Genomic DNA, 57,671 nt, shown 5'->3' on the forward strand with positions numbered 1-57,671 from the left:
AAGAATGGTCACCTCCCTTGCCTGCTTCGAAGGAATATGAGGGACAACATTAAGGTTATAGTAATTAGTCCCGTCATGTAGCTTCTGCACTACCGGTGTACTCAAAAATTCCCGGGACCTAAAATCCTTTAACTCATTAAGATCAAGCCTGGCAAAACCGTCATGAAGGGTAATGTAGTAAATGGAATCGTTCAGCTTTATGAGCCGCTCATTTTTCTTTACGGTACGCTTGTTTAACATCCCTGCCGTTACCAGGATCTTATCATCTTTAAAATTAGTGACGGTTAAAAGATTCTTTTCGGAATCCATGAACCAGAAATACTTGCCATCCTGTCCTAAAAGCCTTTTGCCTTCATATTCTTGCCATTCAGATAATAATTCGAGGTTTTGCGTAAAAGGATTATAGTGGTACCACTCTCCACCAGTAAAAGCAACAATTTGCCCATTCACCCTGTACAGTTCAGCTTCCTGCTTCCCTGCTCCGGTTGAGGTGCTTATTTTCTTTACTGAAGTAATACTGTCGCCTTCACTAGTTAGCCCTACCCTGTAGATACCTTCATAAGAATCTGTCACCCACAGGGTAGAAGTATTCTCTAGCAGCATCTGCTTTACAGGAAAGTCTATTCCCTTAAGGCGCTGCACTTCGCCGGTAGTTTCATTAAAAAGATCTATACCCGTATAACTACCTATCAGAAATCTTTTGTTACCATTCTTTAAGATTTGGAAACTTCCTGTACGCCTGTCGATAGGCACAAAACGGTCATTTACAATTTTAAAAGTTCCGTTGTTATGGTTACTGTACATCACCCCGTCGTGAACCGCAAGATTCCAGGAATGACCTTCGGCCCCCTCCAATAATTCGATCTTCTCATCATTCATCCTGAAAACACCGGTATTACTGGCGAGATAAAGATCGTCCTCCTTAAAATTTAGATCATAGACAGAACCCAATTCTCCACTTTCATCGGTAAAGAACCTAAAAGGAGAATATATATCAACTACATCAATCCCATTATCAAGTCCCAACCAGATTTTACCTTTGTTCTGGGCAAGGGCAAGAACAGTGTTATTCTGGAGTCCGTTCCGCCTGTTATATGAGAAGATTTCACCGGTATCTTCATTAAACTGAATAATGCCATTTTTAAGTGTTCCAATTAGAATTTCAACCGGAGAAAGAGATAATACATGGTTGAGCTCATACTGCTGAAGTTCCTCCTGTAGTCCTGTATCAACATGCCTTCGTATATTCTCACCATCAAAAAGAAAGATATCGTCCTTTAAGCCAATCAACAAGTCATCCCCATGCACAATAAGTTCTCTAACAACCCCATCTTTTAGAACTTCCTGGTTGGGCAACGGCTCCATTTCACCGCTGTTATTTAAGTAAAAGAGCCCGGAATCACCTGTCGCCACCACAAGCCTGTCCTTATAGATCTCCATTTGATTGACATTCACTCTTTGCACAGGAGTGATTTTATCATCTTCGTAACGGTAAACTGCTCCAAAAGACCTGAAGTAAATAGCATCTTTATGTGCAATAATTTCCCAGAACTCCTCACTCTGCAGTTCATATTCGCCCAAAAGGGGAATAAGGGAAGTATAACACATATCACCCCTGGTATCTCGTTCCCAGTAACCGAATTCCCGGTAAGAACCTGTGTAGATCTTTCCTTTATGAGGAAGCACAGATCTTATAACCGAACGGTTCTCGAGATCAAATAATTCCCATCGCTGCCCGTCAAAAGATAACAGCCCCTGGTTGTTTGCGGCATAAATTACTCCACTTTCATCAAGTGCAATATCCCAATTCTGGCTGGCCGCCTTATAACTAAAGGAAGAATAGTTATGTATAGGTGGCGAAAGCTCCTGTGCTGTAGTAGATATAATTGATAAAATAATGATTATCAATACATTGAAGCAAAATATTTTCATAGCAAAAATATATTTGAGCAAGTAATGTGCAAGTACTTTTAAGGTGTAAAAGTACGATTTTTTCCCTTTCGGGATGCCAGACCAATCTCACTGGAAAAACGGAGATGCATTTCTACCTGAACAAAAAAGAATGATGGAAAAATTTAAAAAAGGTTTCAGAAAACCGGGATATTATTTTTTACGCTCAATAACGTAGTTTACCATAAGGATAAGAGAATCCTTATACGGAGAAGGAGGATATTCTTCTAGCATATTCAATGCTTCTTGTTGAAATGCCTGCATTTTTGAAACGGCGTATTCAAGACCTCCCTTTTCTTTTACAAAGTCAATTACTTCTCTTACCCGCTTCCCATCCTTATTATGGTTTTTCACCGAGTTGATGACCCAGGCTTTTTCTTTTGCCGAAATCTTATTTAAGACATGTATCAACGGCAGCGTCATTTTTTGCTCCTTAATGTCAATCCCTGTCGGTTTGCCTATACGTTCATTGCCGTAATCAAACAGGTCATCTTTTATCTGAAAAGCCATTCCTATAAGTTCTCCAAAATGCCTCATTCTTTCTACCTCTTTAGAATCGGGTTGAACAGAGGCAGCTCCAAGGCTACAACAGGCCGCAATTAAGGTGGCTGTCTTTTGCCGGATGATTTCATAGTAAATCTCTTCAGTGATATCGAGGCGGCGGGCTTTTTCTATTTGTAGCAGTTCCCCTTCGCTCATTTCCCTTACAGCAACCGAGATGATCTTTAAAAGATCAAAATCATTGTTATCTATAGACAGTAAAAGACCTTTTGAAAGCAGATAATCTCCCACCAGAACAGCAATTTTATTCTTCCAAAGTGCATTGATGGAAAAAAAGCCACGACGGCGGTTGGAATCGTCTACTACATCGTCGTGAACAAGAGTAGCGGTATGGATCAATTCAATTACCGAAGCCCCCCTGTAGGTGCGTTCGTTCACCTTTCCATCTGCAACCATTTTGGCCACGAGAAAAACGAACATAGGGCGCATTTGTTTGCCCTTTCGGTTTACAATAAAGTGCGTGATCCGGTTTAGCAATGCCACTTTTGAAGACATCGCCTGAGTGAACTTCTTTTCAAAAAGTTCCATCTCTTTCTCTACCGGCAGCTTTATTTTAGAAATTACCTTCATTAGGGCTGCTAAGATAGTTAAAAGAATAATTTTTCAGCACCTTCCAAAAAAGCTCTTTTTGGATCTCTAGACAGTAACTTCTTTAGATTTGTTGGCAAGTTGACCACAGGCCGCATCTATATCCTTTCCGCGGGAACGGCGCACGGTACAGGTGATGCCACTTCTCTCCAGTTGATCCACATACATATTGGTGGTTTCTGAAGGAGCCTGTTTAAAAGTCTCATCTCCAATATCGTTATATTCTATAAGGTTGACCTTACATGGAACGTACCTGCAGAATCTAACCAGGGCATCCACATCTTTTTTACGGTCATTGATCCCTTTCCATACCACATATTCGTAGGTGATACGGCTTCCGGTCTTTGCATACCAGTATTCCAGAGCCTCCCTAAGATCATCAAGTGGGAAGGTGGCATTAAATGGCATAATAGAAGTTCTCACTTCGTCGATGGCGGAATGAAGAGAAACTGCAAGTTTAAATTTCACTTCCTCATCGGCCATTCTTTTTATCATTTTTGGCACCCCTGAAGTAGAAACGGTAATACGTTTTGGTGACATCCCCAATCCTTCGGGAGAAGTGATCATTTCAATGGCCTTTAGTACGTTGTTATAGTTCATGAGCGGTTCTCCCATGCCCATGAAAACAATATTCGAGAGGGGCCTATCAAAATACAGCCTGCTCTCATTGTCTATTGCCATTACCTGATCATAAATTTCGTCAGGGTTCAGGTTGCGCATGCGCTTCAGCTTTGCCGTAGCACAGAATTTGCAGTCCAGGCTACAGCCTACCTGCGAAGAAACACAAGCAGTAGTTCTTGAGGGGGTAGGGATCAACACAGATTCTACCGTGAGATCATCATGTAATTTTACAGCGTTTTTGATTGTTCCGTCACTGCTTCGCTGCATCTGGTCTACCCGAATATGGTTGATGACGAAGTTTTCATTCAGCATTTGACGCGTATCCTTGGAGATATTGGTCATATCTTCAAAAGAATGGGCTCCTTTGCCCCAAAGCCACTCATAAACCTGAGTTCCGCGGAAGGATTTATCTCCCTGGGAAACAAAGAATTGCTGAAGTTGTTCTTTGGTCAATGCCCGTATGTCTTTCTTCTTTTCTTTCACGCTGCAAAAATACTAAAGTAAATGGGATTTATAATACCTTTCAAAAATGTCATTTTTGAGGATCAATAAGTTAGCCACAATTTAATTCTGTTAAATGAAAAACCTCACAGGTTTTAAAAACCTGTGAGGTTTGGTTATATTTCTTTAGAAGCAACTGCCCCCTGTATACTGAGCACTGAACACTCTAAACTAGAGGATCAACATAGCGTCTCCGTAAGTGTAAAACTTGTACTTTTCTTTCACAGCTTCAGCATAGGCCTTTTTCATAAAATCATGCCCTGCAAAAGCAGAAACCATCATCAATAAAGTAGACTTTGGCGTATGGAAGTTGGTGATCATACAGTTAGCAATGCTAAAGTCATAAGGAGGAAAAATAAATTTATTTGTCCAGCCCTGGAATTCATTTAGGGTTCTGTTTGAAGAAACCGAACTTTCCAAAGAACGCATTACCGTAGTTCCTACCGCACAAACTTTGCGTTTTTCCTGGATCGCTTTGTTAATGGTGTTCACTGCAGGCCCTTCAATATAAGCTTCTTCGCTGTCCATTTTGTGCTTGGAAAGATCTTCCACCTCAACCGGACTAAAAGTTCCTAAACCAACGTGCAATGTAACTTCAGCGAAATCAATTCCCTTGATCTCCAGTCTTTTTAGCAGGTGCTTTGAAAAGTGAAGACCGGCAGTAGGAGCAGCAACAGCACCTTCAGATTTTGCGTAGATAGTTTGATATCTATCTTTATCTTCGGGCTGTACTTCTCTTTTAATGTATTTTGGAAGCGGCGTTTCCCCCAGTTCTGTCAGTTTATTTCTGAATTCCTCGTAAGAACCGTCGTAAAGAAAACGTAGGGTTCTTCCGCGAGAAGTTGTATTATCAATAACTTCGGCTACAAGACTTTCGTCCTCACCAAAATATAGTTTATTACCAATCCTAATCTTCCTGGCAGGATCTACCAGCACGTCCCATAGACGGGTTTCTGCATTTAATTCTCTCAACAAAAACACTTCAATGCGGGCACCGGTCTTCTCTTTATTACCAAAAAGACGGGCAGGAAAAACCTTGGTGTTGTTTAACACCATTACGTCTTGCGGCTCAAAATAATCGATAAGATCCTTAAATTGTTTATGCTCAATTGTTTGATCTTTCCTGTTCAAAACCATTAATCTGGCTTCATCCCTGTTCTCGGCAGGATATTCTGCAAGCAATTCGGGTGGAAGGTCAAAATTGAAGTGCGATAATTTCATTCCCATATAAGATAGATTTTAAGAAGCTGCAAATATACAACCTCGGGATAGGGGTTGTCAAGTAAATGGCGGTTTATTTAAGAAATCTGTTAATTGACGCGGCCCCACGTCCAGACCTTTTAAGAATTTTCTACTCTTTAGCTGATTCTTTTACGGAAAACTTTAGCTGCTGAAGATTCTCCCAGTACTCCGGAAAGGACTTACTCACCACCCCGGCATCATTAATAACAATCGGAATTTTTAACGCCAGTGGCGCGAATGCGAGCGCCATACGATGGTCATTATATGTGTCTATCGCAATATTGGGTTTTATCTCTTCGGAAGCTGAAAGCCGTAAAGTATCTTCTGAAATCTCAACCTGCCCTCCCAGTTTTTCAAGTTCGTTCTTCAATGCCTGAAGCCTGTCAGTTTCTTTGATCCTAAGGGTATGAAGGCCGGTGAGCTGAGCTCCAATTCCGAGGCCAAAGCAAGTAACGGCCACAGTTTGCGCAAGATCTGGACTGTTGGCTAAATCTAATTGAAGAATTTCAGGCAGCTCAACTTCAGTCTTCTCCAGCTTTAACTCACCTTCCAAAAATGTCGTTTTGACGCCTAATTTTTGGTAGATATCTGCCGTACTTCGATCTCCCTGCAGACTGTTCTCGCGGTAGGAAGTAAGATTAATTTCAGAAGAATCTGAAAGCGCAGCCATGCTGTAAAAATAGGAAGCCGAACTCCAGTCAGATTCCACTACGATTTGTTTTTGAGGTATTTGGGAAATGGGCTCAATAAAAATTTCATTGTTCTCAAAGAAACCGTTGATCCCGCACTGCTTCAGGAGTTGCAGGGTCATTTTAATATACGGTACAGAGGTTATTTTCCCTTCAAGAGAGATTTTCAAACCTTTAGGCAGGGATGGTGCTATCAGCATTAAAGCTGAAATATACTGGCTGCTGATATTGGCCTGTACTTTCACCTCATTCTCCAGGAGTTTTTTCCCTTTAATCCTCAAAGGAGGAAAGCCCTCATTTTTTTCATAAGTAATTTCTGCTCCCAATCCCCGAAGGGCATCTACCAGTATCGCTATAGGCCGTTCCTGCATGCGCTGGCTTCCCGTAAGCAGAACTTCCCTTCCTTCTTTGGAAACAAAGTATGCTGTTAAAAATCGCATCGCAGTGCCTGCATGGTGAATATCAATTACCTCATCTTTAGTCCTCAGCGCTTTTTGAAGTACTTTGGTATCGTCACTATTAGATAAGTTTTCAATTTCAAGGTTAGGATATAGTGCCTGGAGGATCAATAACCTGTTCGATTCACTTTTGGAACCGGTAACAGCAATCTTTCCCGAAAGTTCGCGGTTTTGTGTAGATAGGTGCAGATGCATAATTTACTCTCTTTTAAAATTTTTACGCCTGCTCGTCATGTACATTGCGTATACCAGACTTATTACAGCCTTTATCAGGAAATATTCTAACCATTTTCCATTGGAGAATTCATCCTGATAAATAGCTGCGAAATCTCCCGCCATAATCTGTCTAAAGTGAGAGATAATAAGAGAAAGCCCTACAAAAATCACAAAGAAGATTGTGCCTAGTTGTAATACCTTTACCCAGTAATCGGGATTTTTTATGTCTTGTAAAATGCGCATTTACTGTAGTTTTTCGTTGTTCTTGTGACGGTCCTTATCTCGTTGGGTCTTTAGATCAAGCTTTTTATCAAAAGCCTCCTGTAAATTGATCCCGGTTTGGTTTGCCAGGCAAAGCACTACAAAAACCACATCGGCCAGTTCTTCTCCCAGGTCTTTTGCCTTATCACTCTCCTTTTCACTCTGCTCTCCATATCTACGGGCTATGATACGCGCAACTTCCCCCACTTCTTCGGTAAGTTGGGCCATGTTTGTAAGCTCGTTAAAGTACCTTACTCCATGATCCTTTATCCAGGCATCTACAGCTTCCTGTGAATTTTCGATGTTCATGATGCTATTTTAACTTTTATTCTTTGAATCAATTATTATAGTTACCGGCCCGTCGTTAAGAAGGCTCACTTTCATATCGGCTCCAAATTTTCCGGTTCCAATCTTCTTTCCCAGCTCTTTTTCAAAAGCAGACACAAATTCTTCATAGAGCGGAATAGCCACATCGGGTTTGGCAGCTTTAATATAGCTGGGCCTGTTTCCCTTTTTAGTGCTGGCGTGAAGCGTAAACTGGCTCACCACAATTGCGTCGCCATTTACGTCAAGTAACGAATCATTCATTACATCATTAGCATCATTGAAAATGCGCATGCTCACTATCTTCTTACACAACCAGGCAATATCCTGACTGTCATCTTCATCCTCTATTCCTATAAGGATCAATAAACCTTTGCCAATTTCGGCATTTTTGACACCCTCAATAGTTACAGATGCTTCAGAAACTCTTTGAATTACAGTTCTCATTCAGGTTGGTGATTGTCGAAGCGGTAGTTTTGTTCGTCTTCGCCTTTTAAAATTTGTAGATAACTTTTATAACGGGACCATGGGATCTCTCCGGCTTCCAAGGCATCTTTTACGGCACATTTTGGTTCCTCAAGGTGGAGGCAGTTGTAAAATTTACATTCTGGCTTAAGGGCTAAGAACTCCGGAAAATAATCTCCCAACTCCTCTTTTTCGATGTCTACCACGCCAAAGCCTTTTATCCCGGGAGTATCAATGATACGAGCCCCGAAATCGAGATCGAACATTTCAGCAAAGGTGGTGGTATGTTGCCCCTGCCGGTGCTGTTCAGAAATTTGGGTAGTTTTTAGATCGAGCTTTGGTTCAATGACATTGATCAAAGTAGATTTCCCAGTGCCGCTGTGGCCCGAGATCATACTTGTTTTACCCTTCATGAGCTCTTTTACCTGCTCTACATTTTTTCCCGTTTTGGCCGAAATTCCTATACACTCATAGCCAATTTGCCTATACATGGCCGCCAGGTATTTCACCTCATCAAGTTCTTCGGGTTTATAAGTATCAATCTTGTTGAACAACAAAATTGCTTTGATGTGATAAGCTTCTGCAGTGACCAGAAAGCGATCTATAAAAGTGGTGAAAGTGGGCGGATTGTTTAGTGTGACCAGCAGGAAAGCCTGATCAATATTAGAGGCGATTATATGGGTCTGCTTGGAAAGGTTGACAGATTTACGAATAATGTAATTCTCCCTCTCCTCAATCCCGGTAATCACACCGTTCTGCTCTTCTTCAGATTTTTCTTCCAGTTTGAATTCCACCCGGTCTCCCACCGCAACAGGATTAGTACTCTTGATACCTTTGATCCTGAATTTTCCTTTGATACGACATTGAAAAAACCGGCCGTCATCGGCTTTCACCTGGTACCAGCTTCCGGTAGATTTGTAAACAGTTCCTTTCATTTAGTGCTTTTCAAAAATGACTCCTCCAAAAATTTTCTTCTGAATAACTATCCAAAAATGGCATTTTTGGAGGAGATTTTTTGCCACAACAAATTAACAAGAAAAAATTAGATTAGAATTTTAAACCAGGAACTAAGTAATAATTTAGCCCGGCAAAATCTATTGTTTCATGATCTTTTCCTGGTGATTAATAGATTCCTGATGCACTGCTTTAAACAAACGCAACACGAATTCTTCACTTAGACCGTGCTGTTCGCCTTCAAGAACCATTTTTCCAAGGATCTCATTCCACCTTTTGGTTTGAAGGACAGAAACGTTCTGAGATTTTTTCACCCTTCCAATTTCGTCAGAAACTCTCATCCTTTTGGAAAGCAACTCTATCAATTGATTATCGGCCACATCAATTTGCGCCCTCAGGTTATTTAATTTATTCTGAAAATCTTCACTTTCAGAAACTTCTTTCCGAATTTTAAGATCTTTCATGATTTGCACCAAAGTGGCAGGTGTTATTTGCTGCTTGGCGTCACTCCATGCGTTATCGGGATCAAAATGTGTTTCCACCATTAATCCGTCATAATTTAAGTCCAGTGCAGTTTGAGAAAGATCGAAAATAATGTCTCTTCTCCCCGCAATATGCGATGGATCCAGGATTAGCGGCAAATCTGGAAATTTATTCTGAAGCTCAATAGCTATTTGCCACTCAGGATTGTTCCTGTATTTTGTCTTTTCATAGGCCGAAAATCCGCGGTGAATCACGCCCAGGTTTTTAATGTCACAGGAATAGAACCTTTCAACCGCTCCCAGCCACAGAGATAAATCGGGGTTTACCGGGTTTTTCACCAGCACCACCTTATCTGTTCCCTTGAGCGCATCGGCAATATCCTGAACAATAAAAGGGGATACTGTAGTCCTGGCACCAATCCACAGAATATCGATGTCATGCTCCAGGGCAAGATCTACGTGGTGCGGACTCGCAACTTCGGTAGTGGTAAGCATGCCCGTTTCCTGCTTTGCTTTTTGCAGCCATTTGAGCCCAAGAGCTCCAACGCCTTCAAAATTCCCGGGACGGGTTCTTGGTTTCCAAATTCCCGCTCTTAATACGGTAGCATCTGTGTCTTTTAGCTGGTGCGCAATTTTAAGCACCTGTTCTTCGGTTTCGGCACTGCATGGTCCGGCGATTACGAGAGGATGGTCCAATCCAAAGTTGTCCAACCAGGTTCTGAGTTCTTTCTTGTTTTCCATTGTATGATTAGTTTATTCCGTTCAAAATTGTTTTTATGTGGTTTGTTCTTTCCATGTCCAGAAAAACCTCCTGAAAATCGTCATTTTCAAGCAGTTCTTTGAATTTCGAAAGATTGCTGATATATTCTTCTAGGGTCTCCAGGATGTTCTCCTTATTTTGCTGAAAAATTGGCGTCCACATCGCAGGAGAACTTTTTGCCAGACGCACCGTGGAGGCAAATCCACTGCCTGCCAGGTCAAAAATGTCTTTTTCGTTCTGCTCTTTCTGAAGCACTGTTTTCCCCAGCATGAAGGAGCTTATGTGAGAGAGATGAGAAACATAGGCGATATGCCGGTCATGGGATTTTGGATCCATGTACCTGATGCGCATTTCCAGCTTCTGAAATATCTCCAGCGCCCTTTCCTGAAGTTTAAAAGCTGTTTTTTCGACCTCACAAATGATGTTAGTCTTATTGAGGAAAAGATTATCTATAGCGGCTTCGGGACCCGAAAATTCTGTTCCGGCAATGGGATGGGCTGCAAGAAAATTCCGCCGGTTAGGGTGAGAAGCTATAGCCTCACACAAACCTGATTTTGTGGAACCCGCATCAAAAACCAGCGTATTTGGCCCCACTTTATCCAAAACTTCAACAGCTACTTTCCTGGCCACATCAACCGGCACAGCAATGATCACAACATCTACTTCCTGCACTACTTCCAGCCCGGCCGGGCGATCAATGAGCTTAAGCTGTTTTGCCTTTAGCAGGTGCTCCTCTTTGGAGTCACTTCCCGAGATCTCCAAATCTGGAAAAGCTTTCCTTAATCCCAGCGCAAATGAGCCACCAATTAAACCTAAACCTATAATATGGATCTTCATGCCGTTAATCTTTTACAGGCCTTAATGATATTTTCTTCTGAAGCACATAAAGAAAACCGGATATATCCTTCTCCCTGACTCCCAAAAATGAATCCGGGGGCGGCAAAAATGTGATACTGTTTTAGCAGATGTTCTACAAACTCTTCCGAAGTACTGCCTTTAGGCACACGGCACCACAAAAACATCCCGGTCTGGTCTTCAGAAAAACTGCATTGCAGGGCTGTAGCGAGCTTCAGGATTTCTTCTTTCCGCCGCATGTAGACCTTGTTCTGCTCTCTAAACCATTCCTGCGGAAGTCTTAAAGCCATTGCTGCCCCAGCCTGCAGCGGAAAGAACATTCCACTGTCCATATTGGTCTTTACTTTAAGCACGGAATTTATATTCTTTTCACTGCCGCAAAGCATACCAATTCTCCAGCCAGACATATTAAAGCTTTTACTAAGGGAATTGAGTTCCATTATTCCTTTCAAATCACTGGAGTATTTCAGGATACTCTCCGGCTCCTCGTTGAGGATAAAGCTGTATGGATTATCATTTACAATCAGGATGCTGTGCTTTTTTCCGAAGGCAATTAACTTCTCAAAAAGGTCCTTTTTTGCAATCGCCCCAGTTGGCATGTTGGGGTAATTCACCCACATGAGCTTTACTTTACTCAGGTCTCTTTTTTCAAGCTGGGCAAAATTGGGCAACCATCCAGTTTCTTCACTTAGGTCGTACAAAACAGTACTCGCTCCTACCAGCCTGCTCACGGCAGCATAAGTTGGATAGCCGGGATTTGGCACCAGCACCTCATCTCCTTCATTTAAAAATGCCATGGAAATATGGGTGATGCCTTCCTTACTTCCCATTAAAGGCAGGATCTCAGTTTCAGTATTTAGATTTACCCCATAAAAATTCTGATAGAATTCTCCTATAGCTTTTCTGAAGTCGTTTGTCCCACGATACGGCTGATATTGATGTGCAACGGGGTTGAGAAGGGCCTGGTGCAATGCCGTCATCACCTGTGGCGGTGGCGGCAGGTCCGGGCTTCCCACTCCTAGATTAATAATAGGTTGTCCCGAATCCTGGAGCATCCTAATCTCCTTCAGTTTGGTTGAAAAGTAGTATTCTTCAACATGGTCTAATCTACTGGCCTGTGCGATCATAATAAGCCGTTTTTATATATTCCTAAAACTTTTAATTCTTCAGTTAATTCTGAAAGTATGCTCAGCACTTTTTTCAATTCTTCCTCATCCTGAAACAGTACATCAATAAAAAAAGCATATTTCCAAGGGACGTCTATCACCGGCACACTCTGGATTTTGGTCATATCAAGATCAAAATCCCGTAGGATGTTGAGTACACTTACCAGGCTGCCCCTTTTATTCTCAAGAACAAATTTCAGGGACGCCTTGTTTGCACCGGTCACTACAGGGGCTGCATTCTTTGAGGAAAGTACAAGAAAACGGGTGGAGTTACTCTTCATAGTCTGGATTCCTTCTCCAAGAATCTCCAGGTCAAAAAGCTCTGCCGCCGCCTTGCTGGCAACAGCCGCAACTCCTTTGAGATTTTGTTCCCTAATTCTTTTTGCTACATCTGCAGTATCTGTATCTTCAATGAGTTCCATATGGGGATGATCTTTGAAGAAGGTTTGGCATTGCAGTAAAGCCATTGGGTGAGAACAGACTTTTTTAATATCTGAAATCTTTTGACCCGGCAGGACCATGAGGTTCATGAAGATTGGAATGTAATGCTCGCCTTTTATCTGAAGATTATTATCATCGATAAGAGCGTAATTGGGGAGAATGGTTCCGGCCGTAGAATTTTCAATGGCCATGACAGCACTTATTGACCGATTGGTCAACAAACTGTCAACCACTTCTCTAAACGACTGGCACTCGTCTACCGGCACTTCCTTTCCAAAATATTCCCTGGCGACCTGGTGATGAAAAGATCCTTTTATTCCCTGTATGGCTATTTTTTCCTGCATATATTTTTACGGCAAAAAAAAATCCCGATGCTTACATCGGGATTTCAGTTATAATATTGGTTAATTATACGGCACTCCCGATCTTATCTCTGAAATAGAAATAAAAGTAATACCAGGCGTTCCAGATAAATAAATTGTTCATTTTTCTCTTTATGAAAAGCTAATGTAGCATATATTTTCAAAAAAGAATGGTTTTTTCTGAAAAAATCACGAGAACGATTTCGTTAATTTTAACAACATTTGAATTCTTCTTATAAATTTTCTGCCTTATAAAAAAGATGATTTACTTTTGAAAAAAAGCTGTTATGTCAATACTGGTAAACAAGGTCTCTAAATATTACGGAGAACAAAAAGCACTTGATGAAGTTTCCTTTTCCATCCAAAAAGGGGAAATTGTGGGCTTCTTAGGGCCAAACGGTGCAGGAAAGTCTACACTCATGAAGATCCTTACCGGTTATTTACAGCCATCATCGGGCGAAGCTACCGTAAATGGATATCTGCTTGCTCAAGACATGCTGCAGGCCCAGAGAAGCACGGGATACTTACCCGAGCACAATTCCCTTTATACGGAAATGTACGTGCGTGAATATCTCGAATTTAACGCCCTCATATATAAGGCACCAAAAAGCCGTATTGAAGAGGTGATTATTCAGACCGGACTTTTACCTGAAGCCAACAAAAAGATCGAGCAGCTTTCAAAAGGTTACCGGCAGCGGGTGGGTCTTGCAAATGCACTTTTGCACGACCCTGAAGTTTTGATCCTTGACGAACCCACCACAGGACTCGACCCGAATCAGTTAGTAGAGATCCGCGAGCTGATCAAAAAGACCGGAAAGGAAAAAACCATCTTTCTCTCCACCCACATCATGCGTGAAGTAGAAGCCCTTTGTGAGCGCGTGATCATTATTAACCACGGAAAAATTGTAGCCGATAAAAGATTGGAGGAGCTGCGCGATGAGCAGGTACAGATCATTGAAGTGGAGTTCGATTACCGCATTGAAGAAGTCGCCCTACAGCGCCTGCCACACCTCATGGACCTCAGGAACACCGGCGGATTCGTATATGAACTTTACTTCGATACCGAAAAAGACATGCGTCCCACCGTTTTCGATTTTGCCCATGATAACGGATTGAAAACCCTGCAGCTCAACCGGAAGAACAAGAACCTGGAGCATTTGTTTTCTGAGTTGACGCTGAAGAAGTAGTTTTTTTGATACCTGACCTGCAAGGTTTTCAAAACCTTGTAGGTCTTTTTTTTGCGATATAAACCTACAAGGTTCAAAAAAGACCTTGCAGGTTTGATTCGAGTTCAGTACGACAACTAAACCTAACAGGTTTGTAAAACCTCGTATGTTTGTTACCACCTCAAATATTATTTAAATATCAACTTCCCGGTATAAAAACTTTCTACCTCCACCACCGGCGGACGGTTTACAGAAATTACATCGCCGGTACTTCTTATTTCTCCTTTCAACACCTGCTGCGGATTCACAAATAATTTATTCGTTCCTCTATGCTGAATCTCCACTGTGCCAGCACTTAATCCCTGTGCCTCTACCCTGCCATCGCCGTTGGCGATGTACAGATTCAAATTTTCTGTTTCCCCCCGAAGGAAAAAGTTGGAGAAATCATCACCCGTTACCCGTACATAATCTGACACCAGGTGCAGGTCGAAATCTCCCACCGTGTACACCCCCTTTGCCCGCTCCTGGTTAAGGCTGCGGAGCCAGATGTTTGGAAAATTTAGTTCTCCTACACTTTTGATCACCCGGTTTCCGGAATTTTGCAGCCAGGTAAGATTTGGAACGGTAACATGGATAGAGGTGAGATTGTAATCCCTCACAAAATTGCAGCCGTTGTCATTCCGCAGGATGAGTCTGCCGTCAACCACTTCAGCTGAAATTTCTTTCATCAGGTTTTCACCGGTTTTGACGAGGACTATATGCTCTGCGCCCTGCTCAATAAAGAGATCAATTCCTTCAAACACAATAAGCTCCTCGAAAGGCTCAACCTGAAATTCTTTTGTGATCATGTTTCCGGCGATCTGGAAACAATCGGGAGCATCTTCGGTGTCACAAGCCACAAAAAACATCAGGCTCAAAAATGGTAAAATCAGGAGATATTTTTTCAGCAGTAATTTCATAGCCTGTATCCTATTGAGAATTCAACTGCTTCGGCATTTGCCCCGTGAGAGCGGACTGTTACAGAACCAAAGAGGTCATTCCAGATCTCTCTTTGCAGGCCTATCCTGTTATAAACCCGGTCCACATAATTATCGTAAGGATAGTACACATAATAACCCAGGTGAGTAATGAGGGAAAGTTTTCTAAAAGTGAGCTGGTGCCCTGCAAAAATCCCCACCCTCTTTGCATCTTCCTCACCCGTAGTGCCAACCAGGGGAAAAGCCACGGAATAATAATAAATATATTCCTCCATGGCCCGGGAAAGGAATAGTTCTGCTCCCGCCTGCAAAGTACTTTTGTGATTCAATGCCTTATCTGCATAAGCTGAAAGGGTTAAAAAAGGATATGATTCTGAACCAATCACTCCGGTGGTATTTACTCCGCTGCGCATAACAAAGTTGTACCGAAAGGGTGCCGAAAATGGCATTTTTGGATCCTTAGGAATAAACTCTCTTTGAGCCTCATGGTTGAAGTCGTAATTCAATCCTGCACTTAGAGCCAGCGTATTGGTTGAACTGTTTGGCGATTTGAAATCGGCATTGGAATAATGGATGAGCGAGAGGCCGGCTTGAAAACCCAGGCCGCCAATCAGATTTTCAAACTGCAGGTTACCTGTGAAGATCGTGGAGCTAAGGAGTCGGGAGCCGTAGGCATTATTCCGGTAGTTATTGTCGGGGTGATATGGGTTTGTAGTAACGGCAAGTCCCTGCCCCACCTTCAGCAAAAGGTGGCGATTTAAAAAGTAGAATCCTAAATGCGCATAGGCTCCAAAATTCTCTCCTAAATGCTCATTTTTGAGATCCTGGTAGGAGAGGGAAAAACCGACATTAGGGTAGTTATAGCGACTTTCCCAGGCCTCTTCTCCATAGGTTTTACGGTTAAAATGCAGGAGCACCCCATAAGGATGCCCGGTGATCAAATGAGAAATATTGGGATTGTGCTCCCAGATGCTTCCGTAGAAATAATTTGCCTCTACCGAATAATGCTTCTCCTGTGAAAAAGCATTCGCAGCAAACAGGAAAACGAGAAGCAATAATTTTCGCATGAGCGGCCGGTGCGACTATTATTTATTGACCAGTGAACCGTTCAGAATAACTTCTGTAGTGATCTCGGCTGTTGATTCCAGCATTTTAGCCACGGAGCAATATTTTTCCAAAGAAAGATCCACTGCTCTTTTTGCTTTATTTTCGGGAATATCTCCGTCAATAAAAATCTTTAAATGAATTCTTTTAAAGACGTTGGGAATTGCGCCATCTACTCTAAATCCTTCCACATCCATTTCAAGATTGGTCATCTCCAGTTGCTGCTTTTTAAGGATCATTACAATATCAATACTGCTGCAACCGGCAATACCCATAAGCAGCAATTCCATGGGACTTGCGCCCTGCGGATTTGTCTCGCTCTTATTGTCGAGATGTACTACATCCCCTCGTTCATTTTTGGTTTCAAAATGGTAATTCTCGTTTAGTCTTTTAAGATGGATCTTCATTGTTGTTGGAATTTGCGCAAAGTTAGGAAAAAACTATTCCCATCCCCGGCCCTTCCCAAAGGGAAGGGTGAAAAATGGTGTTTCCTGGAGAAATTTCTGAACAATGCTCTACATCCCGCCCTTCATCCCATCCCCCGCCCTTCCCGGAGGGAAGGGAGCTCAATGAGTATTTAAGATGATCTAAGAAAAAATATTTAGAACCAGATCTATCCAATACTTTGTACCACTTCCCGCTTGGCTTCTTTTTTGGTGCCGTCGAAGCCCTGTACGCCACCAACAGTGGTATATTTTAGGACATATTTCTTGTTGGGATTGATGCGCTGATAGGCACTCTGGCACATGATTGCCGCTTCGTGGAATCCAGAGAGGATCAGCTTCAGCTTTCCTTTATAGGTATTGACATCTCCAATTGCATAGATCCCCGGAATATTGGTCTGGTAATCATAGGAATTATCCACCTTAATGGCATTTTTCTCTATTTCCAGGCCCCAGTTCGCCATAGGTCCCAGCTTTGGAGAAAGTCCGAATAACGGGATAAAATGATCTACAGGCTTAAGCTCCTCCCCACGGGCGGTATCATTATGCCTTATTACTACCTGTTCCAGATCTCCTTGTCCTCTGAGTCCTACAACTTCAGCATTGGTAATTAATTCCACTTTTCCCAGTTTAGCAAGTTCAGAAAGACGTTCTACTGAATCTAATGCTCCTCTGAATTCATTTCTCCTGTGAACAAGAGCTACTTCAGCAGCAACATCTGCCAGGTAAATCGCCCAGTCCAAAGCTGAATCTCCTCCCCCGGCAATGACCACCCGCTTGTCGCGATATACTTCAGGATCTTTTATAAAATAGGCCACCCCTCTATCCTCAAAATCAGAAATATTTGGAATTGGCGGCTTACGGGGTTCAAAAGAACCAAGGCCACCGGCAATAGCGACTACCGGAGCGTTGTGTTGTGTTCCTTTATTTGTAGTCACCACAAAGGTATCATCCTCAAGCTTTTCAATAGTTTCGGCCCTTTCCCCAAGGGTGAATCCCGGACTAAAGGGTTTGATCTGCTCCATGAGGTTGTTCACGAGATCGCCGGCAAGAATCTCAGGAAAAGCCGGAATATCGTAAATAGGCTTCTTTGGATAAATTTCTGAGCACTGCCCGCCGGGCTGTGGCAAAGCATCTATTAAATGTGTTTTTAGCTTTAAAAGGCCCGCTTCGAAAACGGTAAACAATCCGGTGGGTCCGGCTCCTATTATCAGGATATCTGTCTTAATCATTACTTGCGTTTTTTGCTTTTAAGGATTCGGTTATTTTGTTCATCTGGTTCACTTTCTCATCAAAATCTCCTTTGATGGTCGAGCGGTATTCATTGAGGTTCTCAACCATTTGGTTGATATTTTCGGGGATCACCTCTTCAAAAAACTGCCGTAGCCGCTTGGCTGTTGTGGGAGATTTTCCGTTAGTGGAAATGGCGATCTTCACGTGGCCTTTATTGACAATTCCGCCCATATAGAAATCACACAAATCGGGGGTATCTGCAATATTGGCCAGTAAATACCTGTTTTTCGCATGGGTATAGATACGCTTGTTCAGCTTTTCGTCGTTTGTTGCGGCAATTACAACGTGCCGCTTTTTAAGCTGTTTCTTTTTATACCTGCTTTTGGTGATCTTTAAACCATGTTTTTTGGCCAAAGCTTCAGTTTCCGGAAGGAACTCTTTTGCAACCACCTCAACATTGGCATTGGGACTGGACTTCAGTAGAAAATGAAGCTTTTCATGACCCACATTTCCGCCGCCAACAATGAGAATATTCAATTTGTTTACCTTCAAAAACACCGGGTATAATTCGTTTCTTTCTTCCATAATACCCAGCCCCTAGTTCCCAATAGAGGAATTTATATATTGCTTCTCTTCAATAACATTTTCAAGAACGGCTTTCAAAGAGGTTCTTTCATTTACTACCTCTCCAATGACAATAATTGCTGGAGAAGAGAGCTTTTTATCAGAAACCACTTGTTCGATATTTTTGATGCTGCCGAAACCTGATCTTTCATTCACGGTAGTACCATTCTGAATGATCCCTACCGGAGTATCTTCTTTTCCGAAGTGAGTGAAAATATCCACGATCTCGTTTAACTTTCCCATTCCCATAAGAATAACTACGGTTGCTGTAGATTGAGCTGCCAGGCGGACATCTTCTGAAAGTTTTCGCTGAGTAGTTGTTCCTGTGATCACCCAAAAGCTTTCTGAAATTCCTCGTTTCGTCAAGGGAATTCCCAGATTGGCCGGTACTGAAATAGATGAAGTAACTCCGGAAACCACTGCTGTTTCCAGACCTTTGCTTCGGGCATGATCAATTTCTTCAGATCCGCGTCCAAAGATGAAAGGATCACCGCCTTTTAGCCGGACAACATGGCCACGCTCCCGGGCATATTTCACTATCAGATCATTAATTCCATCCTGAGAATAGTGGTGACTTCCGTTCCTTTTTCCCACAAAAACATGTTCTGCCTGGGGTGCATAATCCAGTAATTCTCTATTAATAAGGGCATCGTACAACACCACATTAGCTGTCTTTAACGTGTTAACAGCTTTAATAGTTATCAATTCGGGATCTCCCGGCCCTGCTCCTACTACACTTAATTTCGCTACATTAAACATTTTGTACCTCCTTTGTTCTATAGGCATCTACCCGCTTAAGGAATAGCTGCGCGTCTTCTAAATATTTTTTTGCAAATTCTTCTGTGGGTTCCTGCTCATTCATTTGATAAACAAAATCTTTAAAGGAAGTTGAAAGCTCAATTTTTCCAGTCTCCACAAAAAATTCATCAAATTGTGCGATGATCCCTGCCTGAGTATTAGCCGACTGATTCTCTGATAATAACAAAGCCTTTGCAGAATTCACCAGAGAAGAATAGGAATGGTAAATACTGTCTGACCAGACCTTTCTTTCAAAAGCACTTTTTGCATTGTCTATTTTTTCCTCACTTTCGAATAATAAAGTAGCGATAAGGTCGATTACCACTCCGGCACATTCCCCTACTCCCACTGCCTGGATGTAAGGCTGAGTGTGACCCCAGTCTACAAAATCTTCAGGTGAGATCGTACTGGTATCAGACAGCTCTTTAAGCAGATCATAAAAATAGGTCTTACCCTGCCGGTCATAATAATTCACGAATTTTTCATCGGCGGTAGCATTCGTTTCAAAATCATTCAGCAGCAATCGCAATGCCTCAGGTCCACGTTTGCTCGGTACTTTTATCACTTTGTCTGCAAACCTGCCTTCCCCGTTTCCAAGGGTACCGCCTCCGAGCAGTACCTGCAGGGCCGGGGCTACAGCTTTCCCGACTTTAATTGACATGCCCTGGAAGCCTATTTCGGCCATATTGTGCTGCCCGCAGGCATTCATACATCCACTGATCTTAATAGTAATATCACGGCCATTCACTAACTGCGGATATTCTTCTTTTAGCACATCCTCCAGCACATCGGCTATTCCGGTGCTACTGGCAATTCCGAGATTACAGGTATCTGTTCCCGGGCAGGCGGTGATGTCTACGGTTTTATTGTATCCTGCTTCAGCGAGTCCCATTTCTTTTAGACTGGTGTAGAAAAAAGGCAGCAGCTCCTCCCGTACATGACGAATTAAAATATCCTGTCTTAGCGTAAATCTCAGTTCATTACCTGCGTAATCTTTAATAAGATCGGCAAGTTTTCTTGCAGCACCGGTGTAAAAATCTCCAAGCGGCACTCTCACGCCTATAGCATATAAACCCTGCTGCTTTTGTGCGATCACATTAGTATTTTTCCACTCTTCATATGCTTTGAGGTCTTCAATAATTACTCCCGGAATTTCAACTTTTGGGAGGACAGGTTCATTATTAAAGGCATCAAGATCGAAAGTCACAGCTTCTTTTGAGATTGCCGTCTGCTGTTCTTCAACAAGTTCCATAAAAGCATCCTTTCCAATATCCTTTATAAGATATTTCATTCTTGCCTTCATCCTTTTGGCACGCTCCCCGTGGCGATCGAAAACTCTTAGTACCCCTTCAATTAGCGGAATGATCTTCTCTGCCTCCAGAAAGTCAAAAAGTTCATCTGCATGCCGCGGTTGGGAACCTAGTCCACCGCCCAGCATCACTTTGAATCCGCGTTTACCGTCTTTAATTTTAGCGATAAAGCCAAGGTCATGAATGTAACTCAGGGCTGTATCTTCATCGGAAGCTGAAAAAGAAATTTTAAACTTTCTTCCCATTTCCTGGCAGATGGGATTCCGCAGGAAAAAAGCAAAGGCCGCATGTGCATATGGAGAAACATCAAAAGGTTCGTTGACGTCAATCCCTGCGGTGGGAGAAGCGGTAATGTTGCGCACGGTATTCCCGCAGGCTTCCCTAAGGGTGATATCGTCTCTTTCAAGCTGCGCCCACAGCTGCGGAGTGCGATCCAGGCTTACATGATGTATTTGTATATCCTGCCGGGTAGTAATGTGTAATCTCCCGGTAGAATATTCATCTGAAACATCGGCTATCCTGTGTAGCTGCTGAGAAGTAACCTTCCCAAAAGGCAATTTTATACGCACCATTTGTACTCCTGCCTGCCGCTGCCCATAGACCCCACGCGCCAGCCTGAGACTCCTGAACTTTTCCTCATCTGCCTTTCCTTCCCTAAACAACCTGATCTTTTTTTCAAGATCAATGATGTCCTGTTGTACAATGGGATTTTCTATTTCGGTTCTAAAACTTTGCATCTTGTGTTTTTTAAAAATTGTATCAGGCGGTTAAGCGTGTAATCCACATTCCCGGTTTGTTAGCACCTTCGTTGGGTCAAAATATTTGAATTCGTTGGGCAGGTTATTTCCAGCCAGGTATTTGTCCAGTTTTTCGTCACTCCAATGGTAAAATGGACTCACCTTTAATATCCCATCCTTACTGTAGCTCAAAATGCCTATGCTGTCTCTAAACGCTGTTTGCCCCCTGCGCAGATTGGTGAACCACACATCTGGCTCCTGTTCACTCATAGCCCGTTGGAAAGGCTCCAGTTTTACCTGTCGGGTAAATTCTTCATGATCTGGATTGTCGATCTGTGGAATGCCTCCAAAAAGCGCATCCCGGTAAGCGGCTGTCTGGAGAGGCATATACAGTTTCACATTGAGATCCAGCTGGTCAATCACTTCTTTGGCATGCCTGTAGGTTTGCGGGGTGTTATATCCTGTATCACACCAAATTACTTTGATAGTGGGCAGGATATCTGCGCAGGCGTGCAGGATCGCTGCTTCATAAGGCCTGAAGTTGGTGGTAACCACCGGCCGGTTACAATTATCAATCACCCATTGTATGACTTCTGCGGGAGGAATTCCCTGCAGGTGCCTGTTGAAAGTATCAAGCTCGTCTTGTGTAAATTTTTTCATATCTATTCCTTTCCAAAATTGATCTTGTTCCATATTCTTTCGTGTCCAAAGTAGAGCAGCATCTTAGTGATCACTTCTACAGTTCCTATTGCCAGTGCAGTTTTGATCTCTCCGGTTAACAACCAGGATACAATGATGGTATCCAGGGTTCCTATTATCCTCCAGCTTATTGCTTTAGCTATGCTCCGTACCGGCTTTTCTGAAGTCTTTTCTTTCTTTTCACTTCTCCTGGAGAATACCTGATCTAATATCATAATCATTATTTTTAATCCTATTACCCTATCGGAATAGTAGGTTAATAAGCAAAGAAAATAAATTATTCCTCTTAATCGGCTGTTGCTGCCAATTATTTACAATTTAATTAACCCGTACCTGTTATTGTTTTGTAATATCTGCGAGGGTATTATTGCCCAGCACCTTCAAAGTACTGTCCCGCACCTGTATCATAAGCTGGTGCACAGAGCAGGTCACCTCGTCTTTGCAATCATCGCATTTCTCATAGTAGTTGAGACTCACACACGGCACCATTGCAATAGGCCCTTCCAGGATCCTTATTACTGTGGTCATGGGGATTTCAGCAGGATCTTTAATGAGGTAATATCCTCCTCCCTTCCCTTTTTTTGCCCCCAAAAATCCAGCTTTGCGCAGTTGCACTAAAATACTTTCCAGGAATTTATGGGAAATATTTTCACTTTCGGCAATCTCTGCAGTTTGTACAGGCTTTTTCGAGGGCTGCCTTGCAATGTAAGTCAGCGCCTTTATCCCGTATTTCGTCTTTTTTGAAAGCATAGGGCGAAGATAATTATTTATCTTCTTTCTATGCTGCCAAATCGCGATTTCCGGTTGATGCTGAATTCCATTCATTTTTCTCTATGCTTCTATATTTAATGCTCTTTGGATATCCCCAAAAATATCTTCTACGTGTTCCAGTCCTACCGATATCCTCACCAGCCCCGGAGTAATTCCCGCTTCCAGCCTCTCTTCTTCTGTGAGCCTTCCGTGGGTTGTTGATGCCGGATGAGTGACGATGGTCCTGGTGTCACCAAGGTTGGCCGACCTGGAGCACAACTGTAAGTTATCAATGAACTTCCTCCCTGCTTCAAGTCCGCCCTTTATTTCAAACGAAATGATATTGCCACCCAGTTTCATTTGTTTCTTCGCCACCTCATATTTAGGATGAGATCTCAAAAACGGATATTTCACATTTTCGGCATTTTCTTCTTTTTCTAAAAGTTCAGCAATCTTTAGGGCATTATCACAATGCCTGTCCAGCCTTACGGGCAGGGTCTCCAGACTTTTAGACAAGATCCAGGCATTGAACGGGGACAAAGCCGGACCTGTATTGCGTGAGAACAGGTAGATTTCCCTTATCAGGTCTGCCCGACCAACAGTAACACCGCCAAGTACTCTCCCCTGCCCGTCAATTAATTTGGTGGCCGAATGTATCACCAGGTCAGCTCCAAATTTGATCGGGTTCTGCAGGTAAGGCGTGGCAAAACAGTTGTCGATAATGAGCAGCAGATTATGTTTTTTGGCTATTCTTCCCAGGTTCTCCAGGTCCAGAATGTCAACTCCGGGGTTCGTGGGCGATTCGGCAAACAGGATCTTCGTTTCTGGCTTTATGAGACTTTCGATCTTGTCCTCTTCATTGACATTAAAGTAGCTGTGTGAAATATTCCACTTCGGAAAGTATTTCGTGAACAGGCTGTGAGTAGATCCGAAGATAGACCTGGCCGAAACTATATGATCTCCACTGTTTAGCAGTGTTGCCAGCGTGGAATATACAGCCGACATGCCCGTGGCAAAAGCAAAGCCTGCCTCTGCACCTTCCAAAAGTGCCACTTTTTCAGCAAATTCTGAAGTATTCGGATTGCTAAACCTGCTGTAAATATTGCGTTCCTGTTCTTCAGCAAAAGCAGCCCTCATTTCTTCGGCATCTTCAAAAATATAACTTGAAGTGAGAAAAAGTGGCGAAGAATGCTCCTGATATGAAGTCCGCTCCAGTTGAGTTCGTATTGCTGTTGTTTCAAAATGTGACATAGCTTGTTCTATAATTTTTCTGCTAATTGAAGAATATCCGAAACCACTCCCCGCGCTGTTACTGCTGCTCCGGCACCGGCTCCCTGGATTACCAGTGGCCGGTCCCCGTAAGATTCGGCGTAGATCTCAAAAGAAGAATCGGCGTGTTTAAGAGCCCCAAAGGCAGAAGCTTTCTTCTCTTTTACCAGCTTCACCTCAAGGGTGCCCCGGGTGACATCCAGCTCTCCTACATGCCTTATCACCTCATCCTGTTCGAGGTTCTGCTTCAGGTTGAGAAAAAACGGATTCAGCTCTTCCTTCTTTTCCTGAAAATTCTTCAAGCTGGATTCCCCATTGAGATGTGCCGGCACCAGGTCCTGAATTATTATTTCTTCAAACTCCTTTTCCAGCCCCAGCTCTCTTCCAAGGATGAGTAACTTTCTGGCCACATCTTTCCCCGAAAGGTCTACCCGAGGATCGGGCTCTGTAAAACCATTCTTTCCTGCCTCTGTAAGCACTTCAGAAAAGTCTTTTTCCTGCTCGCAATAGGTATTGAAAATAAAGCTGAGGGATCCCGAAAATACTCCCCGCACCCTGGTTACCCGCTCATTGGCCCGGTGAAAATTCCGAAGCGTTTCTATAACCGGCAAGCCCGCACCCACATTGGTTTCATAGAGGAAATATTTGTTATGCTCCTGCAGCGTTTCCCGCAATTCATTATAAAATTGGGAAGATAAAGTGTTTGCCACCTTGTTCGCAGCCACTATATTAAAACCCGCACGAATTAGCCTTAGATAATTCTCAACAAAATCTTCACTGGCCGTAGCATCTATCGCAATAAGATTCTCATAGCCCTGTTCTTCCACGTAATTAAGAATGTCTTCCAGCTTATATGGGAATCCGAAGTTTTTGAGATCGGTATCCCATGAAGCCTGCTGATTCTCCTTTTGGAAAAAGGCGGTAGAAGAATTGGCTATAACCGGCAGGTTAAGCTCCAGTCCTTCATTTTTTCGCAGGCCTTCCCGTGCCTGCAGGATCTGGTTCACCAGGATGCTGCCCACATTACCTGTTCCAAACAGAACTATGTTGATCTTTTTCATTTGTTGTCGTATCTATATTAAAAATGGGTTCTAAAATTTGTGACAGTTGTTCATATTCAATAAGAAAAGCATCATGACCGTGAATAGATTTTATTTCATGATAGCTAACGTTTTCTTTTACTGCGGAAAGCTCTTTATAAGTTTCCCTGATCTCCTCCGGAAGAAAAAACAGGTCGGAATCAACTCCTATCAGCTGAATATTTCCGCTGATCTTTTTTGCTGCCGCTGAAGGTTCCCCGTTACCTCCGGAAATGTCTATAGTAGTAAGCAGGTGGTTCATCAATTTATAGGCAGCAAGTTCGAAACGACCTTCCAGTTTCCTGCCGTGATAGCTCAGCCAGTTCGCCACTTCAAATTGAAAATTCAGCTCATTTCTTTTACGGCGGAATTTCGCTGAAAAGGACGCCGGAGTCCGGTAAAAAGTCATGGCATGCATTCGGGCATCGTGAATGGGATCTGCCGAATTGTTGAGGATCTGGTCCTGCACCTTGCACTGTCCCAGCACCCAGTCGGTCGCCTTAAGGTCGGTCGCGATGGGAATGAGATTCTGAATGAGGTTGGGCCTTAATACCGCCAGATGCCATGCCAGCGCTCCGCCTATAGATCCCCCAATGGCCGCAAATAAATTATTGATCTTCAATTTATCCAGTACCTGAGAAAATATGCAGGCGATATCATCTAAAGTGAATTCTGTGTAATTATGCAGCAGATGCTCTGAATTTCCACTGGCGCCATTCCCCGGGACATTGATGGACAAAATGGTAAATTTATTTGTATCAATGCATCTTCCCGGGCCAATGATATCTTGCCACCAGCCATTTTCTCCGGTAACATTGGCATTTCCGGTTAGCGCATGATTCACCAGCACCACAGGAGCTGTTCCCGCTTCCCTTCCAAAAATGCGATAAAAGACATGGATTTTCTGAAGGCTTCCTGCAGAATTTTCAAAATCTGGAATTATGATTTCCTGTAACATATAGGGTTATTTTCCCGGTACAGTAGAAAAAGCTTCTACCATTCCTGGTGCTGTTTAAACAGTTTTTGCTTCATTTTTTTTAGAAATTTGCGCCAGGGCCTGCTCAAGATCTGCCTTAAGATCTTCCAGATCTTCTAATCCTACAGAGAGTCTCACCAGGTCTTTTGTCACTCCGGTAGATTCCTGTTGCTCATCGTTAAGCTGTTGGTGGGTGGTGCTTGAAGGGTGAATGATCAGGGATTTTGTGTCTCCAATATTTGCAAGCAGAGAGAATAGTTTGGTCTCATCCACAAGTACTTTTGCAGCTTCATAACCTCCTTTTACTCCAAAAGTAACTACTCCGCTTTGTCCTTTGGGAAGATATTTTTGAGCCAGTTCATAATAATCACTGCTCTCCAGCCCCGGATAGTTAACCCAGCTGACTTCCTCTTTTTGCTGAAGCCATTTTGCTAAAGCCAAAGCATTTTCGCTGTGCTTTTTGATCCTGATCTCCAGCGTCTCCAGCCCCTGAATGATCTGAAATGCATTAAAAGGACTAAGTGCAGCACCAAGATCCCGTAAGCCTTCAATTCTGACTTTTGCAATAAATGCAGCTTCTTTTAATGCTTCGTGGTAAACGAGTCCGTGGTAACCCGGAGAAGGTTCGGTGAATTCAGGGAATTTTCCGTTCGCCCAATCGAATCTTCCTGCATCAATGATGACTCCGCCGAGAGAAGTTCCGTTACCGCCAATATATTTGGTAAGAGAATGAATTACAAGGTCGGCACCGTGTTCAATAGGTTTTACCAGGGCTGAGGTGGCTACGGTATTGTCAACAATAAAAGGAACTTTATGCTCTTTTGCCACTTTAGAAATGGCCTGTAGATCGAGTACATCAAGCTTCGGATTTCCAAGGGATTCTACAAAAACCGCCCGGGTGTTCTCTTTTACAGCATCAGCGAAATTCTTTGGGTCTGATGGATCTACAAAGGTGGTGGTGATCCCCAGTCTTGGTAAGGTAACGCCGAGCAGGTTGTAAGTTCCGCCGTAGAGGCTGCTGGAAGCAACGATGTGATCTCCGGCTTTAAGCAGGGTAAGTAAAGTAGTGCTGATCGCCGCAGTACCCGATGCTGTTACTACGGCCGCGATTCCGCCTTCAAGTGCCGCAAGCCTTTGCTCCAGGATATCGTTGGTCGGGTTGTTTAACCGGGTGTAAATGAATCCTGGTTCTGCCAAAGAGAAAAGATTGGCCGCATGGTCTGAATCTTTAAAGACGTAAGAAGTCGTCTGATAAATTGGAACTGCTCTGGTTCCTCCGTTAGCTGTTACGTCATGTCCTGCATGAAGCGCATTGGTCGAAAATTTTTGTGGTGTACTCATGGGTTCAATGTTTAAGGTTTAAGGTTTAAGGAATAGTGGTTAATGGTTATTTGTTGATAGTTAATCGGTTTGTTGTTGTCAGTTGTCGGTTCTCAGTTTTCAGTTGTCGGTTCATTCATTTTTCTTTTCAACTTCGTACTTCTAAAATCTAACTTCTAACTTCCTGCCTTTGTAATTGTCATCTCGACAGAGCATTTTCTTTCGGAGAAAGGGAATGCGACGAGAGATCTCATCGGAGTCTAAATTCTGCTTTCTAATCTTTTTATGCTGTTTCGTTTCAACTTTAAATTTTGTCGTTCAAGACCTCTCGACTCCGCTCGAGGTGACATTCGTAATTTTTTCATGTTTCCAGTTCTCAGTTCTCAGTTGTTGGTTGTTGGTTGTTGGTTGTCGGTTGTCGGTTTGTTTGTTCTCGGTTCTGTTTTCATTATTCTTTTCAACTTCGTACTTCTAACTTCTAACTTCCCCTCCTCCGGAGGGGTGGGTTGCCGTAAAACAAAAATCCCTTTGGCTGGCTTGCCAAAGGGATTTTTAGTACTCATATATAACTAACTTAGATCCTCATTTTTTGGCAATAGCTGGTGGTGCGCACATCATGCACATCATCATACAACACATCATTTTTGCTATTGCCGGGTAAATTTTCATTTTTTCTGTTTTAGCTTTTCCAGCTTGTTTTTTAATGGAGTCCCAAAAATGGCATTTTTGAGACCTCTTATTTTTTTATCTCGACTAAAATAAAAAAGCCGCTGCGGTGGCAGCGGCTTTTTGCAATTTTTATCTTTTCAGGATCATGCAATAGAGCGCGCTGCGGAAGTTTTCCACATCATGCACATCATATTACAAATTACCTGGTTCATTTCTTGTTTTATTCTGTCACAAAGTTAACGACAGAAAATTCACTTCTCCAAACTTAATTTTCATTTTTTTTACTTCCGTGCATTTTCACCTTCTCAAAACCCCACGTAAACCAAGGGAAATACAGCAGTTTAAATCTTTAAAATTTATTTTTCTTTTTACTTTTTAATAGAAAAGTTAAGGCTCCTTCTTTTTGCATTCCATTTTTGCTCTTCGGGCCCTGCAAATAATCCCGGAGCCTTTAAAATTCACGCCTCCTTAAAGCTGACGCCATCCTTACCCGTCCCACTACTTCAAAAGATGTTTATTTTTTTGCAATTTTTAAGAACTCCCTCGCCCGGTTTCATAAACTATCGTGAATTTGCTATTAAAGTATATTAAAAATACCTCCCGGAAGTCAATGCCTGCCTACATTCGTGCTGAATTTGATTTCCCTGAAAAGGGAGAAAACATTTAAATATTAAATATAAAAGTTATGAAAAGAGTATTACTACTATCAACGCTAATGATCTTAGGATTCACAGCTACTTCACATGCGCAATTGCAGGAAGGAAACATTATGCTGGGTGCCGACCTTGGTAGCGGAGTGACCACTACACCTACCAATGGTTTATTTGGTTTTAACCTGGGCCTCGATGAAGATTCGGGTTACAATATTGGATTGAGTCCTAAAATGGGATATTTTCTCAATGACGATTTTGTTTTAGGAGGTATCCTCAACCTGGGTTACTATAATGCAGCCGGTGATGATGATGAGACCAGCAACACCTTTATTTATGGTATCCAGGCGTTTACCCGGTATTACTTAACACCAGAAGACGTTGATCTTGGTGATGAAGTTCCTGCAGGGCAGTTCTTCATTGAAACCAATGCAGGTTTAGCCGGTACCAACATTGAAGGTGGTGAAACCACAAACGGATTTGCCTTTGGGTTTGGACCTGGTTACTCACTGTTCCTCAACGAGAATATAGCACTTGATGCAAGTGTGAAGTACAGCGGTCTTACCGGCGCCGGTAGCGACAGCTATACCCACTCTCTTGGAATCAACCTGGGGATACAGATCTTCCTTTCAAAAGGTGAAGCCGAAGATACTGTAGACCAGTTCTAGATCACCAAAACTAACCAACACTGAAAAAGGGCTTTTTTGAGGATATCTTCAAAAAAGCCCTTTTTATTTTGACGTAAATTATAAAAGATGACTAGAATGCGCTAAGGATTGAGCGGTTGTTGGAGCTCTCCCAAAGCCGGGAGGCTGTGGGAAGCGGCCCGCGAAAGCCTGACGGTGCGACCGGCAGGGAGAACCGGAGCGCCCAAATTATTCTTAATAACGAAGATAAAGCCGCCCCGATTTAAAACAATTTTTATACATTTGCTGATGATAAATCACAGGGAAAAATTTGACTGATTGCAACCCTCTAAAATGCTAAAGCAGTGACAACTACTCTAGCGCTTCTTGTCAATTTTTTCTGAATTAAAATCTTAAAATAAAGAAGCATGCCATATTTATTTACTTCAGAAAGTGTTTCTGAAGGCCACCCCGATAAAGTTGCTGACCAGATTAGCGATACTCTTCTTGATAATTTCCTTGCCTTTGACCCTGAATCTAAAGTTGCCTGTGAAACCCTGGTGACTACAGGACAGGTGGTGCTTGCGGGCGAAGTAAAGAGTGATACTTACCTTGATGTACAATCTATTGCCCGCGATGTGATCAATGATATTGGTTACACCAAGGGAGCATATAAATTTAGCGGGGACTCCTGCGGGGTGATCTCCCTGATCCATGAACAATCCCAGGATATTAGCCAGGGGGTTGACCGCGGAAACAAGGACGAACAGGGAGCCGGTGACCAGGGAATGATGTTTGGTTACGCCACTAAAGAAACTTCCAACTACATGCCGCTGGCCCTCGATATTTCTCATAAGATACTTATCGAGCTGGCAAAATTGCGTCGCGAAAATGACGAGCTCACTTACCTGCGGCCCGACTCCAAGAGCCAGGTCACTATTGAGTACAGCGATGACAACATTCCGCAGCGCATTGTGGCTATCGTGGTCTCTACCCAACACGACGAATTTGATGATGATGACCAGCGAATGCTGGAAAAAATAAAGAAGGATATTGTTGAGATCCTTATCCCGAGGGTGATCAAACAACTTCCGGAATATGTGCAAAAACTATTCAACGACAAGATCAAATATCATATAAACCCTACCGGAAAGTTCGTTATTGGCGGACCTCACGGAGATACAGGTCTTACTGGAAGAAAGATCATCGTAGATACTTACGGCGGAAAAGGAGCTCACGGCGGAGGTGCGTTTTCTGGGAAAGATCCCAGTAAAGTAGACCGGTCTGCAGCTTACGCGGCAAGGCATATCGCCAAAAATCTTGTGGCTGCAGGAGTAGCCGATGAGGTTTTGATCCAGGTTTCTTATGCCATTGGGGTGGTAGAACCCACTTCTCTATTCGTGGAAACCTACGGCACCAAAAAAGTGGATATAAGCCACGGAGAGATTGCAGAAAAAGTACTGCAGATCTTTGATATGAGACCCGCTGCTATTGAAGAAAGGCTTGGCCTTAGAAATCCAATTTACAGGGAAACTTCTGCCTACGGCCACTTTGGTAAAGAGCCTCGAAAAGAACGAAAAGTATTTAAGAGCCCCTACAACGGAGAAAAGACCATTGAAGTAGACCTGTTTACCTGGGAAGCACTTGATTATGTAGATAAAGTAAAAGAAGCATTTGGATTGGAGTAGATGTGAGATTTGAGATTTGAGACATCATAACAAAACATCCAAATCCTAACATAAAAAACCCGGTGCAAAACACCGGGTTTTTTATTGGTTCAAATGAACTGGATTTAGTAATATGTAATCTTACAAATAGGTTTGGGGATTTGCACTTTTTCAGAACCTGTACACAAAACCCAGCAGGTATTGATCGTTGCCACTGGAGAAGGTGAGCTGCATATTTTCCCGTTGGTAAGGACTGGTGAAAACAAAACTGCTCCCAATGCCTACCACCGCCCCGGCAAGTATATCATAGCCGTCATGCCTTGTAGCATTGATGCGGCTGTAAGCTGTCCAGCCTGCCAGCACATACCCGGGAATACTGTATTTAAAGCCATACCTCTTGTGAATAAAGGAAGCTGCCTGAAAGGTAATTGACGTAAGCCCCGAGGGAAAGGCCTGCCCCCCACTGTTAAACGGACGCCTCTTATTAATGGCATATTTAAGACCTGCTGTAACAGCCAGGTTGGTAGCAAAACCTTTGGTGAATTGCCAAAATCCCTTCCTGTCTTTCATCACCACGGTAGTGAGCGCTGCTGTTGCCGGCAAAGCCAGCAAAATAACATCACCACTGGTTTCTACTGCCTCGCTGTTGGGCTCAATGAGCTGTGCCTGTAAGTTGGAAGGTATGCTCAGTAGAAGCCCGAACAGAAAAAGAAAAATGATCTTCTTTACCTGTGTGACAAACTTGTGCTGATCTTTAAATCCTGATTTCAAAAAATGCTGCATTGGTGAACTCTAAAATAAAGTATATTAAATAGTGGGCCTTCCTCCCGTAACCTGCACGGTAGAACCGGTCATGTAACTGGACCCTTCCGATGCCAGTAAGACAAAAGGTGCCGCAAATTCAGACGGTTGTCCCGGCCTTCCCAGCGGAGTATCCTGCCCAAAGGTTTCTACCTCATCCATCGGCATGGTAGACGGGATCAATGGCGTCCACACCGGTCCCGGTGCAACACAATTGGCACGGATTCCTTTTGATGCCAGGATTTGCCCAAGATTGGCAGTGAAGTTTTGAATTGCTCCCTTGGTGGCAGCATAGGCCAACAGTTGCGGATGTGGTTTATAGGCGTTAATCGAGGTGGTATTAATAATAGTACTTCCCGGTTTCATGTGAGGTTCGGCAGCTTTTACCAGGTAGAACATTGAATAGATATTGGTCTTGAAGGTCTTATCCCACTCTTCGCTGGGAATGTCCTGTATCTTTTCTCTCGCCATTTGAAAGGCTGCATTGTTCACCAGTATATCTACCTGCCCAAACTCATCTACTGCTTTTTGGACGATCTTGCTGCAATGCTCTTCTTCACTTACATCTCCCGGTACCAAAACTGCCTTTTTCCCTGCCTTTATCACCCATTTGGCAGTTTCTTTGGCGTCATCGTGTTCTTCGAGGTAAGAGATCAGAACATTAGCTCCTTCTCTTGCAAAAGCGATTGCTACCGCTCTTCCAATTCCGGAGTCGCCCCCGGTAATAATGGCATTTTTGCCTTCCAGTTTGCCCGATCCAACATAAGATTCCTCACCGTGGTCTACCTTAGGCTGCATTTTATCCTCTTTTCCCGGCGTCTCCTTCTGCCGCTCCTGATCTTTAAAAGGAGGTTGTGCTTCTTTCGTTTGCGGATCTTTCATTTTTTCATTGTCATTTTTCATAGCTTAAACTTTTTTGAAGAGGTTCCAAAAATGGCATTTTTGACACCTCATGTTTCAGTTTGAATTTAAGGAAAGTAGCTCGCAGCGAAGGAAAGAAGGGAACTAAAATTTTGCTAAAAGTCTATTTTAGTACATGTTGCGCCAAAAGCTTCTGTACCTCATAGACATTGACAGATTTATTGAACTTCCTGGAAACACTTGGGTGCTGTTCAGAAGAGATCCAGATCTTCAGCTCGGCATCAAGGTCAAAAGTTCCTGCTGTTTCAACACTAAAACGGGAAATACTCTTATAGCTTATTGAAAGATATTGGGTCTTGCTTCCGGTGAGGCCCTGTTTATCTACCAAAATGAGTCGTTTATTGGTGAAAATAAAAGTGTCCCTAAATATCTTAAAACCCGCTTCTATTACTTCGGAATCACAGAGCAACTGCGCGAAATCATTCTGAAGCTTTTGATTGTCGACTGCACCGGCATTACCCATTAGTGATGAAAAAATTCCCATGATGATCTCTGTTTTGACAGGAAATTTAAAACAAATATTCGAATCCCGAAGGCATCTGCATACCAGTCTTTGAGAAAGCTTTAACAAGCTGCCTTTGCTTTAATGTCTATTTTTAGAAAAACCTTAAACTATGGCCTTCTTCGGAAAAGTTAGAAACACCATTAACTTGTTAAAGAACATTGATCTTGACCAACTGTCGAAGATCAATAAGCAAATAGATCTTTCGGAAGCTATGCAAACCCTGGGACAGCTGGATGAGAATCAACTCAAGGGGCTCATGAAAATGCTGAAGACCAAGCGCCGGAAAGGTCAGCACGACCTGCCACCTATTGACGGCGATTTTTATAATCTCGATCTAAAACTGACCGAAGAGCAGCGGGAACTACAGCTGAAGGTGCGCAATTTCATGGAAGATGAAGTGCGGCCGCTGGTAAATGACCACTGGAACCGCGCGAAGTTTCCCTTCGAAATTATTGAGAAATTCAAAAAACTCAACATTGCCGGAGTACCTTATGAAGGCTACGGCTGCCCCAATTTGCCATTTTTAATGGAGGGCGTTATTGCACAGGAAATTGCACGGGTAGATGTATCTATTTCCACTTTTTTCGGCGTTCACAGCGGCCTGGCGATGGGTTCTATCTATCTCTGCGGAAGTGACGAGCAAAAAGAGGAGTGGCTCCCAAAGATGCAACGCCTGGAAACCATCGGCGCCTTTGGGCTTACCGAACCTAATGTGGGCAGCGGCGCAGCCGGCGGACTCGAAACCACATGTAAATGGGATGGAGAAAACTGGGCACTAAACGGACAGAAAAAATGGATTGGAAACGCCACTTTTGCCGATGTAATTGTGATCTGGGCCCGCGATGAAGACTCCAACCAGGTAAAAGGATTCCTGGTAAGGAAAGACAATCCCGGCTTTAAAGCCGAAAAAATGGAAGATAAGATGGCGCTGCGTATTGTGCAGAATGCACTTATCACACTCACCGATTGTAAAGTACCGGAAAGCGACCGACTCCAAAAAGCAGAGTCTTTCAGGGATACAGCCAAGGTTCTTAAAATGACCCGTGCCGGGGTAGCCTGGCAGGCTGTGGGTTGTGCCAGGGGAGCTTATGAAAGTGCACTTAAGTACACCAAGAAAAGAGAACAATTTGGTAGGCCTATAGCCTCCTATCAGCTTATACAAAATCACCTGGTAGAGATGATCGCCAACCTCACCTCTATGCAAACCCTTTGTTTCAGGTTATCTGAACTTCAGGATCAGGGTCTGTTAAAGGATGAACATGCCTCACTGGCAAAGGTCTATACCAGCATGCGAATGCGCGACGTAGTAAGCAGGGCCCGCGAGGTTATGGGCGGTAACGGAATCCTCCTGGAATACGACGTTGCAAGATTCGTCGCCGATGCCGAAGCCATTTACAGCTACGAAGGCACAAAAGAGATCAACTCCCTCATTGTAGGAAGGGCGATTACTGGATATAGTGCGTTTGTAAATTAAAAAAAGACGGTAGACTGTAGACGGTAGTTTTAATCTACCGTCAATTGACTAAAGACTAAAGACAAAAAACATGTCATTTCTAATCATCAGTCCGAAGAAAGATCCCAAAGCCTGGATAGAGGCCTTGAAAGCCGAAGCGCCAGATTTAGATCTGGAAGTATATCCGCAGGTAAAAGATCCTTCTAAGGTAGAATATGTGCTTTCCTGGAGACATCCTCATGGCATCTACAGGGATTTTAAAAACCTGAAAGTGATTGCTTCCATGGGGGCAGGTATAGACCATATCATCAGCGACAAGGAAATTCCGGAGCACATCCAAATCACCCGGGTGGTCGATGAACAGCTGACTAAAGATATGAGCGTATTTGTACTCTCCCTCATTCTTGAACACCTGCGCAACCTGGCGCAACACCACAGCCAAAATGAATGGAAACCAACCTCTTATCAACTTCCCGAAGATACACAGGTAGGAATAATGGGCATGGGCGTACTGGGCGTGGGAGTAGCCGAAAAACTGATCCAGAATAAATTCAATGTTACCGGCTGGTCCCGCACCAAAAAGGAGATCCTGGGAGTCACTACCTATCACGGCGATGAGCAACTTGAAGAATTCCTCAGGGAAAGCCGGGTTCTGGTCAACCTGCTGCCCCTCACCTCTGAGACAAAAAATGTTCTCCAAAAAAGCCTTTTTGAAGCCTTACCAAAAGGCGCTTTTGTTATCAACGTGGCGCGCGGGGAACACCTTGTTGAAGATGACCTGATAGAAGTGATCAACAACGGACATCTTGCCGGAGCCGCTCTGGATGTGTTCAGGAAAGAGCCTCTGCCCAGAGAACATCCATTCTGGAAGAATAAAAAGATCAGGGTTTCCCCGCATATTGCCAGTATTACCAATCCGGTAACTGTAGTACCGCAGATCCTGGAGAATTATGAGCGGATGAAAGAAGGTAAAGAGCTGAAGAATGTGGTTGATCGGGAGAAAGAATACTAGTATTCAGTGATCAGTGATCAGTGATTAGTGATTAGTGATTAGTGATTATTATAAAATTTGATCGTAAAACATATTAAATCAGAATCTGGTAATTGAGACCTACATAGCCAAAACAACAAACAACTCCATGAAAGAATTTAAAAATATACTGGTTGCCGTAGACTTCAATGATGCCGTGGGAGATCTTTTAGGTTATGCTGAAAGTCTGGCCGAAAAATTCGGAGCTAAGGTGTGGGTTTTGCATGTAGCTGAACCCGATCCCGATTTTGTAGGCTATGAGCCCGGACCCCAATACATCAGAGATTTTAAAGCTGAAGAATTCCGCGAGGAACACCGGAATTTACAAATGTACTGCGACACTTTTCTAAGCGAAAATATTGAAAAAGAGGCTCTCTTGATCCAGGGTTCTACTGTAGAAGCTGTTCTGGAAGAGGCACAAAAACTGAAATCTGATCTGCTGATTGTCGGCACCCACAAACACAGTTTTCTGCACAATTTGTTACAGGAAAGCGTTTCCCTGGAGCTGCTGAAGAAGGCCAGTTTTCCGTTACTGACAATACCTATTGAAGAATAAGTTTTGAAGTGGTCGGTAGTCGGTAGTCGGTGGTCGGTAGTCGGTGGTCGGTAGTCAGTATTCACTGAAAAATCATCTATGGGAACTTCTTAATCTTGGCTCACATCTCACATCTCACATCTCACATCTCACATCTCACATCTCATGTCTCATGTCTCATAATCGCATCCAACAAAAAATCTCCGCCTTGTAGCGAGGATTTTTGTGATAAAACTGTTTGATAAAATCTATAAATCAGCTGTATGTTTTACGCATCTACATCAAGGGCCTGATCGATCCTGGCGATCAAATCATTCCAATGATAAATACTTAACTGGTCATTCGTTCTGTTTCTCCTGGATCTAAGATCTCTTCGCAATTGATCCAGGTCTCCGCGCATTAATGCAATGACATCTGTAGAAGCAACCTCGTCACTTTCTTCTTTCTTCAGGTTCTGAACATATCCTGCAGCGGCATCAACATAAGCCCGCTGAATGTTTCTTCGATAGGCATCAACTTTTTGAGACCTGTACAGCTCCTCAAAAATACCTTTTCGCAAGTCGTTCATCATTTCAACTGCGGTGTAAGCTGAATTTCCATTCACCTGCTCATTGGTGATCATTCGCTGCAGGCGGTCATCGTCCAGCAGGTCATTAAGCGATCTGCTTTGAAGATTCTGTACCCGCTCAATAGCTCCTGAAGGTTCAATGCGTGCCAATAGCTCCCTATCCAGCAACCAGTCGGGTGTAGAAAAAGCATGCGTGTTCAAAAAATCAATGGCAGCTTCCTGTTTTTCTTCAGGGACATGAGTGTACACAGTTCCTTCCTGGTCGGCTGTTTTACGGGTTTCGTAAACTCCTCCCACATTGGCGACGACGTGAGAAACGTAGCCTCTCCACATATTTGTTAGTTCTCGGTATACTTCAATTAATTCGGAATAATCGGTATTGTCTTTTGAAGTCCATGCAACTAAATTCGGAACCACCTTCTTAAGGTTTGCAAGTCCGTACTCGCTGGCCTTAACCTGGTCGTCACCCAGGCTTTCTCTTTGCGACTGCGGATCAATTCCGCCGTAACCATTTCCGAATTCATAAACAGGATCCCCGGCTTTTTCAAGGATCCATTTGCTTAGAACAGGTTTCTCATCTTCGGGAGAATCGGCTTCAGGAATATACCTGTAGCCCCAGTTGATGGCATAAAGATCATACGGCCCCATCATCCTGATGTAGCGAACTCCTTTATCTTCGGGCTGGGCCACGTAATTTACACGGGCATAATCCATAATAGAAGGGGTCAAACCATACTTCTGGGTGAATTCAGGAGAACGCAAGGAATCTGTAGCATAAGCCGAACTCGCCTTCATGTTGTGCGGCAAACCAAGGGCATGGCCAACTTCATGAGCGATCACCATGCGCATCATCTCTCCTATTTCTTCCTCGGGAGTATTAAGGCTGCGGGCAGATTCCAGCTGGGCACCGACCTCAATCATGTAGCGGTTCCTGTATGAACGAAGGTGGTTGTGATACCAGATAATGTCACTCTCAATGATCTCCCCGGTACGTGGATCGGTCACACTTGGCCCCATCGCATTTCTCGTGGTACTGGCAACGTACCGTACCACCGAATATCGCACATCTTCCGGACTAAAATCGGGATCTTCCTCTTTTGTCGGCGGATCTTTGGCGATCACAGCATTTTTGAAACCTGCAGCTTCAAAAGCCACATTCCAGTCTTCGATTCCCTGCTTAAAGTAAGGCCTCCATTTTTCGGGCGTTGCTGGATCGAGATACCACACAATAGGCTTCACCGGCTCTACCAGCTCTCCCCTTTTATAAGCTTCAATATCTTTTGGAACCAGCTGCCAACGGTTGATTATCCTGTAATCATCACTCTTAAGCTCTTCAGAATTATAATTATATTTTCGGGTGGTAAACCAGCCCACACGATGATCGGCCAAACGCGGCTGCATTTTTTCTTCCGGAAGCAGGATCATTGACTGGTTCATCAACATAGTAATGGTTCCTGCCTGGTCTCTTTCGGGTGGTTCCTCGGCTTCATAGGTCATCACGTGCTTCACCTCAATATTTTCAGGAAAAGCATTGGCTGCGGTAATATAAGAACGTGATTTGTCCAGCTTCTTTACCTTGTATCGCTTTTTTAGAGATGGCGAAACACCGTTAATGGCAGCTACTTCTTCCTTAAAAAGATCACTCACTTCTATTACTGCGGAAGTTTTATCGTCGTTATAAGCTGCAATCTTCGAGCTGAAAAGTATTGGAAAGAAATTATTCGCAGCAACCGACTGATAAATAGGAGAACCTTCGTCACTCTCGTTCTCAAAACTTATCACCTTCATGTCTATATAGTCACCTCTCTTTGACCAGCGCACCACCTGCTCATTGGCTTTGGAGCCGGCGTTGACATAACCACCGCCATAGCCTGCAGGCACTCCGGCAATACGACTCACCAGCAGCAAGTCTTTTTCCAGCATGTCCAGCGGAATCTCAAAATAAAGTTTATCTCCCACAAAATGGGTGGTAAAAAGACCTTCGTCGCTTTTAGCTGCGGCAGTGATCACCTCCTTGTAGGGTTTGGTATCATCCTGCGGCTTTTTTTGTGCCGAAGCATCACTTTTTTGCGCCGGTACTGCTTTATTGGTCTGGCAACTCACACCAACCGCCAGGAGCAGTCCGTACATCGGTAACTTTTTTATCATGGGTAAAAGGGATTTAGGGTTCCCAAGATAAACAATGAAGTTAGATTTACGAAATTGGATCTACAGTTCTAAAGTACGAAGTTAGAAGTAAAAGGTTCGGTTGAGCCGGCGCAGTGGCGGTTGAAATGCGATCAAGAATCCTATTGCTTTTTCCGTTTTACCCCCCGCCATAAAGGGAGCCGAAAAAAGCAATAACTGTCATAAATTTAGAATATAATACTCGGAATTTGATGCTGTTTCCCGCAGATCTTCGCTTAAGTTGAATTCATACAATGTATTTTCCAAATTAAACGGCGGAAGGCGGAGCCTGACCAAGAACAACCTGTTAATTGTTAATTGATCCCTGACAATTGATTCTTTATTCCTTCGCAAGCGTAGAATGCAGCAGCTGAAGTTTCCAGCCCTCATTAGTAAGGATGGCGGTGGCGCTTTCCACCCAATTCATTTCCCTCACTACCTCCTCCCCGGCTTTAAATTGAGCTTTATTGTAATAAGCGACCGAGGCCATATTCCCTTCAATCTCGATCCTGATAAAATCAAAGGAATTTACCCGTTTCACTTCAGTTTTTCTTTCTCCTGCTTGCGTCAAATAGCCTCTCATCTTCTCCATATTCCACACCTCCCCTGTTTCCAGCAAAAGAAAATCCTGGGTACAATAAACGTCAAGAGCCTTCAGATCCAGATCGGAAAATATATGCTGAAAGGAATTCTTAATGAGTTCTTTGACCTCCTCTTCACTGCCGGTCTCAACTGAATTCTGACCAATAGCCGCTGCAGTCATGAACATAATTACAACTTGAAATATCCTCTTCATAAGAAGTATTTTTTATTCAATTAAACATTGGCAGAAAATGCCATTTTTGGAAGGTTTAGTCCTCCATTCAAGCGAAATTAATTATTTCTGAACTCTATTGATACGATCAAGAAGTACAGACGAAAAATAGGAAACTCCAAACCTGATGCTTTCTTCATCCACCGCAAAATCGGGCGAATGCGGCATGGAGATCACGCCGGTTTCATAGTTTGCCCCACCCAGAAAGTAGTAGACTCCCGGAACTTCCTGCTGAAAATAAGCAAAGTCATCACCACGATCGGCCGTTACCACGCCGTATAAAGGAATCACACTCTCCTCTCCATAAATACCTGTAATACTCTTGATACTTTGGTTGGTGAGCTCTTCATCATTCACCACCACAGCTTTTTCATAGGAATAATCAACAGAAACCAGGTCCTTTGAATATTCTGAAACCTGAATCTTCTGTTTTAAATCCTTCAGAAATGAATTTAATTGCGCTTTATTACTGGAATTCAAAACTGCAGTTATTACTACCTCATCATTGGTCTCCTCAATCCCAAACTTTTCCTTCACGGTAAAGAAGTCAGTGAAAATGGTGTTGGGGTTCTCTATGCCAATTTCAGGATCTCCTAAATTCTCCCAGTTCCAGAATTCACTATCAGCTGGTACATTTTGAAATCCGGAAATTGCAGCTTTGGTGAAATCAATCTTAGCGTCCTCATTGCCCGTGAGCTTATAAGTTACTTTTGCCTTGTTGGTATGGGCATAAACACTTTCGGCTTTGGTGGCCACGGTGCCAACCGGAAAGGGAGAAATATGCAGTCCGTAAATCTCATCGAATTCCGCCATTTCTAACAATCCGTCGTCTATCATGGCCTTAGCACCTTTGTAATTCTCTTCGGAAGGCTGAAAAATAAAATACACGTTTCCTGCCAGGCTATCTTTTTGCTGAGACAGCACATTGGCGATCCCCAGACCAATAGTAGTATGAACATCATGTCCGCATATGTGTCTTATCCCCTCATTCACCGACGGAAAATCTACCACATCGGGAACATCTGAAGCCATAGCATCAATATCTGCACGCCAGGCTACAGTTTTCCCTTCCTTGCCACCTTTTAGAACTCCAACCACGCCATAGCCACCAATATTGGTTTTCACTTCCAGACCTAAAGAATCCAAATACTCCAGAATTTTCCGGGCTGTTCTTTCCTCCTGCCCCGAAACTTCGGGATGTACGTGGAAATCCCTTCGCACCTTCACCAGGTCGTCAAAAATGGCATTTGTGTGCTGCTTTATGTTTTCGTGTGGCGAAGGAGCGTTGGCAGTTTCCTGTGCAGAGCCGGCTGATGCTGCAAAAATCAATAATAAAATGGCAGGTAAGAATTTGGCGATTTTCATATTTGTTTATTTTCAGATTGTAACGGCACCACAAAACAATTTAGCACCGTGAAATCATCATTTAGAAAAGTGCAGGGGATTTTTAAAAATAGAACAAGCAATCAAGACAGCAAAGCTTTGAAAGTGAAAGTTTAAGGAAGGCGTGCCACGCTGATTAATTACTGTTCGTTGATAGTTGATAATTACTAACTGTTCCGTTCCCGGTAAAGCTTTTCCCCAAGCTTTCCTTCATCGCCCAGGGCTCTGCCTTTGATCAACCAGGCAGTACCGAAAAAGAAAAGTGTCAGGGCTTCAAGGATAAGAGTGGAATATTGGAATAACTTGAAGCTTTCAGAAACCGGAACCAGAATGATCAACACCAGGATTGCACTGCCGCAGAATCTGTAAATATTGTTTTCATTCATTGTGCTTACGGGAATATTTTCAGCTTTATTTTGCCCTATGGTAAACACATTTATGGCGAGCAAGGCAAAAATTCCGAAGAGCAGGGCAGCGAAAGCGTAGTGAACCCAGCCCAGCCAGGAGAGGTGGTACGGGATGAGCGTATAAGCTTCTTCCGGCCAAACTTCAGGCGTGACGGGAACCAGTGCTACACCCACTGCCATAATCCCCGCTACATTGGTAAGCAGCTGGTCATTCTTCCAAATCGAATCATTTCCGTGGCCTTTATAACAGATCATAAACAAACCTACAGCCGCTAAAATCCCGGTAAAAATATCCCGCAAATTGCTGTAATAGTAATCACTGATGGAAGGCTGCACTTCAGTTTTGAAAAACGGTATAAAAGACAGGCCCACCAGCAATACCGGTAGCGCAATCCCCAGGTACCCAATTGCCCGCCTAAGTCTCCTGTAGGTGAAAATGTCATTCTTGCTTCGGGGACGGGAACTTTTCATTTACGAAAAAGGCTTAAGGAAGTTGGATTTTAGAAGTACGAAGTGAAGTTAGATTTTAGAAGTACGAAGTTAGAAGTTTTGGAATTTGGAATTTGGAATTTGGAATTTGGAATTTCCGAAAGGAGGTGTCAAAAATGACATTTTAGAGAGGTATGTTTGAAGAATAATGATTTCATTGTTCCGGGAACATGCTGTCATCTTTCCAGTTTGCTGGATTGTATTTAATATAATTTGAAATCCTCTCAAAAGACTGGTGATCTCTAATAATATGATCGTAAAAGAGGGATTGCCAGCCAAATTCCAATTTTAACCGGTTTGCATGTTTGGTCACTGCCGATTTATAGGAACCTACAATAGAGGAAACCGTGTTTTTCCCCTGATTTTGAAACAGTTTTTGGCCCGGTGTCATTTCGGGTTCAGGGGTATTGGGTTCATCTATTAATCCATCGGTAGATTGTTGTGGTATTGATTGTGGGCTCAAGACATGCCTTGAGCCCACAATCCTGTCATTACCTTCCATTGTCCAGGGTGGTTTATTCCCATTCAAAATAATAATTCCGTGAATATGATTTGGCATTACCACGAATTCCCCCAATTCCACATTTTTCGCATGGTGTAATATTTCATACCACAGCACATTGGCGATCACACCGGCAGATGACAATTTTATTTCCCCATCCTGAACCTCTCCAAAAAAATGTTTCCGGTCTTTGGTACAAATAGTAATAAAATATGCCGCATCCCATCCATAATCCCAATGTTGCAACCTAATGGATCCATTCCGAAATTTATTCCCCGATTTAGCAGACATAAATTTTAGGGTTTTTTAGGGGGAGGCCTTTAAAGGTAGTCAAAAATGCCATTTTTGAAAGGTATTTTTTCAAATCGAAAGGCCGATGGCATGCCATCGGCCCCCATTGTTCCCAAATAATAATATCCATTTAAACGGAATCTCCATAACCTCCGAAAGGATCCGGTGTGAAATTTCATGGATTAAATGAAGGTGCCAAAAATGGCATTTTTGAAAGGTATTTTAGGAATTAGATTCCACCATTTTTAAAGGACGGCCATCATTTAGTTTCCACTCCGTTAAACCATTTGCACTTCTTCCCATAACGACAGCAGCAGCGGCTGAAGGGCTTAAAAATAAATGATCTTCCCTTAGCACAAGCTTGTTATTCACCTCAACCACGATATTGTCGTTAATCAGGCTTTGTCTAAATTTCACCCAATTCTCCGGAAAGGAATTGGTTATGGAATTTGCTATTTCTGAATCCTTTAAAACCACAAAACCTTCGTTGGTCATTTGGCCTTTTGCGTTGGCACCTCTTACTGAATTTATATAGAAGGTATTGTTTACCTCTTCCTGAATTGTTTGGGGTTTCCTGAGGTCTTCAAAGATTTTATATCCAAGAGCATTCACCAGCAACCTGATGTTTTCCAGGAACTCTTCCATCTCTGCTTTGTCTGCTTCTGAAATGGAGGATCGCGGCGGGATATTCCCATTTTCGAGGTCGTAGCGATTTACCTTTAATGCAATCTCGTGCAGCCTACTCTCCAGGTATTTGATGTGGGCCTTATTCAGGTTTTCATCTTTGCTTACAAAGACAAGGGCTTCATTCCAGAAATCTTTTGCAGATAAGTGCTGGTTCAGTCTTTTATAAATCCCCTCTGCTTCCCCAATATATGCCAGTTCTTTATTCTCTGATTTATCAGATTTTCCAAAGAGTATATAAATACCGGTATTTTCCAACTCCGGCCGGTCTGATGATTCTTTGATTTTCTTTCTGGGAATCTTCAATGCTTTCCCAGTCCAATTCGACAATTCACAGGTCATCCTGCCATTTGGCTCCCCGTCTACCAGGAAGATCTTTATAGTTTTACCGAAGTTTTTCATAGATCAATTCTGAATAAGAATATGAATCACAAATTTTATTGTCCGAGGTTTCTAGCATTGAAATAATTAGCAATCTAAATTTTACTGCTCTTGACAATATCTAATTAAAGATTCTATTCTTCGTTTTCTCCTAGCTGCTCCTTTTGTTCCAGCTGACATAGTCACCCTATATTCTTGAATATTTTCATCCTCAGATTTAGTTATATACTTGAGATAGAAATCTTCTAATTTTGATTTAAGACTGTTGAAATCGATATCTTCAATATTAATTTCTCTCAAAAATTCTATACTTAATCCCCACAATGCATAAAAATGACTAACCCCGTCTATCTTCAAACTTTTATAATCTAAATCCAATTTTGAGATAAATTCTAATGATTTTTTAAAGACTGCTTCATAAACATTTAACTCATGTTCATTTGCTGATAAGTGGGATTCAATTTGAGAATCTATAAACTCTGGTTTATCTCCTGGTATGACATTATCAGTAATGGAAGTTATAAGAAGCTCAGTAACATACTCTTCGTCTTCTAGACGATTACGTTGAAGTTTGTCCAGTATTGGCGCCAGTGCAGGTTCATTTGATAGTTTCCTAATTAATTGATAAAAAGCATTTGAGTTGTATTTTGCATTCCTCAATTCTTGTTTCGTTAAAGGTTCACCGTTACGATTTAATCTATCAAAAATATTATTGACTACTTCAATTTGGTCTGTATCAACAAATTCAATAGTTATGTCATAACGCCAAAAAGCCTTTTTCCAAATATTTAGCTCCTCAGTATCTAAGTCTTGAAAATAAATTCCAGATAATTCGGGAATTCCAAAATTGTCGGAGTGAAAATCATCTGGCGTTCTCACTTCGTTATTGATAAAACTCAAAATAGAACCTAACCTTTGTTTTCCATCAATAATATCATACATTGTTTTACCCGTATCTTCATCAATGTGTTGATGTAGAAATATAGGAGGTATAGGGAAATTTTTTAGTATGGTGTCAATTAAAAAAGATTTTTTCGATATACTCCAAACATCTCCTTTTCTTTGATAGCCTGGATCGAAATTGTATTTATTCAACTGATAATTTTCCCAAAAATTGGCAATATTTATAGTTGTACTATTTCTATTTAGAATATTCATTATAATAGTGGTTTGGAATTGCAGTAAAAAATAACTTTATCAAATAAAGTAGTTATAATAGCATTAAATACCTTGGGAGTATAAGGATTTATAACCTTTACTTCTTCAATGTCCGGATTAATACTTGTTAAGATAGAATCTATTTCCAACCTGTCGACATGCCAATAGGACAAACCGCAAATTAATAGTTCATCATCTTTACTTAATGCATTTGCGACAGATTTTGCTTTATCTCGAATTTCCTTGGCCCATTTAAAATTTAATCTACTAGAATCACCAGCCGGGGGAATGATTGCATTTACCGAATTTAGAGCGTCAATTTCGGTATAATTTAAGGAGAATTCTTTTATTTCTCCGTCACTGGAATCACTGTCGTAGCGTATTTCAAAAGCTTCTTTAGGTTTTTTAACTCTATGCGAGAAGCTTATGGATCCGTGGGGTTTATAAATAACAACTTTTTTCCCTTTCTCGTCCACATTGGAAATATCAAAGTCAATATTATTTCTTCTAAAAACTCGTTCAAGCCAGATATCATAATTAAAGGTCACAATATGGATTTTTTCCACCTCCTCCGAATTGTATATTTTGTTCAAAAATTTAAACCAGGCCCACTCTGAGAGTTCTTCAGTATCAATATTTATCTGATTGTCATAATGCACAAATAATGCCTGCAAATAAATTACTAATTCTTTATAAGCCTTGATATATATATTTTTTGATTTTTTGTTATTCCTATGAAGTATGTTCGCACAGGTTATTATATCCTCAATCAACTCCATAGCATCTTTGTCAGTCATGGTAGGCCTTGCTCCTAAAGTCCATAAATTAGGACAATATCTATAAGATAAAAATCCCGGTTTATCATTACCTGGCCACGGTACAAGTTCTCCATTTGAAAATAAATTTTTAACATTTATACTTCTGTCCTTTTTGGACGCTAAAAAATCTATTAAGTCTATAGTAAACCCATTACCTAAAAGAATGTAGTAATTCTTCTTGCTCATTGACAGCTTTTATAATATTTATTAAAGATTATACCAGCAGTAGGAACTGAATAAAATCGACTTGTAGGGAGTTGTTAAAAATAACATAATTTTCTACAGAAACCTCTATTCCTGAAGAAACTTTTGAACGTCTTCTGCCCCTCTGCACCTTCAGCAATAAAACCTTCAAAAAATCCCTATATTTAGCCCTCTTAAAATTTTCAAAATTCACTTATGATCCACAAACCCCTACTGGCATTACTCCTGCTAATGACCACCTCCGCCATTTTCGCGCAGGAAGAAGAAAAGAAAGATGACAAAAAATGGGATGTCAACGATCCCTATACCTCAGACTGGAACATCAAGGAAGTTGACCTCAACACCAATGAAGGCACCTGGATGAACCTCGACGTAAGCCCCGATGGGAAGCAGATCGTTTTTGACCTTTTAGGGGATATTTACCTTATGCCTGCCAGTGGTGGGAAAGCCACGGCACTCACCAGCGGCATGGCCTATGATGTGCAGCCGCGCTTTAGCCCCGACGGGAAAAGTATCTCCTTTACCAGCGATGCCGGTGGTGGCGACAACATCTGGATCATGAATGCCGATGGCAGCGATGCAAAGCAACTTACCAAAGAGAATTTCAGGCTGCTCAACAACGCGGTTTGGATGCCCGACGGGAATGCAATTGTGGCCCGTAAGCACTTCACTTCGGGCCGTTCCCTTGGAGCCGGCGAGATGTGGATGTACCACATAGGGGCAGGCGCCGCGGGGATTCAGCTGGTAGAAAAAGCCAACGAGCAACAGGATATCAATGAGCCCAGCATCTCGCCCGATGGCCGCTACCTGTACTACAGCCAGGATGTGTATCCGGGAGGATATTTTCAATATAATAAAGACCCAAACAACCAGATCTACGTGATCAATCGCTATGACTTCGAAACTGGTGAGATCGACCGCGTTACCGGCGGACCGGGTGGTGCTGCGAGATCACAGGTGTCACCCGACGGGAAGAAGCTGGCTTTTGTAAAACGCGTGCGTACCAACTCGGTGCTTTACATCCACGACCTCGAAACAGGCGAGGAATGGCCGGTGAATGATCAGTTGAGCAAAGATCAACAGGAAGCATGGGCCATCTTTGGCGTGTATCCTGGCTTTGGCTGGATGCCCAACAGCCAGGAGATCGTTTTCTGGAGCCAGGGAAAGATCAAAAAAGCGAATATTGAGAACGCCCGTGTTTCTGAAATTCCGTTTGAGGTGAACAACACCATCAAAATTGCAGAAGCGCACCAGGTGAAGCACAAAGTCTTTTCCGAAGAATTTAACCCGAAGGTAATTCGTCACGCGGTCACCTCTCCCGATGGAAAGACGCTTGTCTTCAATGCCGTGGGTTACCTGTGGAAGAAAAGCCTTCCTAATGGTTCTCCGGAAAGGATCACCAAAGCTGAAGAATTCGAATTTGAACCGGCTTTCTCTCCCGACGGAAAGAGCATCGTATACGTGACCTGGAGTGACGACAATATGGGCGCTGTAAGAACAGTTGGCCTTAACGGAAGGAATGCCAAAAAACTGACTGCCGAAAAAGGCATTTTCAGGAACCCATCTTATTCAAGTGACGGGCGCATGATCGTCTTCAACAAGGAAGGCGGAAATTCTGACCTCGGAAGGACTTTCACAAAGAATCCCGGAATCTATTTGATGAACGCTTCCGGAGAGAATTTAAGGAAGATCAATGATGAGGGGGAATTCGCGATGTTTAACACCAATGATGATCGCATCCTGTTCCAAACGGGGGGATATTTATTCGGAAGTCTTACCAAGAAGCTGAAGAGTGTTGACCTCAACGGAAAAGACGAGCGCACGCACATGGAATCAAAGTACGGCGGCCGACTCGTACCAAGCCCCGACAATAAATGGGTAGCCTTTAGCAACCTGCACAAAGCTTACGTGGCTCCGTTGTTAATGACAGGTAAAGCTGTGGAAATAGGACCCAATTCCAAAACCGTTCCGGTGAGTCAGCTGGCGAAAGATGCAGGGATCAACATCCACTGGTCTAACGATAGCCAGAATGTGCACTGGACTTTGGGAGATGAATATTTCACCAATAAAATTACCGAGCGTTTTACCTTTTTAGAGAACTCGGTAGATTCCATTCCGCCAATTACCGAGCAGGGAACAAAGATTGGTTTAAAAGTAAAGACCGATGTGCCTTCAGGACAGATCGCTTTCACCAATGCCCGCATCATCACCATGAACGGCGAGCAAGTGATCGAGAACGGAAGTATCGTGATCGAAGGCAACAAGATCGTGCAGATAGGGAATGCTTCCGAAGTAAATGTGCCGAAAAATGCGAAAGTTTATGATGTGAAAGGCAAGACCATCATGCCCGGAATGGTAGATGCGCATGCTCACATTGGCGCTTTTAGATACGGATTAACGCCGCAGCAGCACTGGCCTGCGTTTGCAAACCTCGCTTACGGGGTTACCACCGCGCATGACCCTTCTGCTTTGAGTGAAACCGTCTTCGGAATGGCCGAATTGATCAAGAGCGGCGAAATGGTTGGCCCACGCCTCTACTCCACCGGGATCATCCTTTACGGGGCCGAAGGAGATTTCAAAGCCGAGATCAACAGTCTGGAAGACGCAAGATCTGCCTTACGCAGGACCAAAGCATTTGGGGCGACTTCAGTTAAAAGTTACAATCAGCCGCGCCGGGAGCAGCGCCAGCAGGTGATGCAGGCAGCAAAAGAACTCGACATGAATGTGGTGCCTGAGGGCGGAAGTACATTCTTCCACAACATGAACATGATCGTGGACGGGCATACCGGGATTGAACACAACATCCCAATCGCGCCTGTCTATAAAGATATTAAAACGCTTTGGGGCAACAGTAACACAGGCTACACGCCTACGCTCATCGTAAATTACGGTGGAATCAACGGGGAATATTATTTCTACGACAAGCACAATGTGTGGGAGAATGAGAAACTTCTGGAATTCACGCCGCGTTCTGTAATAGATTCCCGTTCAAGACATCGCACCAAAATACCTGATGAAGAATACGAAAACGGACCTATCTTGGTTTCAGAAACTGCAAAAGAACTTTCGGACATCGGCGTAAAAGTGAACATGGGTGCCCACGGACAATTACAGGGCCTTGGAGCACACTGGGAGCTGTGGCTGATACAAATGGGCGGCATGAGCAACATGGAAGCCTTAAAAACTGCCACTATCAACTCCGCAGAATACCTTGGTCTGGGTGACGAGATCGGAAGCCTGGAAGTCGGTAAACTCGCTGACTTGCTGGTATTGGAGGAAAATCCGTTGGAGGATATCAGAAACTCCAACAGCATCATCTACACCATGGTAAACGGAAGACTTTATGATGCCAGTACTATGAACGAGATTGGAAACGAACCGAAAGAAAGACTGAATTTTTACTGGGAGAACAACAATTACAATCCTTCTTTTGGATGGCATGAGGAAGGGCATGCACATGGATGTATGGCGCATTAGGGATTGTATAATGTATAATGAATATTGTATAATGGGTGATTAGACCGCTGCGCTGTTAGATATTGGATCGCTTCGCTGTTAGACATGAGATATGAGATATGAGATATGAGATTTTAGAAATGGAGAAGCCGGGATCCTTTGGATTTCGGCTTTTCTTTTTCCTTCGGAAAAAGGATCTTTTTGAATCATATAAGCCCAATTGTAAATATATCTGTCTAAAACTCATTCCCTCCCTTTAGGGTTGGGGAAAAGGAATGGGTTTTTAGGTTGGGATCCCAAAAATGACATTTTTGAGAGGAATTTCTCCAGTTGATCCAGAACTGCCTCTTTAATATATGCCGTCCCTCTGGGACTCTCATTCTTCTTATGAAAATCCGGGGCTAGAAATATATCGCCCCTCCGGAGCTCGGATTGGGCTAAAGCCCTGGAACTGATTTTATATTAATCCTCCACCTGAAGGTGGGGGCAATTGATGGATTTTAGACCTCTCCTACCCATCCTGCGGGCACCTCGCCAAAGGAGGGGATAAAACAGAAATGCATTGCCTCCGGCTTTAGCCGGAGGACCAAAAAGAACAAAGAAAAAGGGCTTTAGCACAATTATAAATATCTATGTCTAAAACCCCTTCCCTCCCTTTAGGGCTGGGGAAAAGGAATGGGTTTTGATATGGGTCCCAAAAATGGCATTTTTGAGAGGGTTTTGTCAAATGTATTGGCAGAATAATTATTGGCTTAGAGGGTAAAATATTGAAGCCCTCTCCCACCCCACCCTGCGCCCCCCCCCCTCCGAAGGAGGGGAGGTTAAAATTATGAATTGCCTCCGGCTTTAGCCGGGGGTTCCAAAAAAGGCATTTTAGAGTGGGCTTTAGCCCAATTAAGAGTAATACAATGGAAATTTAAAATCTGAAGAGCAAATCTTGTTTCAGATTTCCCAATTCAGGAAAGAAGTTCAGCAGGATTTTCGGATAAGATCTTTTGTTTTAGCTTGAAAACAATACGGGTGCCTTCAGGTTTTCCCTGTTCGTCCTTTTTATCAATGACTTCACAATCTATATGCCCCGAATAGCTCTTGTTGAAGAGTTCTATTCTTTCTTTAATGATCTGCATCCCCATACTTTTATGATCTTTTTCCGCAGACCTTTTTTCGATACCACTTCTGCCCACTCCGTTGTCATCGATAATGATCTTCACGATCTCTCCTTCAGGAATCACCTCCAGGAGTAACCTCTTTGTTTCACGTTTGCTGGGAAGCAGTCCGTGCCAAATGGCATTTTCGATAAGCGGCTGTAGCAGCAATGGAGGGATCAGGATCTTTTCAACTTCAGGCGCATCTTCTCCCTTTATTTCAAAAGTGAAATCCTTTTCAAAACGGTTCTTTTCAAGGGTGAGATAATATTGCGTCAGCTTAAGTTCTTCAGATAAAGGAACCACATGTTTTTGAGAGGTTTCCAGCACCATCCTGGTATAGCGGCTAAACACCACCAGGTATTTCATGGCTTTGGCGTTTTGATTGCTTTGTATAAGATAGGTGATGGCGTTAAGGCTGTTAAAGATAAAATGTGGATTGACACGCAGGCGGGTCACAAGAATCTCTGCCCGGGCCAGGTTGCGCTCGTAAATGGCTTTCATCTTCTCTTTCTCCTCTTTCAAAATACGGGCGTTGACCTTCTTTTTCATTTGATGGTTGCGATACTGTAACAGGAAAATCACGAGGATAAATAAAAGGCCTGTGCCAAGGAGCAACATAAGGATCCTGCGCCGCTCCAGTTTTTGTTGCTGATTGTCAAGAAGAGTTTGCTGCAGCGCCTTGTCCTTCTCAAGCAGCTGAATATGATCTTCCTTTTTCTCTATGTCATACTTCCGAATGAGAGCAGCTATCTCAACATTTTGTTCTTCCAGTTTAATACTATCTTCATACGCCTTCCCCTGTTTAATGTACTGCAAAGCTGCTGAAGGCTGATTCTGTCTTTCAAGAATCTCTGCCAGCTGATAGGAATTCTTCATGATCAAACCATGCTGATTAAGATCTTTGGCGAGTTCAAGGGATTTCTCATAATAGCTCTTCGCAGGAACAAGTCGATCCTGTTTGAACCGAACATCTCCTAAACTCCCCTGAATCTGCGCCTGTTGATGCGCATCACCAATTTTTTCAAATCTACTGAGGGCATCCTCAAAATAATAAGCAGCCTTGTCAAGGTCTTTGCCCTCCTCCAGGTAAGATTTCCCATAGAACTCATAGGTAATCGCAAGTCCGTAATTATCTTCTCTCTCGCGGTTTATCCTAAGCAGTTCATCAAGATACTTTCGCGCGGTCGTGAACTCCTCCTTATCAATGTAGTAGTCACTTATAGAAAGATAATTCATGGCCACCCCAAGACTGTTGCCTCGCTGTTTTTCTGCCTCAAGGGAACGTTCAAAATAAGTCAGAGCTTCATCCTGTCGCCCCGGAATATTCCCCAGGGTATTGCCAATCCCGTTGCCGGCAATAGCGATATTCTTAAGATCATTCTCCTCTTCGGCTATCTTTAAAGCCTTCATGTAATAGGAAACCGCCGTATCATATCTCTGGTTGTAACGCCCTGCCACCCCCGCATTATTTGCAAAGATCATTTTATGGACGGGATCAACTTCCATATCCTCCACCAGATTAAAGGCTTTTGTATGCAAAGACAGCGCCTCATCGTAACGCTGGTGATACCTGTAAAGCAGCCCCAGGTTATCGAGGGTCCTGGCATACAGCAGGGAATCTCCTGTATTCAATGCCTTCTGAATTAGTCCGCGGGCCAGGTCATATTCCTCTTCTTCCTTATGTTCATTCCGGTGAAACTCTCTTAGCATCTGTATACCATAGACCACTTTCAGGGAATCATTGGTTTCCTCTTCAAAAGATGTTTTGAGACTATCGAGCCGGGATTGGGGAAAGCCTGAAGTGGAGCACAGCAGGATCAACAGAAAACTAAATAGGCATAGGGATCTGCAGTAATTTCCTGAAATGTTCAAAAGAAATTTCCGGAGAAAGAAAGTGCCATGAATTTTGTTAAGCCGTTTTGGTAATTGCATCAAATAAGTTCGTGATAAGGTCCTTTTTACTTTTGCTCACCGGGATGGATTTTCCATCCTGCATCACAAGATAACCTCCATCATTCCGATAATACTTTTGCATGTAATTGGGATTGATGAGATAGGATTTATGAATGCGGATAAAAAAGTATTTGTCGAGCAATTTCTCAAATTCCTTGAGGGTTTTGCTCAAAACCAGTTTCCGGTTATTGGTAGTAAATAGTAAGGTGTAATTATTCTGGCTCTGGCAATATAAAATGTCATTGGTTTCGATAAACTCAAAGCCTTCAGTCACCGGCACTGCTATTTTGTTCTTGAGGATCCCCTCCCTTTTCATGTGGTTCAACAGCTCATTCATTCTATCAGAAGAAAGGTCCTTTTTCATTTCCCTTTCTTTTTTCCATTGCTGCACCGCGGTTTCAAATTCGGTTTCATCAATTGGCTTAAGCAGGTAATTCACGGCCTTGGCCTTAAAAGCCTGTGCGGCATACTGGCTGTATGCGGTGGTAAAAATGACATCAAAGGTTTCTTCAGAAAGTTGATCCAGCAATTCAAAACCATTCATTCCCGGCATTTCAACATCCAAAAAGAGCAAATCGGGCTTTACATTAGGAATAGCTATGAGCGCATCTTCAGGTTTAGTCCCCTTAAAGACGATCTCAGTTTCGGGAAATTTGCTTTTGACATGCAGGACCAGCCCCTCCACACAATGCACCTCATCATCAACAATTGCTACTCTCATTTTTACTAAACTTCAAAAAGTGAATGGTTTACCCTAATAAATGTAAGTCTTATAAATGACCTTTTAAAAAACTTCGGGACTAAATGCTCTTATTCCTGAGGATAAGCCCCATATGAATTAGGCAAGGGAATATTGTACAAACTCATCCAAAATCATCCTTTGAATAGTTTCCTCACTGTCTTCCCTAAATGACAAGCCCTCTACACTCATTAACCAACTTCATAATCATCTAATTTACTGACTTTTACACCAATCAATCGGAAAAAATAACTTCTGAAAAATTCTAAAACACTAACCTTTGAACTATTACAGAATGAAAACTAAATTACTTTTTACCAGCGCTTTAATTTTCCTGGGAACTTGTTTTGTGGCCAATGCACAAAATGATACCCGCCTGGGTGCTATGGTTGCTTATGGAACCGAAATTGAAAATGTGGGAATTGGGGTCAATGCTGAAATTCCTGTTATGGAAAACCTAAGCATATCTCCCGGCTTCATTTATTATTTCCCAAAAGATGAATCTGGCGTCAGTTTGAACTGGTGGGAAATAAACGGAAATGCAAATTACTACTTCGTAGAAAACGAAAGTCTGGATTTTTATGGGATTGCGGGACTCAATTACACCCATGTCAAATTCGACTTTGACGAATCGCCCTTTGGTGATTCTTCCATGGAAACCAGTGACGGAAGATTTGGTTTAAACCTGGGAGCGGGCGCGAATTTCGAGATTGGAAGCGGCATCACCCCTTTTGCCGAAGTTAAATATGTCATCATAGATGGAAGTCAGCTGGTGATTGGAGCCGGTGTGAAATTCAGTATCTAAGTCTTTATAATTCTGAAAAAAGCTTTCTAACCAACCAATTTTTAAGCTACTTCTTACCAGAGACCAGAGCCTTAATTCTAATCCTAAAAATTACTTCTATGGAAACCGGAAACACACAAACTGAAACTCAAAATAATAAGACCGAAGATACTACAGTGGCAGTCATCGCTTATTTAACCTTCATAGGTTTAATCATAGCCTTTGTGATGAACAATGAGAAAAAAGATGCATTTGCTGCCTACCATATCAAGCAATCTTTAGGATTAACTGTTTGTGGGATCGCTGTTTTTGCCGTTGGAATGATCCCTATCCTGGGTTGGCTGGTGAGTTTTTTCGGGTCTATCTTCCTGTTATATCTATGGATCATGGGACTTATAAACTCCATTAACGGAAAGCTGAAACCAGTTCCTGTATTGGGAGACAGGTTTGAGGAGTGGTTCCGGAATGTATAGTGTCTTTTTAATTCGAAGCCCTGCATCAGATTGTCAAATCAACTAAAATTTAAAATTATGAAAATCAAATCTATATTTCTTTTAATGATCTTTTTCGCAGTCTTTACAGGCTTTCAGTCCTGTTCAGATGATGACTCTGGAAGTGATGATGATGCCGCCGCCGGATGTGCAAATTTTGAAGCCGAATATGAAGATGTAACAGCAGCCCTGACAGCTTTTTCTGAAAATCAAACTACTGCAAATTGTGAAGCTTATAAGAATGCGCTGCTTGACTTCTACAGTGATTTCAATGACTGTCCCTACTGGGGTGACTACTACCAGGAGGCTTATGAACAAATTCAGACTATTGATTGCAGTGGAGTTGGATCTGATTAAAATTTAACCATTCTAAATATTATAAATATAGATCTGAAGTCATTTGGGGGAGTGATTTTCAGGTCTGAAAGATGGGTGGACAGTGCAAACTGTTCATCCATTTCTCGTTATAGGGCTAAAGCCCGGGAAGTCCATTTCCCACCCCGCCCTACGGGCACCCCTCCGAAGGAGGGGACAAAGCAGGAACCTTAGCAGCACCACATAAATTCCGGTGACAGCATATTCTCGGAATTAAATCTCCTCCATGCAAAACATGAATTGCTTGAGGTCTCAAAAAAGACATTTTTGAGAGGGCTTTAAGCAAAAAATATCAGCACTAGAATCATAGCCCCAGAGGGGCAAAATATGTGTAGCCCGGGGCCAAAGCCCCGAGTTATTAATATATCCCAATAAAATGTCCTGTAGGGACAACATAGAAGAATCATAGCTCCTGATGACAATATAGTGTAGCCCTCCCCCACCCCGCCCTGCGGGCACCCCTCCGAAGGAGGGGACAAAGCAGGAACCTTAGCAGCACCACATAAATGCTGGTTACAACATAATCCCGGAAATAAATCTCCTCCACATAAAACATGAATTACCTCCGGCTTTAGCCGGAGGATTAAAAAGAACAGAGAGAAAGGGCTTTAGCCCAACTTTTTTCAAAATATCAACATCTAAAAATCCATTCCCTCCCTTTAGGGTTGGGGAAAAGGAATGGGATTTAAGACAGGTCTCAAAAATGGCATTTTTGAAGAGGCTTTAGCTCACTCCTATTCCTTATTCCAATTTCTGACTATCTTGCATCGGTTATCAATCTTAATTCGTGCAGCAACAAACTATATTTTTCCTTGAATAAACCTGCTTTTGAAAACCTGATTCTTCGCAACTTGAACATCGATCTTTAATCCCGAAACCATTGATTCAAACCATCACCCATTATTTTCTCCACTTTATCTTTATTGGCGCTATTGCTTACTGGTACGACAAAACGAACTGGAAAAAATACTGGCTCATCCTGCTGGCCACTATGCTTGTTGATGTAGATCATCTACTGGCTACTCCAATCTTCCAACCCGGCCGCTGCAGCATTGGGTTTCATGTATTGCATTCGGAATATGTGATTCCGCTTTACTTCCTGGGTGCGATTTTCATCAGGCACAAGATCTTTCGGTTGGTGATGATTGGCCTGGCCTTTCACATGATCACCGATTTTATTGACTGCCTCTGGATGCTTTCAAAGTGCGAAACCTGTTCTGCTGCGGAAGTATTCCGGGCATTGTGATCCCAAAATGCCATTTTTGACAGGTATTTTTCCGAAGCATTTTTACGGAATTTGATGGCAATAACTAAAAACTTCAGTTACAGATTGCTGCTTTAAAACAGCATTTTTCCGAAGCAATTAATCTGAATTCAGTTTTTAATACATCTGTTAATTCTCTTATATTTACCACCTGAAGTTTTCACCACTCATCTATCAACAGCCAAATTCACTCAACATGCACGTAGCCATTGCGGGAAATATTGGGGCGGGAAAAACCACCCTTACCAAATCACTAGCTAAACATTTTAACTGGGAAGCCCAGTATGAAGACGTATTGGAAAACCCTTACCTCGAAGACTTCTACAACAAAATGGAACGCTGGTCTTTTAACCTGCAAATCTACTTTTTGAACAGCCGTTTTAGGCAGATTTTAGAAATTCGGGAAAGCGGAAGGGCGATAATCCAGGACCGCACCATCTATGAAGATGCCCATATTTTTGCGCCTAACCTGCATGCTATGGGGCTGATGACCAATCGCGATTACGAAAACTATCGGTCGCTTTTCGATCTTATGGAAAGTGTGGTGCAGGGCCCAGACCTTTTGATCTACCTGCGCAGCAGTATCCCTAACCTGGTTTCCCAGATCCACAAACGCGGGAGAGATTACGAAAATTCTATTTCTATAGATTACCTAAGCCGCCTCAATGAACGTTACGAAGCCTGGGTGCACAACTACAACAAAGGAAACCTGCTCATCATAGATGTTGATAATATCAACTTTGTAGATAACCCTGAAGATCTCGGGAACATTATCACAAGGGTGGATGGGGAGCTTAACGGACTTTTTAAGTAGTCTGTAGACTTTAGACGGTAGGCTTTAGACGGGAGATAGAAGTTGGTAGTTACGGGTTTTACTTCGTTCTTCGGGCTTTCCTCCGGCGGAAGATAATTCTCCGTAAAATCTGGAACTTGAGACTTGTGCTTTAAACCTTACGGCTTCTGTTTAAATAAATCCGTGTTGCCTGGCGTGCTCGCGGGCCTGCTCTGAGGTTTCGACCATAAGAAGAGGGACTGTTTCGAAATTATCTACAATACTTCTCACCCTGCGCATTTGTCGGCGGTGCTTTACGCTTCTCAGGTAAATAGCCAGAATACGGTCCGGGTACTGGGCAGCGATCTCGGTGTAGATAGCAGGATCGTGCTCACCACTATCGCCAATGAGTATAAAATTGAGGTGCGGATAGGTCTTTAAAATGTTGATGATCTCCTTTTGTTTATGAGGTTTCTCGGGTTTGAGGGTTCTGTCAAATGGGGTGCGAAAATCCCGAAGCAAAATTGGCCCTTTTGGAAAATCATTGATCTCCAGGAAGAGCTTCAGGTACTCATATAAATTCCAC

Annotated in this window: 53 protein-coding genes (2 of these 53 cut by a window edge); 12 read left to right on the forward strand and 41 right to left on the reverse strand. The window is 42.8% G+C overall.

What is annotated here, in order from left to right; genetic code table 11:
• The 13 genes from ACQ93I_RS09360 to ACQ93I_RS09420 form a co-directional block, all read right to left on the reverse strand.
• Positions 1-1,932, reverse strand: partial view of a LuxR C-terminal-related transcriptional regulator gene (locus ACQ93I_RS09360; protein ID WP_431698269.1) — the 5' portion only. 813 nt of this gene lie to the left of the window's left edge; 1,932 of the gene's 2,745 nt are visible here — the first part of the coding sequence; its start codon is at positions 1,930-1,932; its stop codon lies beyond the left edge, outside the window.
• A gap of 171 nt (positions 1,933-2,103) precedes the next feature.
• Entirely contained in the window at positions 2,104-3,081 is a 978-nt protein-coding gene (locus ACQ93I_RS09365) for a polyprenyl synthetase family protein (protein ID WP_431698270.1), read from the reverse strand.
• Positions 3,082-3,147: 66 nt separating this feature from the next.
• Positions 3,148-4,203, reverse strand: coding sequence for a 23S rRNA (adenine(2503)-C(2))-methyltransferase RlmN (gene rlmN, locus ACQ93I_RS09370; RefSeq protein ID WP_431698271.1), 1,056 nt, complete (start codon positions 4,201-4,203; stop codon positions 3,148-3,150).
• A 189-nt stretch (positions 4,204-4,392) separates the two neighbouring features.
• Positions 4,393-5,442 carry a tRNA preQ1(34) S-adenosylmethionine ribosyltransferase-isomerase QueA gene (gene queA / locus ACQ93I_RS09375; RefSeq protein ID WP_431698331.1) on the reverse strand — a complete coding sequence of 350 codons (1,050 nt, stop codon included), beginning with the start codon at positions 5,440-5,442 and terminating at the stop codon, positions 4,393-4,395.
• Positions 5,443-5,572: 130 nt separating this feature from the next.
• The gene (locus tag ACQ93I_RS09380) at positions 5,573-6,805 is read right to left on the reverse strand and encodes a 3-phosphoshikimate 1-carboxyvinyltransferase (RefSeq protein WP_431698272.1); all 1,233 of its coding nucleotides are present in this window, start codon (positions 6,803-6,805) and stop codon (positions 5,573-5,575) included.
• Between the two features lie 3 nt (positions 6,806-6,808).
• Positions 6,809-7,069, reverse strand: coding sequence for a hypothetical protein (locus ACQ93I_RS09385; protein WP_431698273.1), 261 nt, complete (start codon positions 7,067-7,069; stop codon positions 6,809-6,811).
• Positions 7,070-7,396: a nucleotide pyrophosphohydrolase gene (locus ACQ93I_RS09390; protein WP_431698274.1), complete on the reverse strand. Its 327-nt coding sequence runs from the start codon at positions 7,394-7,396 to the stop codon at positions 7,070-7,072.
• Positions 7,397-7,405: 9 nt separating this feature from the next.
• The gene (dtd, locus tag ACQ93I_RS09395; protein ID WP_431698275.1) at positions 7,406-7,858 is read right to left on the reverse strand and encodes a D-aminoacyl-tRNA deacylase; all 453 of its coding nucleotides are present in this window, start codon (positions 7,856-7,858) and stop codon (positions 7,406-7,408) included.
• Positions 7,855-8,811, reverse strand: a complete 957-nt coding sequence (rsgA, locus tag ACQ93I_RS09400; RefSeq protein WP_431698276.1) for a ribosome small subunit-dependent GTPase A — start codon at positions 8,809-8,811, stop codon at positions 7,855-7,857. Before rsgA ends, dtd begins: the two co-directional genes overlap by 4 nt.
• A gap of 159 nt (positions 8,812-8,970) precedes the next feature.
• Positions 8,971-10,053, reverse strand: a complete 1,083-nt coding sequence (locus ACQ93I_RS09405) for a chorismate mutase (RefSeq protein ID WP_431698277.1) — start codon at positions 10,051-10,053, stop codon at positions 8,971-8,973.
• 7 nt (positions 10,054-10,060) lie between these two features.
• The gene (locus ACQ93I_RS09410) at positions 10,061-10,909 is read right to left on the reverse strand and encodes a prephenate dehydrogenase (RefSeq protein WP_431698278.1); all 849 of its coding nucleotides are present in this window, start codon (positions 10,907-10,909) and stop codon (positions 10,061-10,063) included.
• Positions 10,906-12,054: a pyridoxal phosphate-dependent aminotransferase gene (locus tag ACQ93I_RS09415; protein ID WP_431698279.1), complete on the reverse strand. Its 1,149-nt coding sequence runs from the start codon at positions 12,052-12,054 to the stop codon at positions 10,906-10,908. Before ACQ93I_RS09415 ends, ACQ93I_RS09410 begins: the two co-directional genes overlap by 4 nt.
• Positions 12,051-12,878: a prephenate dehydratase gene (locus ACQ93I_RS09420; RefSeq protein WP_431698280.1), complete on the reverse strand. Its 828-nt coding sequence runs from the start codon at positions 12,876-12,878 to the stop codon at positions 12,051-12,053. Before ACQ93I_RS09420 ends, ACQ93I_RS09415 begins: the two co-directional genes overlap by 4 nt.
• A gap of 305 nt (positions 12,879-13,183) precedes the next feature.
• Between ACQ93I_RS09420 and gldA the strand changes: the two genes are divergently transcribed.
• Positions 13,184-14,083: a gliding motility-associated ABC transporter ATP-binding subunit GldA gene (gldA, locus tag ACQ93I_RS09425; RefSeq protein WP_431698281.1), complete on the forward strand. Its 900-nt coding sequence runs from the start codon at positions 13,184-13,186 to the stop codon at positions 14,081-14,083.
• A gap of 167 nt (positions 14,084-14,250) precedes the next feature.
• On the opposite strand, the gene ACQ93I_RS09430 is transcribed toward gldA, so the two are convergent.
• The 14 genes from ACQ93I_RS09430 to ACQ93I_RS09495 all read right to left on the reverse strand — a co-directional run bounded on the left by ACQ93I_RS09430 (position 14,251) and on the right by ACQ93I_RS09495 (position 27,402).
• Complete coding sequence (locus ACQ93I_RS09430; RefSeq protein WP_431698282.1) at positions 14,251-15,021, reverse strand: head GIN domain-containing protein; 771 nt, start codon at positions 15,019-15,021, stop codon at positions 14,251-14,253.
• Positions 15,018-16,106, reverse strand: a complete 1,089-nt coding sequence (locus tag ACQ93I_RS09435) for an acyloxyacyl hydrolase (RefSeq protein WP_431698283.1) — start codon at positions 16,104-16,106, stop codon at positions 15,018-15,020. The genes ACQ93I_RS09430 and ACQ93I_RS09435 overlap by 4 nt, the downstream gene beginning before the upstream one ends.
• A gap of 18 nt (positions 16,107-16,124) precedes the next feature.
• On the reverse strand, positions 16,125-16,550 hold the full coding sequence (locus ACQ93I_RS09440) for an OsmC family protein (RefSeq protein ID WP_431698284.1): 426 nt from the start codon (positions 16,548-16,550) through the stop codon (positions 16,125-16,127).
• Positions 16,551-16,756: 206 nt separating this feature from the next.
• Entirely contained in the window at positions 16,757-17,818 is a 1,062-nt protein-coding gene (locus ACQ93I_RS09445) for an NAD(P)/FAD-dependent oxidoreductase (protein ID WP_431698285.1), read from the reverse strand.
• A complete protein-coding gene (locus tag ACQ93I_RS09450; RefSeq protein WP_431698286.1) occupies positions 17,811-18,404 on the reverse strand; it encodes a precorrin-2 dehydrogenase/sirohydrochlorin ferrochelatase family protein in 594 nt (197 codons plus the stop codon). Before ACQ93I_RS09450 ends, ACQ93I_RS09445 begins: the two co-directional genes overlap by 8 nt.
• Positions 18,405-18,416: 12 nt before the next feature.
• The gene (cobA, locus tag ACQ93I_RS09455; protein ID WP_431698287.1) at positions 18,417-19,229 is read right to left on the reverse strand and encodes a uroporphyrinogen-III C-methyltransferase; all 813 of its coding nucleotides are present in this window, start codon (positions 19,227-19,229) and stop codon (positions 18,417-18,419) included.
• Positions 19,195-21,288 carry a HEPN domain-containing protein gene (locus ACQ93I_RS09460; RefSeq protein WP_431698288.1) on the reverse strand — a complete coding sequence of 698 codons (2,094 nt, stop codon included), beginning with the start codon at positions 21,286-21,288 and terminating at the stop codon, positions 19,195-19,197. Before ACQ93I_RS09460 ends, cobA begins: the two co-directional genes overlap by 35 nt.
• A 30-nt stretch (positions 21,289-21,318) precedes the next feature.
• Positions 21,319-21,948: a phosphoadenosine phosphosulfate reductase family protein gene (locus ACQ93I_RS09465; protein ID WP_431698289.1), complete on the reverse strand. Its 630-nt coding sequence runs from the start codon at positions 21,946-21,948 to the stop codon at positions 21,319-21,321.
• Positions 21,949-21,950: 2 nt separating this feature from the next.
• On the reverse strand, positions 21,951-22,202 hold the full coding sequence (locus ACQ93I_RS09470; RefSeq protein ID WP_431698290.1) for a DUF2061 domain-containing protein: 252 nt from the start codon (positions 22,200-22,202) through the stop codon (positions 21,951-21,953).
• 121 nt (positions 22,203-22,323) lie between these two features.
• On the reverse strand, positions 22,324-22,737 hold the full coding sequence (locus tag ACQ93I_RS09475) for an RrF2 family transcriptional regulator (RefSeq protein WP_423820441.1): 414 nt from the start codon (positions 22,735-22,737) through the stop codon (positions 22,324-22,326).
• An 81-nt stretch (positions 22,738-22,818) separates the two neighbouring features.
• A complete protein-coding gene (locus ACQ93I_RS09480; protein ID WP_431698291.1) occupies positions 22,819-23,988 on the reverse strand; it encodes a trans-sulfuration enzyme family protein in 1,170 nt (389 codons plus the stop codon).
• Positions 23,989-23,996: 8 nt separating this feature from the next.
• Positions 23,997-25,067 carry an aspartate kinase gene (locus ACQ93I_RS09485; protein ID WP_431698292.1) on the reverse strand — a complete coding sequence of 357 codons (1,071 nt, stop codon included), beginning with the start codon at positions 25,065-25,067 and terminating at the stop codon, positions 23,997-23,999.
• A complete protein-coding gene (locus ACQ93I_RS09490) occupies positions 25,030-26,043 on the reverse strand; it encodes an alpha/beta fold hydrolase (RefSeq protein WP_431698293.1) in 1,014 nt (337 codons plus the stop codon). Before ACQ93I_RS09490 ends, ACQ93I_RS09485 begins: the two co-directional genes overlap by 38 nt.
• Before the next feature lie 54 nt (positions 26,044-26,097).
• A complete protein-coding gene (locus ACQ93I_RS09495) occupies positions 26,098-27,402 on the reverse strand; it encodes an O-acetylhomoserine aminocarboxypropyltransferase/cysteine synthase family protein (RefSeq protein ID WP_431698294.1) in 1,305 nt (434 codons plus the stop codon).
• Between the two features lie 1,333 nt (positions 27,403-28,735).
• On the opposite strand from ACQ93I_RS09495, the gene ACQ93I_RS09500 reads away from it, so the two are divergent.
• Positions 28,736-29,368: a hypothetical protein gene (locus ACQ93I_RS09500; protein ID WP_431698295.1), complete on the forward strand. Its 633-nt coding sequence runs from the start codon at positions 28,736-28,738 to the stop codon at positions 29,366-29,368.
• Positions 29,369-29,754: 386 nt separating this feature from the next.
• The gene (metK, locus tag ACQ93I_RS09505) at positions 29,755-31,014 is read left to right on the forward strand and encodes a methionine adenosyltransferase (protein WP_431698296.1); all 1,260 of its coding nucleotides are present in this window, start codon (positions 29,755-29,757) and stop codon (positions 31,012-31,014) included.
• A 150-nt stretch (positions 31,015-31,164) separates the two neighbouring features.
• Here metK and ACQ93I_RS09510 read toward each other — a convergent pair whose 3' ends face one another.
• The 3 genes from ACQ93I_RS09510 to ACQ93I_RS09520 all read right to left on the reverse strand — a co-directional run bounded on the left by ACQ93I_RS09510 (position 31,165) and on the right by ACQ93I_RS09520 (position 33,199).
• Positions 31,165-31,776 carry a phosphatase PAP2 family protein gene (locus ACQ93I_RS09510; protein ID WP_431698297.1) on the reverse strand — a complete coding sequence of 204 codons (612 nt, stop codon included), beginning with the start codon at positions 31,774-31,776 and terminating at the stop codon, positions 31,165-31,167.
• A gap of 24 nt (positions 31,777-31,800) precedes the next feature.
• Complete coding sequence (locus ACQ93I_RS09515; RefSeq protein WP_431698298.1) at positions 31,801-32,697, reverse strand: SDR family oxidoreductase; 897 nt, start codon at positions 32,695-32,697, stop codon at positions 31,801-31,803.
• Between the two features lie 121 nt (positions 32,698-32,818).
• On the reverse strand, positions 32,819-33,199 hold the full coding sequence (locus ACQ93I_RS09520) for a PH domain-containing protein (RefSeq protein WP_431698299.1): 381 nt from the start codon (positions 33,197-33,199) through the stop codon (positions 32,819-32,821).
• 130 nt (positions 33,200-33,329) lie between these two features.
• Here ACQ93I_RS09520 and ACQ93I_RS09525 point away from each other — a divergent pair, with 130 nt between their 5' ends.
• The 3 genes from ACQ93I_RS09525 (at position 33,330) to ACQ93I_RS09535 (ending at position 36,259) form a co-directional block, all read left to right on the forward strand.
• Positions 33,330-34,694, forward strand: a complete 1,365-nt coding sequence (locus ACQ93I_RS09525; RefSeq protein WP_431698300.1) for an acyl-CoA dehydrogenase family protein — start codon at positions 33,330-33,332, stop codon at positions 34,692-34,694.
• 70 nt (positions 34,695-34,764) lie between these two features.
• On the forward strand, positions 34,765-35,685 hold the full coding sequence (locus ACQ93I_RS09530) for a 2-hydroxyacid dehydrogenase (protein ID WP_431698301.1): 921 nt from the start codon (positions 34,765-34,767) through the stop codon (positions 35,683-35,685).
• A 127-nt stretch (positions 35,686-35,812) separates the two neighbouring features.
• The gene (locus ACQ93I_RS09535; RefSeq protein WP_431698302.1) at positions 35,813-36,259 is read left to right on the forward strand and encodes a universal stress protein; all 447 of its coding nucleotides are present in this window, start codon (positions 35,813-35,815) and stop codon (positions 36,257-36,259) included.
• 247 nt (positions 36,260-36,506) lie between these two features.
• On the opposite strand, the gene ACQ93I_RS09540 is transcribed toward ACQ93I_RS09535, so the two are convergent.
• The 8 genes from ACQ93I_RS09540 to ACQ93I_RS09575 form a co-directional block, all read right to left on the reverse strand.
• The gene (locus tag ACQ93I_RS09540; RefSeq protein ID WP_431698303.1) at positions 36,507-38,954 is read right to left on the reverse strand and encodes a zinc-dependent metalloprotease; all 2,448 of its coding nucleotides are present in this window, start codon (positions 38,952-38,954) and stop codon (positions 36,507-36,509) included.
• Positions 38,955-39,312: 358 nt separating this feature from the next.
• Complete coding sequence (locus ACQ93I_RS09545) at positions 39,313-39,768, reverse strand: DUF4440 domain-containing protein (RefSeq protein ID WP_431698304.1); 456 nt, start codon at positions 39,766-39,768, stop codon at positions 39,313-39,315.
• Positions 39,769-39,849: 81 nt separating this feature from the next.
• Complete coding sequence (locus ACQ93I_RS09550; protein ID WP_431698305.1) at positions 39,850-41,151, reverse strand: M20 metallopeptidase family protein; 1,302 nt, start codon at positions 41,149-41,151, stop codon at positions 39,850-39,852.
• Between the two features lie 185 nt (positions 41,152-41,336).
• Positions 41,337-42,047 (reverse strand): hypothetical protein, encoded by a 711-nt coding sequence (locus tag ACQ93I_RS09555; RefSeq protein ID WP_431698306.1) that lies wholly within the window; start codon positions 42,045-42,047, stop codon positions 41,337-41,339.
• 172 nt (positions 42,048-42,219) lie between these two features.
• Positions 42,220-42,858 (reverse strand): transposase, encoded by a 639-nt coding sequence (locus ACQ93I_RS09560; protein WP_431698307.1) that lies wholly within the window; start codon positions 42,856-42,858, stop codon positions 42,220-42,222.
• 222 nt (positions 42,859-43,080) lie between these two features.
• Entirely contained in the window at positions 43,081-43,944 is an 864-nt protein-coding gene (locus tag ACQ93I_RS09565; RefSeq protein ID WP_431698308.1) for a GIY-YIG nuclease family protein, read from the reverse strand.
• An 81-nt stretch (positions 43,945-44,025) separates the two neighbouring features.
• Complete coding sequence (locus ACQ93I_RS09570; protein ID WP_431698309.1) at positions 44,026-45,081, reverse strand: DUF262 domain-containing protein; 1,056 nt, start codon at positions 45,079-45,081, stop codon at positions 44,026-44,028.
• Positions 45,081-46,085 (reverse strand): hypothetical protein, encoded by a 1,005-nt coding sequence (locus ACQ93I_RS09575; protein ID WP_431698310.1) that lies wholly within the window; start codon positions 46,083-46,085, stop codon positions 45,081-45,083. The genes ACQ93I_RS09570 and ACQ93I_RS09575 overlap by 1 nt, the downstream gene beginning before the upstream one ends.
• A 213-nt stretch (positions 46,086-46,298) precedes the next feature.
• Between ACQ93I_RS09575 and ACQ93I_RS09580 the strand changes: the two genes are divergently transcribed.
• Complete coding sequence (locus ACQ93I_RS09580) at positions 46,299-49,580, forward strand: amidohydrolase family protein (protein WP_431698311.1); 3,282 nt, start codon at positions 46,299-46,301, stop codon at positions 49,578-49,580.
• Positions 49,581-50,515: 935 nt separating this feature from the next.
• Here ACQ93I_RS09580 and ACQ93I_RS09585 read toward each other — a convergent pair.
• Positions 50,516-52,639, reverse strand: coding sequence for a tetratricopeptide repeat-containing sensor histidine kinase (locus ACQ93I_RS09585; protein ID WP_431698312.1), 2,124 nt, complete (start codon positions 52,637-52,639; stop codon positions 50,516-50,518).
• Positions 52,617-53,381, reverse strand: coding sequence for a LytR/AlgR family response regulator transcription factor (locus ACQ93I_RS09590; protein WP_431698313.1), 765 nt, complete (start codon positions 53,379-53,381; stop codon positions 52,617-52,619). The genes ACQ93I_RS09585 and ACQ93I_RS09590 overlap by 23 nt, the downstream gene beginning before the upstream one ends.
• Before the next feature lie 313 nt (positions 53,382-53,694).
• Between ACQ93I_RS09590 and ACQ93I_RS09595 the strand changes: the two genes are divergently transcribed.
• From ACQ93I_RS09595 to ACQ93I_RS09615, 5 genes are all read left to right on the forward strand, one after another.
• On the forward strand, positions 53,695-54,204 hold the full coding sequence (locus tag ACQ93I_RS09595; protein ID WP_431698314.1) for an outer membrane beta-barrel protein: 510 nt from the start codon (positions 53,695-53,697) through the stop codon (positions 54,202-54,204).
• 98 nt (positions 54,205-54,302) lie between these two features.
• Positions 54,303-54,656 carry a DUF4870 domain-containing protein gene (locus ACQ93I_RS09600; RefSeq protein WP_431698315.1) on the forward strand — a complete coding sequence of 118 codons (354 nt, stop codon included), beginning with the start codon at positions 54,303-54,305 and terminating at the stop codon, positions 54,654-54,656.
• A gap of 57 nt (positions 54,657-54,713) precedes the next feature.
• Complete coding sequence (locus tag ACQ93I_RS09605; protein WP_431698316.1) at positions 54,714-55,031, forward strand: hypothetical protein; 318 nt, start codon at positions 54,714-54,716, stop codon at positions 55,029-55,031.
• Positions 55,032-55,929: 898 nt separating this feature from the next.
• Positions 55,930-56,295 carry a DUF6122 family protein gene (locus ACQ93I_RS09610; protein WP_431698317.1) on the forward strand — a complete coding sequence of 122 codons (366 nt, stop codon included), beginning with the start codon at positions 55,930-55,932 and terminating at the stop codon, positions 56,293-56,295.
• A gap of 214 nt (positions 56,296-56,509) precedes the next feature.
• The gene (locus ACQ93I_RS09615) at positions 56,510-57,127 is read left to right on the forward strand and encodes a deoxynucleoside kinase (protein WP_266070497.1); all 618 of its coding nucleotides are present in this window, start codon (positions 56,510-56,512) and stop codon (positions 57,125-57,127) included.
• A gap of 150 nt (positions 57,128-57,277) precedes the next feature.
• Here the strand turns inward: ACQ93I_RS09615 and ACQ93I_RS09620 are convergent, their stop codons facing one another.
• Positions 57,278-57,671, reverse strand: partial view of an App1 family protein gene (locus ACQ93I_RS09620; protein ID WP_431698318.1) — the final stretch only. The gene runs 638 nt beyond the window's last position; the window shows 394 of its 1,032 coding nt (coding positions 639-1,032); its start codon lies off the right edge, out of view; it ends in the stop codon at positions 57,278-57,280.

The organism is Salinimicrobium sp. WS361, from assembly GCF_050750585.1.
Classification (GTDB): Bacteria; Bacteroidota; Bacteroidia; order Flavobacteriales; family Flavobacteriaceae; genus Salinimicrobium.

Excerpts from the sequence above, each read along its gene's own strand:
- ACQ93I_RS09365 (WP_431698270.1), bottom strand. The coding sequence starts at position 3,081 with ATGAAGGTAATTTCTAAAATAAAGCTGCCGGTAGAGAAAGAGATGGAA.
- queA (WP_431698331.1), bottom strand. The coding sequence starts at position 5,442 with ATGAAATTATCGCACTTCAATTTTGACCTTCCACCCGAATTGCTTGCA.
- ACQ93I_RS09380 (WP_431698272.1), bottom strand. The coding sequence starts at position 6,805 with ATGCATCTGCACCTATCTACACAAAACCGCGAACTTTCGGGAAAGATT.
- ACQ93I_RS09385 (WP_431698273.1), bottom strand. The coding sequence starts at position 7,069 with ATGCGCATTTTACAAGACATAAAAAATCCCGATTACTGGGTAAAGGTA.
- ACQ93I_RS09390 (WP_431698274.1), bottom strand. The coding sequence starts at position 7,396 with ATGAACATCGAAAATTCACAGGAAGCTGTAGATGCCTGGATAAAGGAT.
- dtd (WP_431698275.1), bottom strand. The coding sequence starts at position 7,858 with ATGAGAACTGTAATTCAAAGAGTTTCTGAAGCATCTGTAACTATTGAG.
- rsgA (WP_431698276.1), bottom strand. The coding sequence starts at position 8,811 with ATGAAAGGAACTGTTTACAAATCTACCGGAAGCTGGTACCAGGTGAAA.
- ACQ93I_RS09405 (WP_431698277.1), bottom strand. The coding sequence starts at position 10,053 with ATGGAAAACAAGAAAGAACTCAGAACCTGGTTGGACAACTTTGGATTG.
- ACQ93I_RS09410 (WP_431698278.1), bottom strand. The coding sequence starts at position 10,909 with ATGAAGATCCATATTATAGGTTTAGGTTTAATTGGTGGCTCATTTGCG.
- ACQ93I_RS09415 (WP_431698279.1), bottom strand. The coding sequence starts at position 12,054 with ATGATCGCACAGGCCAGTAGATTAGACCATGTTGAAGAATACTACTTT.
- ACQ93I_RS09420 (WP_431698280.1), bottom strand. The coding sequence starts at position 12,878 with ATGCAGGAAAAAATAGCCATACAGGGAATAAAAGGATCTTTTCATCAC.
- gldA (WP_431698281.1), top strand. The coding sequence starts at position 13,184 with ATGTCAATACTGGTAAACAAGGTCTCTAAATATTACGGAGAACAAAAA.
- ACQ93I_RS09430 (WP_431698282.1), bottom strand. The coding sequence starts at position 15,021 with ATGAAATTACTGCTGAAAAAATATCTCCTGATTTTACCATTTTTGAGC.
- ACQ93I_RS09435 (WP_431698283.1), bottom strand. The coding sequence starts at position 16,106 with ATGCGAAAATTATTGCTTCTCGTTTTCCTGTTTGCTGCGAATGCTTTT.
- ACQ93I_RS09440 (WP_431698284.1), bottom strand. The coding sequence starts at position 16,550 with ATGAAGATCCATCTTAAAAGACTAAACGAGAATTACCATTTTGAAACC.
- ACQ93I_RS09445 (WP_431698285.1), bottom strand. The coding sequence starts at position 17,818 with ATGATTAAGACAGATATCCTGATAATAGGAGCCGGACCCACCGGATTG.
- ACQ93I_RS09450 (WP_431698286.1), bottom strand. The coding sequence starts at position 18,404 with ATGGAAGAAAGAAACGAATTATACCCGGTGTTTTTGAAGGTAAACAAA.
- cobA (WP_431698287.1), bottom strand. The coding sequence starts at position 19,229 with ATGCCTATAGAACAAAGGAGGTACAAAATGTTTAATGTAGCGAAATTA.
- ACQ93I_RS09460 (WP_431698288.1), bottom strand. The coding sequence starts at position 21,288 with ATGCAAAGTTTTAGAACCGAAATAGAAAATCCCATTGTACAACAGGAC.
- ACQ93I_RS09465 (WP_431698289.1), bottom strand. The coding sequence starts at position 21,948 with ATGAAAAAATTTACACAAGACGAGCTTGATACTTTCAACAGGCACCTG.
- ACQ93I_RS09470 (WP_431698290.1), bottom strand. The coding sequence starts at position 22,202 with ATGATATTAGATCAGGTATTCTCCAGGAGAAGTGAAAAGAAAGAAAAG.
- ACQ93I_RS09475 (WP_423820441.1), bottom strand. The coding sequence starts at position 22,737 with ATGCTTTCAAAAAAGACGAAATACGGGATAAAGGCGCTGACTTACATT.
- ACQ93I_RS09480 (WP_431698291.1), bottom strand. The coding sequence starts at position 23,988 with ATGTCACATTTTGAAACAACAGCAATACGAACTCAACTGGAGCGGACT.
- ACQ93I_RS09485 (WP_431698292.1), bottom strand. The coding sequence starts at position 25,067 with ATGAAAAAGATCAACATAGTTCTGTTTGGAACAGGTAATGTGGGCAGC.
- ACQ93I_RS09490 (WP_431698293.1), bottom strand. The coding sequence starts at position 26,043 with ATGTTACAGGAAATCATAATTCCAGATTTTGAAAATTCTGCAGGAAGC.
- ACQ93I_RS09495 (WP_431698294.1), bottom strand. The coding sequence starts at position 27,402 with ATGAGTACACCACAAAAATTTTCGACCAATGCGCTTCATGCAGGACAT.
- ACQ93I_RS09500 (WP_431698295.1), top strand. The coding sequence starts at position 28,736 with ATGAAAAGAGTATTACTACTATCAACGCTAATGATCTTAGGATTCACA.
- metK (WP_431698296.1), top strand. The coding sequence starts at position 29,755 with ATGCCATATTTATTTACTTCAGAAAGTGTTTCTGAAGGCCACCCCGAT.
- ACQ93I_RS09510 (WP_431698297.1), bottom strand. The coding sequence starts at position 31,776 with ATGCAGCATTTTTTGAAATCAGGATTTAAAGATCAGCACAAGTTTGTC.
- ACQ93I_RS09515 (WP_431698298.1), bottom strand. The coding sequence starts at position 32,697 with ATGAAAAATGACAATGAAAAAATGAAAGATCCGCAAACGAAAGAAGCA.
- ACQ93I_RS09520 (WP_431698299.1), bottom strand. The coding sequence starts at position 33,199 with ATGGGAATTTTTTCATCACTAATGGGTAATGCCGGTGCAGTCGACAAT.
- ACQ93I_RS09525 (WP_431698300.1), top strand. The coding sequence starts at position 33,330 with ATGGCCTTCTTCGGAAAAGTTAGAAACACCATTAACTTGTTAAAGAAC.
- ACQ93I_RS09530 (WP_431698301.1), top strand. The coding sequence starts at position 34,765 with ATGTCATTTCTAATCATCAGTCCGAAGAAAGATCCCAAAGCCTGGATA.
- ACQ93I_RS09535 (WP_431698302.1), top strand. The coding sequence starts at position 35,813 with ATGAAAGAATTTAAAAATATACTGGTTGCCGTAGACTTCAATGATGCC.
- ACQ93I_RS09540 (WP_431698303.1), bottom strand. The coding sequence starts at position 38,954 with ATGATAAAAAAGTTACCGATGTACGGACTGCTCCTGGCGGTTGGTGTG.
- ACQ93I_RS09545 (WP_431698304.1), bottom strand. The coding sequence starts at position 39,768 with ATGAAGAGGATATTTCAAGTTGTAATTATGTTCATGACTGCAGCGGCT.
- ACQ93I_RS09550 (WP_431698305.1), bottom strand. The coding sequence starts at position 41,151 with ATGAAAATCGCCAAATTCTTACCTGCCATTTTATTATTGATTTTTGCA.
- ACQ93I_RS09555 (WP_431698306.1), bottom strand. The coding sequence starts at position 42,047 with ATGAAAAGTTCCCGTCCCCGAAGCAAGAATGACATTTTCACCTACAGG.
- ACQ93I_RS09560 (WP_431698307.1), bottom strand. The coding sequence starts at position 42,858 with ATGTCTGCTAAATCGGGGAATAAATTTCGGAATGGATCCATTAGGTTG.
- ACQ93I_RS09565 (WP_431698308.1), bottom strand. The coding sequence starts at position 43,944 with ATGAAAAACTTCGGTAAAACTATAAAGATCTTCCTGGTAGACGGGGAG.
- ACQ93I_RS09570 (WP_431698309.1), bottom strand. The coding sequence starts at position 45,081 with ATGAATATTCTAAATAGAAATAGTACAACTATAAATATTGCCAATTTT.
- ACQ93I_RS09575 (WP_431698310.1), bottom strand. The coding sequence starts at position 46,085 with ATGAGCAAGAAGAATTACTACATTCTTTTAGGTAATGGGTTTACTATA.
- ACQ93I_RS09580 (WP_431698311.1), top strand. The coding sequence starts at position 46,299 with ATGATCCACAAACCCCTACTGGCATTACTCCTGCTAATGACCACCTCC.
- ACQ93I_RS09585 (WP_431698312.1), bottom strand. The coding sequence starts at position 52,639 with ATGCAATTACCAAAACGGCTTAACAAAATTCATGGCACTTTCTTTCTC.
- ACQ93I_RS09590 (WP_431698313.1), bottom strand. The coding sequence starts at position 53,381 with ATGAGAGTAGCAATTGTTGATGATGAGGTGCATTGTGTGGAGGGGCTG.
- ACQ93I_RS09595 (WP_431698314.1), top strand. The coding sequence starts at position 53,695 with ATGAAAACTAAATTACTTTTTACCAGCGCTTTAATTTTCCTGGGAACT.
- ACQ93I_RS09600 (WP_431698315.1), top strand. The coding sequence starts at position 54,303 with ATGGAAACCGGAAACACACAAACTGAAACTCAAAATAATAAGACCGAA.
- ACQ93I_RS09605 (WP_431698316.1), top strand. The coding sequence starts at position 54,714 with ATGAAAATCAAATCTATATTTCTTTTAATGATCTTTTTCGCAGTCTTT.
- ACQ93I_RS09615 (WP_266070497.1), top strand. The coding sequence starts at position 56,510 with ATGCACGTAGCCATTGCGGGAAATATTGGGGCGGGAAAAACCACCCTT.